We start from the raw sequence: 57,435 nt of genomic DNA, 5'->3' as shown, positions 1-57,435 counted from the left end.
GTCCGCATAGACCTTCATGGCCTGGGCGTGGAACGCCGCGACCTCGTCTTCGATCTGCGCCGGGGTGCAGAAGATGTGGCCATCGTCCTGGGTAAACGCGCGCACCCGCATGATGCCGTGCAGCGCGCCCGAAGGCTCGTTGCGGTGGCAACCACCGAACTCGCCGTAGCGGATCGGCAGGTCGCGGTAGCTGTGCAGATGGGTGTTGAAGATCTGGATGTGGCCGGGGCAGTTCATCGGTTTCAGCGCATAGGTGCGCTTTTCCGACTCGGTGAAGAACATGTTTTCCTGGTAGTTGTCCCAGTGACCGGACTTCTTCCACAGGCTCACGTCCATGATCTGCGGACCACGGACTTCCTTGTAGCCGCTGCTGCGGTAGACACCGCGCACGTACTGCTCCACGGCCTGCCAGATGGCCCAGCCCTTGGGGTGCCAGAACACCATGCCCGGCGCTTCTTCCTGCATGTGGAACAGGTCGAGCTGCTTGCCGATACGGCGGTGATCGCGCTTCTCGGCTTCTTCGAGCTGCAGCAGATAGGCCTTGAGGTCCTTGTCGTTCAGCCACGAGGTACCGTAGATGCGGGTCAGCATCTCGTTGTTGGAATCGCCGCGCCAGTAAGCGCCGGCCACCTTCATCAGCTTGAACGCGCGCAGCTTGCCCGTGTTGGACACGTGCGGGCCGCGGCACAGATCGGTGAACTCGCCCTGGGTGTAGAGCGACAGCTCCTCGCTGGCCGGAATGCCTTCGATGATCTGCGCCTTGTATTCCTCGCCGAGGCCGCGGAAGAAGGTGATCGCCTCATCGCGGCTCTTGACCGAGCGCGTGACAGGGATCTGCTCCTTGACGATCTTTTCCATCTCGGCCTCGATGGCGACGAGATCGTCCGGCGTGAACGGCCGTTCGTAGGCGAAGTCGTAGAAGAAGCCGTTGTCGATCACCGGGCCAATGGTGACCTGCGCGCCGGGGAACAGGCGCTGCACGGCCTGACCGAGAAGGTGGGCCGTCGAGTGACGCAGGATATCCAGCGCCTCCGGGCTCTTCTCGGTCACGATTTCGAGGGCGGCGTCGTGGTCGATCGTGAAGCTGGCATCGACCAGCGTGCCGTCGACCTTGCCGGCGAGCGTCGCCTTGGCAAGGCCGGCGCCGATCGAGGCAGCAACGTCCTGCACGGAAACGGGGTGTTCGAACGGCCGCTGGCTGCCGTCGGGTAGCGTGATCTGGATCATGGTTGCAAATTCCGGACAAACAAAAAGGGCGCCATACGCCCTTCGGAGACGACGAAGACGTGGCGTGGGATCAGGTTGGGAGGCGCGTAGTCCGCATGTCGCACTCTCGGCCAGCGTTACCGCGGGCCACCTTGGTCGCGTGGATATCGGGCAAAAGCTAGATCAGCCGTGCTGCCGTGTCAAATCGGCCGTCCGTTAGACTAGGCGGATCGCTCCACTGGCAGATCCTCCATGCGCATCCTGGTTACCGGCAGCGCCGGCTTCGTCGGCTCCCACCTCACCGAGCGGCTGCTCGCACGCGGCGATACCGTTCTGGGTTTCGACAACCATAACGACTACTACGACCCGGCGCTGAAGGAAGCCCGCATCGCCCGTTTCGCCGACCACCCGAACTACACGCATGTCCGGGCGGACCTGGCCGACCAGGCGGCCGTCGACGCCGCGTTCGCGAACTTCCAGCCCGAGCGTGTGGCGCACCTCGCCGCCCAGGCCGGCGTCCGCTATTCGCTCAGCCACCCGCATGCCTACGTGCAGAGCAACCTTGTGGGCTTCGTGAACATCCTCGAGGCCTGTCGCCGGCATGCCGTGGGGCACCTCGTTTACGCCTCATCGAGCTCGGTCTACGGGGCCAATCGCAAGATGCCTTTCGCCGTCGAGGACGCCGTGGACCATCCGGTGAGCCTGTACGCGGCCACGAAGAAGTCCAACGAGTTGATGGCCCACACGTACAGCCACCTCTTCGGCCTGCCGACTACGGGGCTGCGCTTTTTTACCGTGTACGGTCCCTGGGGCCGGCCGGACATGTCGCCGATCCTGTTTGCCAGTCGCATCGTAAAGGGCGAGCCGATCGACGTGTACAACCATGGCGACCACAGCCGTGACTTCACCTACGTGGATGACGTGGTCGAAGGCGTCATCCGCACGCTCGACCACCCCGCCCGGCCGGACCCCACCTACGACCCGGTGTCACCGAATCCCGGCAGCTCGGCGGCGCCGTACCGCGTCTACAACATCGGCAACGACGAGCCGGTGCAGTTGCTGGATTTCATCGGGCTGCTGGAGAAGCACCTCGGGCGCACGGTGGAGAAGCGCCTGTTACCGATGCAGCCGGGCGATGTACCGGACACCTGGGCGGACGTGTCGGCGCTGCGGCGGGACGTGGGGTATGCCCCGTCGACGTCGATCGACGAGGGGCTGGGGAAGTTTGCGGCGTGGTTCAAGGCGTATTACGGGGTCGACTGAGCAAGAGCATCGCCGATGAATCGCTCCCTCAGAGTGCGGACCCCACAGCGGTGACGCTCCTTGTGGGAGCCGATTCATCGGCGATGGGTGCTCGCCTCAAAGCAACCGACGAAGCAAGCCCGACGCCCGCCGCGTTTTCCGCGACACCGCATAGCCCAGCATGTCCGGTGCCGCGAGCAAGGTAAAATGCGTCCGCGCCCGGGTCACTCCGGTATAAACCAGCTCCCGCGTCAGCACCGGCGACGGCTCGGATGGCAAGGCCAGCGCCGTGTGCTCGAACTCCGAACCCTGCGACTTGTGCACCGTCATCGCATAGACGGTATCCACCGCCGACAGGCGACTGGGTACGACGAAGCGCGTCCGCTCGCCACCCTGCTCGTCCATGACCACGAAGGCGACACGCAAGGCCATGCTGCCCTGCCCGTCCGGCACCCAAAGCGTCACGCCCACGTCGCCGTTCATCAGGCCGAGCGCGTAGTCGTTGCGCGTCACCATCACCGGACGCCCTTCGTACCATCCCGTCACCGCATCGATCAGCCCGCGATCGAGCAGACCCTGGGCGATGCGCTCGTTCTGCTTGTCGACCCCGGCTTCCCCATGGCGCGTGGCGCAGAGCAGCTGGAATCGCGCGTACGCGGCGAGCGCGCCCGCCCCCCAGCGTTGAAACGCCTCGAAAGACGCATCGATCGCGGGTCGCTCCCGCTCGATCCAGTCGAGGTAGTCGCGGTGACCGGGCGCGCCCTCACGCCCGTCGATAGCCAGCGCGGCGATCGCGGCAGCCGAGGGGGCGACGAACGCGATATCGCCTCGCGTACCGGCAAAGGCCCGGGTCACCGCGCCGGCGTCGCCGGCGTTGATCGCCTGCGCCAGTGCGCCGATGCCACTGTCTTCGCCGAATCGGCGACTACGACGCAGCATGACGACGCGCTGGTCGAGCGCGTGGGCGTCGGCTCCGTCGGTCCATGCCGCGACGTCGACACCACAGACCGCCGCCAGCCAGTCACGCGTGGAAGGAGCGTAATGACCGGCATCCGCGCGTGCGCAGAGGTCGCCAAGGACCGCACCGGCCTCGACGGACGAAAGCTGATCCTTGTCGCCAAGCAGGATCAGCCGCGCATCACGCGGCAGGGCATCGAGCGTGGCGGCCATCATTTCGAGATCGATCATCGACGCCTCATCGATCACCAGCACATCGAGGTGGAGCGGATTGTCGCGGTCGTGCCGGAAAGCGCGCGTATCCGGGCGGCTCCCCAGCAGACGATGCAGGGTGGTGACCTCGGCGGGAATCGCCTGCTTCACCGCGGCATCCACGTCCAGCCGCTCGATCTGGCCGGCGATCGAGGCGTTGAGGCGTGCCGCGGCCTTACCGGTCGGCGCCGCGAGCCGGATGCGCAGCCGAGGCTCATCGCGCTTGTGCGCCAGCGTCTGCAACAACCCGAGCAAGCGTACGACCGTCGTCGTCTTGCCGGTGCCGGGGCCGCCGGTGATGACGGCGAACGACCCGCGTGCGGCCACCGCGCATGCCACCTTCTGCCAGTTGATCGCGCCGGCTTCGGCAGGAAACAGACGATCGAGTTCCTGCGCCAGATCGGCAGGCGCGCCCGAGGCGACGAGTCGGGACAGGATCGCGTCGGCGACGCGCGCCTCGTCACGCCAGAAGCGACGCAGGTAGAGCAAGCCCGCATCCAGCACGAGCGGCGTATTCGGATCACTTTCCGCCGAACCGACCAGGATCGAGTCCGGTAACCAGGCCTGCGCATCCGACAGCAGCGGCTCGGCCAGGGCAAGCGCCTCGATATCCACGCAGATATGGCCTTCGCCCAGCTCGCGGCTGGCGAGTGCCGCTGCCATCAGCACGCGCCCATCACCGGCGTCATCCAGACTGGCAAGAAAACGGGCGAACGCGCGATCGACCGGACGCAATCTGGCTTCCTGGACGCCACGGTCGAGCCATGTCATCACCTGCGCATTCATGCCACCACTCCTTCGAAAAGCGCATCGAGCGCGTCGATCATCGCTCGTGTCGGGCGCTCGACATGCACGCCATGCCCGTTTCCATCCACACCACGCAGGTAGATGTAGATCGCGCCACCCACGTGCGTGTCGTAGTCGTAGGCATCGCCCAGTCGCGAGCGCAGCTGCCGATGCAGGGCGAGGAGATACAGGGCGTACTGAAGTTCGTAACGGGAATCGAGAATCGAGTGCCGCATCGCAGCGGGCGTATAGGCCAGTTCGTCGACGCCGAGCCAGTTGGACTTGTAGTCGGCGACGTACCATCGGCCACCGTGCTCGACGATCAGATCGATGAAACCCTTGAGCATGCCGTTGACACGATCCGCGGTCAGCGCCGGGCGCGGCGCTCCGCCGAGCGTGTGCTCGCGGACGATTCGGTCGAGCGCCAGGGTATCCACGCGGCGCGCCTCGAAAAGGAACTCCAGCTCAGCACGATAGCGAGACGCATCATCCAGCGAATCGAGCGCGAACGAACCGCCGTCAGGCAGCGGCAGCGACGTGCGCAACAGTACGAGCAGCCAGTTCGTCAGCAGATCGATGGATGCTTCCCAACCGCGTCGTTCGCAACGCCGGGCGACGGTGTCGCGCAGCCGTACCGGGTCGGCGGCGATCGCGGCAAAGCCTTCCTCGGCGATCCATTCGAGCAGATCGTGCAGGAAGGTGCCGGCCTCCGCGCCGCGCTCGAAAGCGTGGATGGTCGCGGCATCGGCGGATGCCGCCGCTACTTCACCGGCGTACTCGACGATCACATCGTCCGACGCCGTCTCGGGCGCGGCGACATCGCTATCGGCATAGCGTAAGGCGCTGTAGCTCGCGATCCACCACGGCTCGGCCTTCGCCAGGCGGGCTTCGCGCGCCGGCAGGGGTCGCTCGTCGCGCATGGGCGCTACGTAGATGCGCTCGTCGGGCGCCGGCATATAGTCGATGCTGATCGCCGGCTCGCCCTGCGCCATGGCGCGCAGCAGACCTTCGATCGCACCGTTGTCGATTTCCTGGCCGCCGCTGAGCAGATACCCGAAGGCGGAGCGGTGGACCTGCGGCTTCTTCGCGGCGTTGTAGCAAACCGGCGCCACGCCTAGCCAGGTGGCATGGCGCGCACGCGTCATCGCCACGTAGAGCAGGCGCAGATCCTCCTGCAAGGCCGCACGTTCGGCGGCGTCCTTCGCCTCGCGCACGGAGTCGCCAGCCGCCTCGTGGCCTGACGAAAGCAGCTCGAGTTGCGCGCCGCTGCCGTCGTGATACCGATAACCCTGCCCCGATCGCGTCCCGCCGCTCGCGCAGACGAAGGGCAGGAACACCAGCGGGTACTCCAGGCCCTTGGACTTGTGAATCGTCACGACCTTGACCAGGTCATCGTCACTCTCCAGGCGGACGATCTGATCCTCGCCCGTGTGGCTGGCCGCATCGTCGATGCGCTCGGCAAGATGACGGATCAAGGCCTGTTCGCCCTCAATGGTCGAGGCTGCCTGCTGAAGCAATTCGGCGAGATGCAGGAGGTTGGTCAAGGCCCGTTCGCCACCGGCCTGCCCAAGCAGGCGCGCCGGAAGCGCGAAGATATGCAGGAAGCGATGCAGCATTGCCAGTACGCCGGCACGTCGCCAGGTTTCACGCAGTTCGAACAGTTGCTGGCCGCGTCGCTCCCAGTGGCGCTCGTCGACATTCAGCTGCTCGAGTTCGCCATAACCCAGATAGAGCGTGCGCGTCGCGAGCGCCGCCCGCATCGCGGTATCCGACGACGGCTCGGCAACGGCGCGCAGCCAGAGCAGCACGTCGTGCGCCTCGATACTTTCCAGCACCGAGTCCCGATCGGACAAGAAGACACTGCGGACGCGACGGGCCGACAGCGCCGCACGGACTTCCGACGCTTCGTTGTGGCTGCGGACGAGGACTGCCATATCGGCGGGCTTCAGCGCGGTGACCGAGCCGCCCTGCGCGAATCCCGTCCGTCCTTGTTTCGCCGCTTCGAGCAGGCGAACGATCTCCGTCGCGCAGGCCTCTGCCATCTGCTCGCGGTACGTGCGCACGCCGACCGGCCCCTCGTCGTCGAGCAGCCAGATCTGCAAGGCGGGCTGGTCGTCATCGTCGACGATGAAGCGCTCGGCCCTTCCGCGCGCCTGGACGCTATGGAAGGGCAATCCCTGGCCGGCAAAATGGAAGGCGCCGGTCGGATGCCCCTCGGCGCGGGCGAACATCGCGTTGACGGCGGCGACCATGCCCGCACTGGACCGATGATTGGTATCCAGGCTGTAGTGCGGTGCCTCGGCCTCGCCACGCGCGGAAAGATACGTATGGATATCCGCGCCGCGAAACGCATAGATCGCCTGCTTAGGATCACCGATCAGCAATAGACCCACGTCCGGATTCGCGGCGTAGACCGCGCGGAAAATCCGGTACTGGAGTGGATCGGTATCCTGGAATTCGTCGATAAGCGCCAGTGGATACTGTCGCCGGATGGTTTCCGCGAGCTCGACGCCCGAGGCCGACACCAGCGCCCGGTCGAGCCGGGACAGCAGGTCGTCGAAGCCGATCTGGGCACGCCGGCGCTTCTGCGCGGCGAAGCGTTCGCGCACGCGCTCGACGGCATCGGCGAGGATCGCGAACCGAATCGCGGGCTTCCCCGCCTGCCACTCGCTCCAATGCCCGACCGCCCCGAAGGCGGGGTGCTCGGGCCGGCTATTGCCCTTGCTCGTCGCCCCTTCCAGGCGCGCGGACCCATAACGACCGACATCGACAGCACCTGCTTCGCCGGTTTCGAGCCAATGACGGACGCCTGCCAGATTGCGCTCGAGTGACGCGGGCTGGTGGATATTGTTCTTCAGCGCCTTGGTACGCACGGCATCGCGCAGCAGGGTCTCGATCCGTTCGACGTCACCCATCCACGCCTCGCGTGCGGCGGCCAGCCGGCTGGCGTCTTCGTCCTCCCAGGCGCGCAAGGCGGTAAACAGAGCGCCGACATCGGCTTTGTCCAGGGCCTGGCCATTGACACGCAAGGTCGTCTCGCCGCCCGACAGAAGCGGTCGAAGTGTCTGGATCAACGCGTCCGGCGTTTTCCACTCCGCCAGCACGGCCGCCACCTGGCGCGCGTCCAGTGGATAGAACGCCTGGCGCCAGTAGTCGCGCACGCAATCGGCCAGCAGCTCGCTTTCGTCGGGCTCCAGCGTCTGTACGAAGGCATGGCCACTACCGAACGCGTGCTGGCTCAGCATGCGTTGGCTCCAGCCGTGAATCGTGAAGATGGCGGCCTCGTCCATCCACTGTGCCGCCTGCTCGACACGGCGCGCGCACGCTGCATGAGCCGACGCCGGATACGACGCCAGCAACTCGGCAAGGAAGGCATCGGGCGACTCGCCCGCACGAAACGCGCGCGCTGTGTCGACCAGGCGCGCGCGAATTCGCTCGCGCAATTCCTGCGTCGCCGCCTCGGTAAAGGTCACCACGAGGATGTTCGGCGGCAGCAAAGGCTGCGCCACGCCCTGGCCGAGCACGGCACGCACGTAGAGCGCCGCGATCGTCCAGGTCTTGCCCGTACCCGCGCTCGCTTCGATCAGGCGAATACCGGACAAGGGCATGGACAGCGGCCGCAACGGTTCCATGGCGGTACTCACGACACCTCCACGCGTAAGGCGCCGAGGAAATCGCGATACGGCGTGAGGCAATCGACGAAACCGGCGTGCATCAGGGAGGCGAAATCGGGGAAGGCGCGAAGCAGATAAGGGTCGCCATCGATTTCCCCGTGCGCACGATCGTGCGTGGCTTCGTAGGTGGCACGCGCGGTTTGCGGCGCCTCGTCGACCGAGCGGGCATTGAGCCAGGCGAGCGCCGTTTTCACCGCGATGGGCTGCGGCGCCGCCATACCGTCGCGCCAGGCGCGCAGCAAGGTGACCAGCATCGCCATAGCCTCATCCGCCGCCAGCGGATCGAGAACGATCGTGGCATCCGGTCCAATGTAGCGCGTGACCACGGACAGACCGGCCGCCTGTGCGACGAGATGGTCGACCCAGGGCATGACGAGGCGATGCGCGCGCGGCGCACCGTCGGCATCCAGCACGTTGGAGGGCGACAGAAGGAACGCCGCCAGCCGCCCCTGGTCGTCGCCGCGAAGATCGGCGAGCCAGTCCTCGAGGGCGACACCTTCGACGTCGAGACGGATCTCACGCTTGCCCGCCTCGTGCGGCCAGGCGCGCCGCTCCACGACGAAGCGACCGTAAACCGCCGCGGCGACAGCCTCGATATCCGTGCGCACCGGCGCCGCGAAACCGCCCATCGGCAGGGCACCGCTACGCTGCAGCTTCGCGGCGGCGTCGCCGATCGCCGCGGTCGCACTGCCTTCGCTACGCAAGGCGGCACGCAGTAGCGAATCCGCCATCGCGAACCGGCCCAGGCTGTCGACGGCGAACGGTTCACGGTCGTCGCCGCCGGGATCGACGGCGTCGAAACGCACGCCCAGGCGTGCCTGGAAGAACTCGCGCACCGGATGGCGGAGGAAGCGACGCAGGACACCGAGCCCGATCGGACGGTCGACCGTGACAGCGACCAAGCCGGCTTCTTCGGCCCGCTCGACGCCATCATGGGCCTGACGCCACTCACGCGCGTAGGTGAACAACCGTGCATCCTCACCGCGAAAGTACGCACGACTGAAGGGCTGGAGCGGATGCTCGACCGTCAGGCCATGCAACAGGTCGGCGCCACCCTGCCCTTGCCACGCCGCCGCAAGATAGTCGCGCAACTGACCGACCAACACCGACGGCGCGCGTTCGGCGTTGTCGCGCGCGCTGCGCCCCACCCAGCCGATGTGAAGAGCGTCGCGCGCCGAAAGCAAGGCTTCGAGGAACAGGTAGCGATCGTCTTCGCGACGCGAGCGATCGCCCGGCCGCCACGCGCCCTGCCGGGACATCAGGTCGAAGTCCATCGGCGGCCGCGCGCGCGGATAGTCGCCATCGTTCATGCCCAGAAGGCAGACCAGGCGGAACGGAATGGCGCGCATCGGCATCAGCGTGCCGAAGCTCACTGCGCCGGCGAGGAATCGCTTGGAAAGACCGCCCTGGTCGAACTGACCGAGCCACGCTTCGCGCACGACCTCGATCGGCAAGGCCTCGTCGAAGGCGGCTTCCACGCAGGCACGCTCCCAGGCGTCGAGTCCGTCGAGAAGGCGTTCGATGCGCATGTCGTCATCAGGTTCCGCGCCCTGAAAGAAATCACGCAGGAGGCGGCGCAACCGTACACCCCACTCCGTCGCGGAGGCGGGCTCGCGCAGGGCGAGCCAATGGTCGCCAAGGCGCTCGAGCAGGTCGGCCAGTGGCCCGACCAGGCTCGCATCCAGGCCACCCACCTCGGGGTAGGGTTCGATCTCGCTCCAGGCGTCGCCCGCACCCACGGCATAGCCGAGCAGCATGCGGCGCAGACCGAAGGCCCAGGTGTTCTGCTCGAGGGCCGGCAGGTCGAGCGAGGCGCGTTGTGCGGCATCGAGCCCCCAACGAATACCCGCACCCTCGATCCAGCGGTGCAGCAGGGGCAGATCGTCTTCCGCGAGCCCGAAACGTGCGCGCACAGCAGGGACGTCCAGAAGATCGGCCATCTCGCCAGCGCCGAAACGCGATTCGGTCATGCCGAGCAAGACATCGAGTGCCATCACCACGGGCACCGTGCCACGGGCCGCACGGTCGGCCACGCTGTAAGGAATGAAGCGCGGATCGTCACGCGGTACGCGACCGAACACGGCGTCGATATGCGGACCGTAGGTCTCGATGTCCGGCACCATGACGATGACATCGCGCGGCAGGATGGGATCGCCCGCCTGCGCGGAGGCCTCGAATCGCGCCAGCAACTGGTCGTGCAGGATCTCGACTTCGCGCTGCGGCCCATGCGCCACGTGAAAGACGATGGAGGTGTCGCCAGGCTCGATCGGTTGCGGCGTCGCGGGCAGTGGCTCGAGGTCGAGAATGGCGGCCTGGACCTGCCCGAGGAGATCCGTGGAGGTCGGCTCGGCGAAGAGGTCGATGCGCTGGTCCCAGGCATCGAAACGCTCGCGGTAACTTTCGGGGTGATCGAACTCGTCGAGCAGGCGGATGTAGTCACGCCCCTGCTTGCCCCACGCGGCCAGCAGCGGATTGGCGTGCAGATGCATGTCGTCATCGGACAACGCCAGCGGCATGCCCGGCTTCGCTGCCTGACGACGGCGCTCGGCGCGAAGCAGCTCCCGGTCGTCGACGATGTCCGCCCAGTAGTGCCGGCAGGGATTCATCACCACCAGCACGACCTGCGACCAGCGCGCCAGCGCGGACAAGGCCTCCAGCGTCTGCCGAGGCAGCGACGACATGCCGAAAACCACGATACGGCGCGGCAGCGCCTTGGGGCGCCCGGTCAGCCCGGCCACCGCACGCAGAAAGCGCGCGTGGACGGCGGCGCGGTGCCCGTCGGCCTCGACTACGCCGACATCCTCCAGCAGGCGCCGCCACAATGCCGCCTGCCAACGATCCGCGGCAGCCATGGCGGGCGCACCGCCACGGGCGTCGCGCAGCACGTCACGCCCGTCGGCCCAGTCGTCGAGCCAGTCCGCGCGATAGACCTGGTACTGGTCGTAGAGGTCGGCCAGACGCTCGGCGAGCTGGTGACATTTCCGTGCATCACCGTCCGCACCGAGGAAGGCAGCGAGCGGTTCGAAGACAGGTTCACGGGCTACCGACGGCAAGAGACGCATCAGGCGCCAGACCAGACGGGATTTGTCGAAAGGCGATTCGGGAGGTACCGCGTCGCGTCCGAGCACGGCGCGATAGGCCACCCACAGGAAGCGACCGGGCAACTCGACCTTGACCGCTGCGGCGATACCCAGGCCGCCGTCGTCGACCGCGCGCGCCAGCGCCAGCCGAAACCACTGCGCGATGCCGTTGGACTGCACCAGGACCCATTCGTCCTCGAGCGGTTCCAGCGGCGCCCGCCGCAACCAGGCGACAAGGACATCGCGCAGCTCTTCGAGCCGGTTGCCGTGCAGCACCATGAGACCTGGCGCGATGTCGTTCCTGTCGCTCAACCGGCGGCTCCCGTATCCATGAGGTCAGTGCCGATCATGACCGATCCGGGTCGCAGGGGGCGAGACCTCAGAACGGCTTGGCGACGACGAGATAGACGATGGCAAGCAGGACCAGCACGGGCAGCTCATTACCGATGCGCAGTGCCTTCGACGAAGGCAGCGCGCCACCGGCGATGCTGCGTTTCAGAGCCCGGCCCGACCAGATGAAGTAGGCGAGCATCACCGCCACCAATGCCAGCTTGGCATGCAGCCAGCCGCCGCTGATGTGGAAGTAAAACCAGAGGATGAGGCCGAACACGAGGGCCATGCCGAACATGCTGTGGCCGAACTTGTACAACCGACGCCCCATCAATTCGAGTCGCGCCTTCACCGCAGGCGGCTCGCCGGTCGCTTCGGCGATGTTCACCAGGATGCGCGGCAGGTAGAACACCGTCGCCATCCAGGCGATGACGAACACGATGTGCAGGGATTTGATCAGTAGATAGGCCACGCACGCCGCTCCATCGGGAAAGCGGTGAGTGTAGCGGGTCGAGACTTGGGTGGCCTGCGGCACAAGAGCCCGGTCTCAGGGCGAACACGAGAATTCCGACCGAGTCATGATGTCGCGCGCGAGGAACGCGGTTGCGTGTCAGTGCCGGGGCATTTACCCAAGCGACAGGCAATAAAAAAGGAGCCCTGAGAGGCTCCTTAATCGGTGTCTTCAAGCCACTTTCCGCACTAGGGAAAAGTGGTGGGCGGTACAAGGATCGAACTTGTGACCCCTACCATGTCAAGGTAGTGCTCTACCGCTGAGCTAACCGCCCGAAGAGCTGCGCAGTTTACCGGCGCCCGGCGGGGTCTGCAAGAGGGCGCGACAGATTTTTTTCCGTGGCGCCCGGTAGCGGCCCTAGCGCAGGGCCCGCTCCCTCAGACGGTGGATCTCGTCGCGGATCTTGCCAGCCTCCTCGAATTCGAGGTTCTGGGCATGCTTGTACATCTTCGTCTCGAGCTTCTTGATCGTCGAGCCGACCTGCTCCGGCGTGAGCGACCCGTAGTCCGCGGCCTCCTCGGCGACCTTTTTCGCCTCCTTGCCGCGCTTGCCCTTGCCACGCGAACCGAAATCGGAACGAGCGCCCTCCATGATGTCGGCGATACGCCGTACCACGGTCGTCGGGGTGATCCCATGGGCCGCGTTGTATTCGATCTGCTTCTCGCGACGGCGCGCCGTTTCTTCCATGGCGATCTTCATCGACCCGGTGATCTCGTCGGCGTAGAGAATGGCCTTGCCGCGGACGTTACGCGCCGCGCGTCCGATGGTCTGGATCAGCGAGCGGTTCGAACGCAGGAAACCCTCCTTGTCCGCATCCAGGATCGCCACGAGTGACACCTCGGGCATGTCCAGGCCTTCGCGCAACAGGTTGATACCTACCAGCACGTCGAATTCGCCCAGCCTGAGGTCGCGGATGATCTCCGTACGCTCGACGGTATCGATGTCCGAATGCAAGTAGCGCACCTTCACATCATGCTCGGAGAGATAGTCGGTGAGGTTCTCCGACATACGCTTGGTCAGGGTCGTCACCAGCACGCGGTCGCCCATGGCGACGCGCAAGCGAATTTCGCCGAGCAGATCGTCCACCTGGGTGCGCACCGGTCGCACCTCGACTTCCGGATCGATCAGGCCGGTGGGACGGACCACCAGCTCGACGACATTGTCGTCGGCCTTCTCCAATTCGTATTTCGCCGGCGTGGCCGATACGTAGATGGCACGCGGTGCACGCCGCTCCCACTCTTCGAAGCGCAGCGGCCGGTTGTCCATCGCCGAGGGAAGACGGAAGCCGAACTCGACCAACGTCTCCTTGCGCGAGCGGTCGCCCTTGTACATGGCGCCGAGCTGCGGCACGGTCACGTGCGATTCGTCGACCACCATCAAGGCATCGGGCGGCAGGTAGTCGAACAGGGTCGGCGGCGGCTCGCCGGGACCGCGTCGCGTCATGTGCCGCGAATAGTTCTCGATGCCCTGGCAGAAACCCACCTCGGCCATCATTTCGAGGTCGAAACGCGTGCGCTGTTCGAGACGCTGCGCTTCCACCAGCTTGTTGTCCCTGTAAAGCTGCTCGAGGCGCTCGGAGAGCTCGACCTTGATCGTCTCCATGGCATTGAGCACGCTCTGTCGCGTGCTCGCATAGTGCGTCTTCGGGTAGACGGTGTAGCGAGGCACCTTGCGCAACACTTCACCTGTGAGGGGGTCGAAAATGGAGAGGTTCTCCACGTCGCCATCGAAGAGTTCGATGCGCAGTGCCTCGGCCTCCGATTCCGCCGGGAAGACGTCCACGATCTCGCCGCGCACCCGGTAAGTACCACGACGCAGCTCCATCTCATTGCGCACGTACTGCAGTTCGGTGAGTTGCTTGATCAGGGCGCGCTGATCGATATGCTCACCGCGCGAGAGGATCAGACGGAGGCTCATGTAGTCCTCCGGATCGCCCAGACCGTAGATGGCCGACACCGTCGCCACGATCAACGAATCGCGCCGGGACAACAAGGCCTTGGTCGCGGCCAGTCGCATCTGCTCGATGTGGTCGTTGATGCTCGAGTCCTTCTCGATGAAGGTGTCCGAGGCGACCACATACGCTTCCGGCTGGTAGTAGTCGTAGTAGCTGACGAAATACTCCACCGCGTTATTCGGGAAGAATTCCTTGAACTCGCCGTAGAGCTGCGCGGCCAGCGTCTTGTTGGGCGCCAGCACGATGGTCGGCTTCTGGATCTTCTCGATCACGTTGGCGATGGTGAACGTCTTGCCGGAGCCGGTCACACCGAGCAGGGTCTGCGCCGCCAGACCGGCGTCGAAGCCCTCGGTAAGCCGTCGAATGGCCTCGGGCTGGTCACCGGAGGGTTGGAACGGGGAGGCGAGCTGGAAGCGATCTGTCATGGCTGACGATATGCTGGCAAGGAGCACGAGTTTAAAGCGCTAACGCCTACGGGATGTGAGGCATTCACCCACAGACCACCGCCTCGGGGCGGAGGCACGATCCAGACTCCGCTTTCGGAGTCCATCATGCCCCGCCCGCCCTGTCGCGGCTTCACCTGGCTCGAGCTCCTCATGGTCCTCGCCATCACGGGCATGCTCGCCGCCACGGCCCTGCCATCCCTTTCGGACGCCATCGCGCGCCATCGGCTTCGCGCGGCGACCACCGCCCTGACGAACAGCCTTCAGCACGCCCGCACGGCCGCCATCGATCGCGGCCAGGGCACCGTCGTCTGCCCCAGCGCAAACGGCCGCGCGTGTTCGGGGCAAACGGACTGGGGGGTAGGCTGGATCAGCCGCGACGGGCGCACCGGCGACATCCTGGCCGTCGAAGACGCACTGGATCCACGGCTGACCGCGGTCGCCATAGGCACCCGCACGGAAATCGCCTTACGTCATGCTGTCGACGACAGACACGCCAAGCCGGGCAACCAGACGCTGGCACTGTGCCTGCGCGGCAAGCCGGCCACCACGATCACGGTCGTTGTTGCGAAGAATGGCCATAGCCACGTTGAACCTGCATCGGCCGACGTCGCACGCACCTGCGCTGCGCGACATTCACGAAATCGTTAAGACCGCTTGACAGCCCCACCCCACATAAAGACAATACGCAGCTCCCCGCCCGAATAGCTCAGCCGGTTAGAGCACTTGACTGTTAATCAGGGGGTCGTTGGTTCGAGTCCAACTTCGGGCGCCAGGTTTTGAAAGGCCGTGCAGTGATGCGCGGCCTTTTTCTTTGTCAGAACGGCACGAGCACCCAGCCGCCGGACACCCGCTCGCGCAGCACTTCGACAGCACGGCCCTTGCCCTTCATGGCCGAGGCGCGCGTCAGTGCGAACTCGATGGCCGTGCCTTCGGTCTGGAACACGTGTTTGGTTGCGCCAGGCAACAACACCGTCCACGTACGAAGATTCATCGACGGATAGAAAACGAACACGCGCAAGGGGCGAACGACACCGTCCATCAGCGACGACGTCGCAGTTCGGCACGGACGTCGGACGACTGCACACCCACACGAAGCACGGCGTCACGCAGGGACGTCTCGGACACACCGAGCACGCGCGTCCAGTAGTTCATATCGGTTCGCAGCTCAAGGTCGATCCTGGTGGCGTCGGCCGGGCCGACGACCTGTTTCTGTGAATCCATGACGTGCCCTCGCTGTCAGTCCACGTGTGACACGTGGCGGGTTACGTCGGTGTTATGGCTATCGTGCGGCCAGACCCGCCACGTTACACCCAACTAACAACTGAAAGCGCATGTTGGACCACCCGGGCTTCGTTTTGCCGGATCCACCCCCGGCTCAGCGGTCGGGGCTCGTCCCGCCTAACTCAGACGATCGTCATGCCCCGAAGAAACCCGTCACACCGTCCGTGGACACGCCGCCGCCGGATCGTTCGTCCGCCGCGTTCATTTCCTATGTCTATTCGCACAATCGCCGCGAGCCCCTTCCGGAGACGCCGCGCAGCACGCCCCTCAAGGGGCCGAAGAAAACCGCAAGCTGATCTTGTCGTGGGGTGATCGCCGTTCTCGGCGATCACCCCACCGTCGGTCACGGCGTCAGCTGTCGATCTGCGTGATCGAGCGAACGCGCCCGTTGACCACTTCGACCTGCACCGACTTGCCCTTCTGGAAGTACTCCAGGCGATAGCCCTCAAGACCACCGTTACGGGACTCGATCGGCGTCTCGCGATCCGGCTTGCCCGCGATTTCGCGGAGACGCCCCTCGCTATCCCCCGTGGTGACAACCTGCGAACCGACGCGAAAGGTGTCGGCGGCGGCGACGCCGCACGATAGGACGGTGGCAAAAAAGGTGGCGGCAATGCGCTTCATACGGAACTCCCTGTCGATGTCTTCGCGCAGGCTAGCTCTGGCGGCGAGCGAAGCCAAGGGCCGGACGGCGGTTCTTGCACGTCCGTTCAGGGTCTGGAGACGTGGGGGTTCCCCGCCACCAGCCAGCGCCAGAGCAGATCCGTTCCCTGACGAATGCCGATGCGGGCCGAGCCGGGCACGTTCTCGGGAGATGGCGTGCCATCGTCGACGATGGCGTAATCCTCGCGTGCGCGCACCAGATCGATACCGTTCTGCTCACCGGTGATGCCCATGGCCTGCGCCAGCCGCGCCGGCCCACTGCATAGCTCACGCTCATGCTTCACTTTCGGCCGCGCTTCGCGCATGCGGTCGATGCCGGCGATGGGCTCGAGCGCCCGGATGAGTACCCCGGAACCCTCGCCTACGTCACCGCAAACGGTGTTGGCGCACCAGTGTATCCCGTAGGTGAAGTAGACATACATGTGGCCCGGCGGGCCGAACATTACCGCGTTGCGTGCCGTCTTGCCGCGGAACGTGTGCGCGGCCGGGTCGATGGCACCGAGATACGCCTCGACTTCGACGATCCGCCCCGCTCGCCCGTCGGCGCAGGCGAGGACCTTGTTGAGCAGGGCCTGGGCAACCTCACGGGCATCACGTCGGTAGAACGATCGCGGCAGGATGTCGCCCGGCCAGCGAGGTCGACGGGGCGCCATCAGGTGTCCAGGGGTTCGCCGTCGGTGTCGGGATCGGGCCCGGGACGTTCGACGGGCTCGTGGTCGTAGGGCGGCGGCGAGGTGCCGGGAGGCGTCTTGTCCGTGTCGGGCACGGGACGATGCGGTCGGGTCATGGCGTCCTCCAGTGGCGTCGGGGCGTGGCCACCCCGACGCCACGAAGTCAGAAGACGCCGAGCAACCAGCAGATCAGGATGATGGCGAGGATAACGCCGATACCACCGCTCGGACCATAACCCCACGAGCGCGAGTAGCCCCAGGTGGGAAGGCCGCCGACGAGGGCGAGGATGAGGATGACGAGCAGGATGGTAACGAGCATGGGTATCTCCGGCAGTGAACTCGGAGTGCATCGTTGCGCAGGGGGTCGTCTAGGACGTGTGATGCGTGGGACGCGCTGAAGCGTTCCGTTCAGAAATTGGAAAGGCGGCGCCGCGCGAAACGCGGCGCCGCTAGGTAGTTTTACGTACGCACGACGTAGCACGGCTCGTAAGCCGTGCCACCGGGAAGCTTCATGCGATGCTGTTCGACGAAGGCCTTCAACAGGTCGTCCAGCGCACGCATGATCTCCGGCTCGCCGTCGATGACGAACGGGCCGAACTGCTCGATGGCGCGCACGCCCTCTTCCTTGACGTTACCGGCAACGATGCCCGAGAACGCACGACGCAGGTCGGCGGCGAGCTCGTGGCGCGGTCGGTCACGATGCAGGGCAAGGCCCGCCATCGCCTCGTGGGTGGGCCGGAACGGCTGCTGGAACGGCAGCGGGATATCCAGCGCCCAGTTGAAGAAAAACGCGTCCTTGTTGTCGAGACGATGGTTACGCACCTTGTCGATGCCCGTGACCATGGCATGCGCCACGGCAGCCGGATCGTCGATGATGATCTTGTAATGCGTGGCAATCTCGTCGCCGAGCGCCAGTCGCAGGAAGCGATCGATCTGCTCGAAATACGAGGCCGAGTTCTTCGGGCCGGTGAAGATCAGCGGGAACGGAATACCCTTGTTTTTCGGCAGCAACAGGATGCCGAGCATGTAGAGGATTTCTTCCGCCGTGCCGACGCCGCCCGGGAACACGATGATGCCGTGACCGAGACGCACGAAGGCCTCGAGACGCTTCTCGATGTCCGGCATGATCACCAGGTTGTTCACGATCGGGTTCGGCGACTCCGCGGCGATGATCCCCGGCTCGGTTACGCCGATGTAACGGTTACCCTTGCGACGCTGCTTGGCGTGGGCGATGGTCGCGCCCTTCATCGGGCCCTTCATCGCACCCGGACCGCAACCCGTGCAGATATCCATGGCACGCAGGCCGAGCTGGTAACCCACCCGCTTGGTGTATTCATATTCGTCGCGCGAGATCGAATGGCCGCCCCAGCAGACCACCAGGTTGGGATCGATCTGCGGACGCAGGATGCGCGAGTTGCGCAGGATCTCGAACACGGCATGCGTGATGCCCACGCTGTCGTCCAGATCGAACGCGCCCGCTTCCAGCTGCGTCGACACGTAGACGATGTCGCGCACGACGGCGACCAGCAGCTCGTTGATACCGCGAATGATGCGGCCATCGACGAAGGCCTGTTCCGGCGCATTCTTCAGCTCGATCTTGATGCCGCGGTCTTCCTGCAGCACCTGGATGTCGAAGTCCGGATACTTCCCGAACATGGTGCCGGGATCGTCCGAAAGGTTGCCCGATGTCAGTACCGCCAGCGCGCAACCGCGCAGCAGCTGGTGCAACCCGGACCCGCTGGCATCGCGCAGGCGCGCGACCTCGTTGCGGGAAAGGATATCGAGGCCGCCGGCCGGCGAAACGCGGGCACTGACCGTCTTGCCGGATACCGGCTCCCCGAACTGATTGGCATTCATGGTGTGACTCGTCCTTCTGACCGCGAATTAGCGGCGAACCCCGCTCCGGATCGGGAGCGGACCGCCTAGGATCACGCGTGGCGGGCGCGGGGGTCAAGAGTGGGGCATCTGCGCATGAAAAAGGCCGGCCCCTTGCGGGGCCGGCCTTGTGTTTCCGCGAAGGGGTGCCTCGCTTAGAACGTGTAGCGAACCGTCAGCATCGCCGACCAGCGCGAAACCGGATTGACCTTGGTTGCACTGTTGTCCGTCGGGGCGTCGTAATAGCCCTTCAGGCCCGGCTGGAAGTTGCCGTTCGCATCGGTCGGCAGCTGGTAGATGTACTTGCCGGTGGACGGGTCCACACCGCCAAACGCTGCGAGGTTACGGGTATACGGGAAGCCCACGTAGTACTGCTCGCCCCACGACTTCTTCAGGACATTCAGGAAGTTGTAGACGTCCAGGCGAATCTCGCCCTTGTTGCCCTTGAAGATGCCCGGAATTTCCTGGCTCAGGCTCAGGTCGATCTGGTTGACCCAGGCCGACTGCGCGCCGTTGCGCCTGGCGATCTTGCCCTGGTTTTTACGCAGGTAGTCGTCGCTCTGGATGAAGTTGTAGAACTGGTCCTGCAACGCCTGGGATGCGACACCGCCGGTAGCGTTGCGCAGGATCACGTCGCCCTTGTTCGGGATGTACGCAAGGTCCTTCGAGTAGCTGTCGCCATTGGCATCGTTCGAGAAGATCCAGCTGTACGGCACGCCGTCATGGCCGTCGTAGAACGCGCTGATGGTGGTGGCGTAGTCGCCGAAGAAGTTGTGCTGCCACGTCAGCGAAGCATTGAGGCGCTTGCCGATGTTCGTGTTGGACGTGGAGGCCTTGTCTTCGTTCGGGTTGGTCCAGGCACTGTTGGAGAAGTTCGACGTCGCCTGGCTCGAGGTGCCCGGATTGACTTCGGTCGAGTGACCGCCGGTCGCCGCGATGCTCCACGACCAACCATTGGCCATCGGCTTGGTGAACGACAGCGTCACCGAGTCGGCACCGCCCTTGCTGGTGTTGGTCAGGTAAGTCACACCCTGGGCAAAGCGACCATCGGCACGAGCACGGGTATTGGCCGTGGCGTTGTTGTTACCGGTCGGATTCGCTCCGCAGGCGAAGCCCGTCGGGCCACCCAGCGGTGAGGCACCACCAATGCATCCCGAGTAAGTGTACCGGCCGTCCGGCAGCAGGCCGGTGGGAGCACCAATGTTCAGGTTCTGATAGAGGATGCCATCGCGCACGTCGAGGTGCTGGTACTCGATGCTGGCGATGATGCCGTCCCACGGCAATTCGCGGTCAAACGCGATCGAGGACTTCCAGACGCTCGGCAGCTGGAAGTTCTTGTCGACCGTGTCGACAGCCATCTGCGGCACGGTACCCGGGCCGCTCGTGTTCTGGGCGAGCGGGTTCGAGTTGAACTGCGGACATGCGACGTTCTGCGTACCGAGCTTGCAGATATTGCCCGTAGGGGTCGTGCGATCGTAGGAGTACGTGACGATGTTGATACCGTTGTTCTGGTACGGGTTCGTCATCCACACGGTCGGCGGATCGGACTGGAAAAGGCCAACGCCACCGCGCAGCTGGGTCTTGTACTCGCTGTCGAAGGTGTAGTTGAACGACATGCGCGGCTCGACCAGCTGGCTGCCGTTGATCGTGTTGGCGTTGCTGAAGCCGAACTTCTGCTGGAACGTCGCGTTGTAGAGCGGCTTGTCGTCGGTGAGGTACTTATTCACCCGGAAACCGGCCTGCACGGACAAGTTATCGTTGACCTGCCACGTATCCTGCAGGAAGAACGTGTGGCGACGCAGCTCCCACTGGGCGGCGATATCGTTGAGGCTATAGCCCGGCGCAGGCTGGTACAACGCATAGTTCGTGTACAGGCCCTTCTGGAAGTTATCGATGCCGTTGAACGTATAGGCACCGAATTCCGTACGGCCGAACAGGTTATAGATGCGATTGCGCTCCCACTCCACGCCACCCTTGATGGTGTGGTCTCCGAGGTACAGCGTGCCGACCCAGAGCGCGTTCAGCGACTTCACCGAGGCCGAGTTGTAATGGCTGAACTGGTCTTCGCCGAGGTTGATCACCGGACCGGTGGTCACCAGGCCGTTGTTCACGCGCAGGGTGATCTGCGGCTGCTGGTTCGTCACCGAACGATCGAGCTGGTAATCGCTGTAGCCGATCTTGGTTTCCGACGAGAACACGTCGCTCCAGTCATCGAAGCCCTGCAGCGTGTAGTTCTTGATGTTGGTGTTGACGTTGTACCAGTAGCTGGACAGGCCGATCGACGACGTGCCGTTACCCTGCGGGTTCGGCTTGCCTTCCTTCGTCTGCGAGTAAGCGAAGTTGGCACGGTGACCGTCGGTGATGTTCCAGTCGATCTTGCCGATGTAGCGCTTGTCTTCCAGCGTGCCGGCATTGGCGCCCGTCGTACCCGGCACGAGGCCGAGACCGTTCGCGGCGGCAATCGCGCGATTCAGGTCGTTGGTCGACACCTTGTTCGTTGTCGAGTTGACCAGCGAGGCGTCGAGGCCGTTGACGGCACCCGAGCTGAGGCCTGTGACGTCTTCCTTTTCGTAACCGACGAAGAAGAACAGCTTGTCCTTGATGATCGGGCCACCGAAGGTCGCACCGGCCGTCCAGTTGCGATCGAACTCGGTGTAGTCGCGGTTCTGGTTGAGCCAGCCCGCCTTGCCGACCATGTCGTTCGCGTTCTTGTACGCGTAATAGACCGAGCCGTGGAAATCGTTCGTGCCCGACTTGGTGACCGCGTTGATTTCCGCACCGATGGTGTCGGAGGTGACGTCGTAGTTGGCGGTCGAGATGCTGAACTGGTCGATCGTGTCGAGCGATACCGGCGAGCCAACCGTCGGCATGCCCGTCGAGTTCAGGCCGAACGGGTCGCCCACGCCCAGGCCGTCGACCTTGATGCTGTTCGCGCGGGTGTTCTGGCCGTTGGCCGAGATCGCGCCGGTGCCGTGATCGACATTCACGCGTGGATCGCGGCGCGCGATATCACCGATATTGCGGCTCGGCGTCGGAACGGTCTTCAGCTCGCGCTGCGAGATGTTGGTGGCGAGACCCTTGTTCTCGGAGTTGAACTGGCCGGCGACGGCGGACACGGTGACGCCGGTCAGTGCGGTCGCGTCGGCGACGTTAGCGCCACCCACGGTCAAGTTAACGGCGGTGTCGGCGCCAAGCGAGAGATACACGTTGTCCTGCTTCGCCGACGGCGTGCCGTCCTTGGTCGCAGTCACGTCGAACGGGCCGCCGACGCGCAGACCCTGAGCCGAGTAACGGCCGCTAGCGTCGGTGGTGGCGACCTTGGTCGTGCCTGAAGGCTCATGCACGATCTGCACGGTGGCGTTAGCTACCGGCTGGCCGGCGGCATCGAGAACACGGCCGCTGATCGTAGAGGACGTTTCCTGCGCAAAGGCAGGTGCCGCGAGCAGCGATGCGATCGCGAGCGGCAGAAGTTTGGCGCGGATACGACTATTCATCTAATGGTCTGCCCTGTGACTTGCAACGAAAATTCGGCCGAACGAAAGGCCACCTGGCCGCAAGGCCGGGTTGACACAGTCGTTGAGCTTTCCCCAATTTTTTGATGTCGGCCGGTGTGATCCGGGTCACGTAACGCGCCGGGACGGCGACACTTGTTAAGCGAACTTTAACGGGATTCTATGACAGATTCGTAACATTTTCACGTAACATTGATAAATACCACTTTTTCCTAGAGGTGCGCCCTTCCCGCGCACCTCTATGAATTTTAAGCGTTTTTACCGAGATACCGGGATCGCTTCGCAGGTTTCAGGGAAGCCAGATCCAACATTACGAGGCCGTCTACGCATCCGGAGAAGTCCGGATCCTCGCCAAACGCAAGAAATTGGACGCCCGAAGGCTCGACCAGATCGACGTATTGACGGTAGAGCACCGGCAGCGAGACGCCGAGGGCGTCGAGGCGGTGTTTGAGCTTGCCCAGGCCGGCCGCCGGATCGAGACCGGCCAACTCGGCACGGATCGCCTCGCTGGTGGCACCAGGCACGACGAAGGGAATACGCGCAGCCGCAAGGCCTTCAACGCCAAAGAAATGTTGGTGCGCGACCGTGATCCACTCGCGCGCTTCACGCGGCATGCTGACCGACATGCTCACCGGTCCGAACACGTAGTGCAGGTCCGGATGCCGCTGCAGATAGAGGCCGATGCCCTGCCACAGATGGTCGAGCGCCCGTGAGCGCCAGTAGGCCGGTGCGACGAAACTACGACCCGCTTCGAGACCTTGCGACAGGCGCGATTCGAGCGCGGGGGAGTAATCGAAAAGACTTGAGGTGTAGAGCGACGACAGACCGCGCTCGGCAATCAGACGGCCGCCGTGACCGAAGCGGTACGAACCGACGATGCGCAGGGCCTTCGGGTCCCACAGCACCAGATGCTCGTAGTACGGGTCGTAGGCATCGAGGTCACGGCGCTTGCCGGTACCCTCGCCCACCCGGCGAAACGTAAGTTCACGCAGGCGGCCGATCTCACGCAAGGCAGCACTATCTTGCGACCCCTGCAAGAGCAGGATGCGCTTGCCGTCCGGCAGATCCGCAAGAAATTCAGCCTTGTCCAGTTCGGCGACCACTCGCTCGATCGGCTCCGGATGCGCCAGCGGCGTCTGTCCGCCGAACACGAGATCGCGGCCACGACCCACGCGGTACACATGGCGACGCATGAGCTTGGCGGCCTGCTCGGGCGAACCACCGCTGAGCTTCTTGAGCTCCTCGGCGTCGACGAGCTTGCCGATGCGGAAACCGACGCGTTGCTTGCCCGAGGTCGCTTCACGCGGAAGCATCGCGGTGCTGAGTGGTTTGGCCAGCATGGACACGCCGTAGAACATGGCCGAATTGCGCGCGGCGATATGCACGGGCAACACGGGCACGCCCGTACGCATGGCGATGCGGGCGAATCCGTCGGACCACTTGCTGTCGCGCACGCCGGTCGCGCCCATGCGGGACACTTCGCCGGCCGGGAAGATCACCAGGACTTCGCCTGCCTCGATGCTGCGGAAAATACCGCGCATCTTCGAGGCACCACCCTTGCCAAAAACGTCCACCGGCAACAGCAGCGGACCCAGTTGCGGCACGGCCGCGAGGACATCGTTACCGAGGATGCGCACGTCGCGCCGCACCGTACCGATCATCTGCAGCAGGGCGATCGCGTCGACCATGCCGAGTGGATGATTGGCGACGACGAGCAGCGGTCCCTCGACGGGAATGTTCTCGCGCTCGCGCTCGGTGATGCGACAGCTGACGCCGAGATAGTCCAGCGTGCGTTCGCAGAAGTCGAAACCCAGCGCCGAACCGGCATGGTCGAGTGTCTTGTTGAAACGTGTCTCGTGGGCCAGCTTTTCCAGCATGCCGACAAGGGGCTTGCGGAGAAGGGGGTGCTGGTCCAGCCAGGGAATGCGCTCGGCCAGGGTCTGATCGATGCTCAGCATGACTTGGGCTCCCAATGATGGGGCAGAGTCGTGTTTTTCATACCTTCGAACGTCCTCAGTGCCCCTTGAGGGGCTACGACATGCCCAAAGGTAGACGGCGCCTACCCCCGGACATGCTCGCGGGGAATTATGACAGCAACCCTACTGCCTCGTATGTTCATACGGCAATGTGCAGGTAGGCGGAGAGTCCGGTCAGGAACATCTGGACCGACAAGGCGATCAGCAGCATGCCCATCAGGCGCTCGAGTGCCGTGAGAACACTTTCGCCCAGCCATTTGAACAGGAAGGTCGAGCTGAGCAGGATGACCGCGGTTGCCAGCCAGGCCAGGAACAGGGCGATGCCCCACTCCGCCGTGCGGCCGGGCTGCGAGTTGGTCAGCAGCAGCAAGGCCGCCATGGCCGACGGGCCGGCTACACCAGGGATGGCCATGGGCACGATGAAGGGCTCGCCCTCCCCCTGCTTGCCGAACACGCCGCCCTCGACGGGCGGAAACACCATGCGGATGCCGATCAGGAACAGCACGATACCGCCGCCGATGCTGACGGACTCCTGGCGCAACTGCAGCACCTTGAGGATGTACTGGCCGCCGAGCAGGAAGCCGATGAGCACGGCAAGGGCGATCAGCAACTCGCGCACCATCACCTTGCGGCGGCGCTGTGGCGGCACGTCCTTGAGCAGGGCGAGGAACAACGGGATGTTGCCCAACGGATCCATGATCAGGAACAGCAGGATGCCCGCGGACAACGTCGTCATCTGCGCTTCCATGAAAAACTCCTTTGCGGCGCGCCCCTATGGCCAGGGCGGCGCGGTACGTCAGTGGGTGTTGCGAATATCGAGTACGGCACCGCGCGCATCCGCGCCGGCACCGGAGAGCAGGTAAACGATGGCTTCGGCCGAGGCTGTCGGCAGCGGCCGTTCCAGCGTGTTCTCGCCGTAATAGGCCGCACGGCGCAGCGCTGTCCGCATGGGCGCGGGAAGCAAGGCATGCACGCGCATGCTGCCCTTGCCGTTTTCCGCATGCAGCACGGCAGCCATGCGCTCGACCGCCGCCTTGGAGACGCCGTAGCCGCCCCAGTGTGCGCGCGAGACAAGATCGGCATCGTCGAACACGAAGACGACCGCGCTGTCGTCGGCCTTCGTCAGCAGGGGCATGCAGGCCTGCGTCAGTGCGAAGGGCGCGGAGACATTCACCTGCATCGCGCGCAGCCAGTCGTCCGGCTTGTGCATGGCGATGGGCGTCAACTCGTTGAAATGCGCGGCGGCATGAACGACGCCATCGAGCCGACCGAATTCTTTTTCGAGACCGTCGGCGAGCGCGGCGTAATCGTTCGGCGTGGCGCTTTCCAGGTCCAGCGGATGGATGACCGGTTCGGCACCGCCGAGCGCGACCACCTCGTCATAGAGCTTTTCCAGCGAGCGAACCTTGCGGCCGGTGATGACCACGGTCGCACCCGCGCGCGCAACGGCTTTTGCCGTCTCGCCGCCCAGGCCTCCTGTCGCACCGGTGACGACGATCACGCGACCGGCCAGCGAGCCCGGTGCCGGCGCCCAGCCTTCGGGCAGCCCCACGGACGACCATGCACTCACGATTCGGCTCCGGCGACTTCCACCGCCATGCGCTTGAGTTCGCCCGCGGCGTGGAGGTCTTCGACGATGTCGCAGCCGCCAATGAATTCTCCCAGCAGGAACAACTGCGGGAAGGTCGGCCAGTTGGAATAATGCGGCAGGCCCGCGCGCACGCGTGGATCCGCCAATACGTTGACCGAGAAGAAGTTCGCACCTGCCGCCTCGAGCGCCTTCACGGCGCGATCGGAGAAGCCACAGGTAGGGAATTCCGGCGTGCCTTTCATGAAAAGCACGATGGGGTGCGCCGCTACGATGGCCTTGATCTCGTCTACGACGTCCATAGGTCGGGTTTCATCATTAGAATGCTGATAGTTGCGTAGTGTAGCAGTGCCGCGCCCCGCGCCCTGCCCTGTCCCTTTTCCCCCAGCCAACGCTAAGGAGTCCCGCACATGGCGATCGAACTTCCCCCGCTTCCCTACGAGAAGAACGCCCTGGAGCCGCACATCTCCGCCGAAACCCTCGAGTTTCATTACGGTAAGCACCACCAGACCTACGTCACGAACCTCAATAACCTGATCAAGGGAACGGAGTTCGAGGGCAAGGATCTGGTCGATATCGTGAAGGCCTCGTCCGGCGGCATCTTCAACAACGCCGCCCAGGTCTGGAACCACACGTTCTACTGGAACTCGATGCGCGCCCCCGGCGGTGCCGAGCCGCCGGCCAAGCTTGCCGACGCCCTGACCAAGGCCTTTGGCGGCGTGGACAAGTTCAAGGAAGAGTTCGCCAAGAGCGCGGCCGGCAACTTCGGTTCGGGCTGGACCTGGCTGGTGCAGCGCCCGGACGGCTCCCTGGCTATCGTCAACACCTCCAACGCCGCCACCCCGATCACCGGCAGCGACAAGCCGCTGTTCACCGCGGACGTGTGGGAACACGCCTACTACATCGACTACCGCAACGCCCGCCCGAAGTACCTGGAAGCGTTCTGGAACCTGGTCAACTGGGACTTTGCGGCGAAGAACCTCGCCTGATTTTCCTCAGGTAGAAAGCAAAAAGGCCGGGTCTCGCGACCCGGCCTTTTTTGGTTCTTGTGGGAGCCGATTCATCGGCGATCGGGTGCTTGCGGCACCTTGGCCCGCTGCCGCGGGATCGCCGATGAATCGGCTCCTACCAGAGCGCGTTGCTATCCGAGCAGGTCGACGGCCGGGGCTACCTGCTCGTCGCGGCCCAGGGCGGCACCGGCGGCGGCGAGCTTCGTCCGCAGGCTGCCGGCATCCGGGGCGCAGAGGGTGGCGTGGCCGACCTTGCGGCCGGGGCGCGCTTCCTTGCCGTAGTCGTGCCAATGGCCGTCGGCAACCATCAGGACCGGGGTCGGATCGGGCATGTCGCCGATCCAGTTGAGCATGGCGCTGGCACCGCGCACGCCGGTATCGCCCAGCGGCAGGCCGAGGACGGCCCGCACGTGGTTCTCGAACTGGCTGGTGTGGGCGCCTTCGATGGTCCAGTGCCCCGAGTTGTGGACGCGAGGCGCCATCTCGTTACCCAGCAACTCGGCGCCACAGACAAACAGTTCCAGGGCGAAGACACCGACGTAGTCGAGCGTTTCGGCGATGGTGCGGGCGTGGCTGATCGCGGCCTGCTCCAGCGCATCCGAGGTACCGGGAGCCGGCGCCAGGCTGAGAGAAAGCACGCCATCGACGTGCCAGTTACGGGTCAGCGGCCAGGTGCGGAACGCACCATCGCGACCACGCACGGCCACGACCGACAGCTCACGGTCGAACGGCACGAAGGCCTCCAGGATCAGCCCCACCGACGCGGCGGCCTCGCCCAGGGCGGCCCAGGCGGCGTCGATGTCGTCAGCCGTTTTCAGGCGGAACTGGCCCTTGCCGTCGTAACCGAGGCGGCGGGTCTTGAGGATGGCCGGGGCGCCGATGCGCGCTACGGCGCGAACCAGGTCGTCGCGGTTGTCGACCGGTTCGAAATCCGGGGTATTCAGGCCGGAGGCCCGGAACAGGGTCTTTTCGGCGAGGCGATCCTGGGCGACCGACAGCGCGCCCGGGTTCGGGAACACGTTGGTGAGGCCGGCCAGGCGCTCGGCAGTGGCGGCAGGTACGTTCTCGAAATCGAACGTGACCACGTCCACGCGAGCAGCGAAGGCTTCCAGCGCCTCATCGTCGTTCCAGTCCGCGACGACCAGCTCACTGACCTGCCCGGCGCAGGCGTCAGCCGAGCCATCGACCACGAGGGTACGCACACCCAGGGGAGCGGCGGCGAGCGAAAGCATGCGGGCGAGCTGACCGCCGCCGAGGATGCCGACCGTGGGCAGCTTGCGGGTCACGAGCGCGGATCCGGCGAGCGGGGATCGGGATTGTCGAGGACGGTACGGGTCTGCTCGGCGCGGAACGCATCCAGGGCAGCGGCGACCGCGGTGTCGTGCAGGGCGAGTACCGAGGCGGCGAGCAGGGCCGCGTTGGTCGCGCCAGCGCGGCCGATGGCCAGGGTGCCGACGGGGATGCCGGCCGGCATCTGGGCGATCGACAGCAGGGAGTCCATGCCGTTGAGGGCCTTGGATTGCACCGGCACGCCGAACACGGGCAGTGCCGTCTTGGCGGCGATCATGCCGGGAAGATGGGCGGCGCCACCGGCGCCCGCGATGATGACCTGGATGCCACGACCACGGGCGCCATCGGCGTAGTCGAACAGGAGGTCCGGCGTACGGTGGGCCGAGACCACGCGAACCTCGTGCACGATGCCCATGCGGGTCAGCGTGGTCGAGGCGTGCTCCATCGTTTCCCAGTCCGAACGCGAGCCCATCACCACGCCAACGCGCGGTGCGTTCGCCTCGTTCACCTCGTTGGAAGTCATGGCCGGAGCACCCAAAAGTCGCTATTGTAAGTGCATTCCCGATCTACATACAGGTTGGCCCTTCGCGGCCGCTCCCATGGACAAGCGTCTTATCGACATCCTCTGCTGCCCCGTCAGCAAGCGACCGCTGCGCCCGCTCACGGCGACCGAGCGCGACAACCTCAATGGCGCCATCCGTGCCGGCAGCCTCGAGACCGTCGCGGGCGAAAAAATCGCCGAGCCGATCACCGAAGGTCTCATCACCACCGACGGCAAGCTGGTCTATCGCGTGGAAGACGGCATCCCCGTCATGCTGCCCGAGGCCGGCATCGGCACGACCCAGCTGCAGGGCTTTACGACAGAATCCGGCCTCGCGCAAAATCCGTGACGCGAGTCACACTTTAAAGCATCCGTTCCCGCACAATGGCCCCTCGGGCGGGGGCCAGTAAGAATCCAGAGAAGCGTGATGACCAACGCGAGCGAGCCGTCCAACGTTGTCGACCTGAGTCAGCGCCTCGACCCGCGCAGCGAGCGCGTGGGCGCGCTTCTGGTCACGGTTCGTGGCCTTGCCACCAAGCGCCTCCATGCGCTGGCGACGAACATGTTCGAGAACATCGATGACGCCCTGTTCGACCTCGCCGAAAAGGCGGAGAACAACGCCGCGCAGACCCAGTTCTTCGATGGCATGCGCGAGGTCCGCAAGAAGCGCGCGATCGTCGAGCGGACCTTCCTCGGCCAGGTCGCCCGCGATCTGGCCGATTTTTCAGCCGGCCGCACCCGTGCTCCGAACGCCGACGGCGCCGCCCGCCCGCTCGCCAACATCGAGCTGAGCCTGGTCGGCGAGAACGAGCTGGAAGAGTCGCTCGCCATCACCAGCATGATCGGCAAGAACGAGCAGCGCCTCGCGCGCGCACTCTTCGCCGTCAACCAGCGCCTGTCCGTGATCTGCGGCGGCACCAAGATGGACGACGCCTCCAACCCGGTCGGCCCCGCCGCCCTGGCCGCGGCGTTCCGTCAGGCCATGCGCGAGCTCCTGGTGGAAGTCCGCGTCAAGCTGATCATCTACAAGCTGTTCGATCGCTACGTGCTCGCCGGCATCGACGAGCTCTACGACGATATCAATAACGAACTGGCCGCCGCCGGCGTACTCCCGCAGCTGCGCCATGAGATTTCCACCCGTCGCAGCGATGCGCCGGCACCGATCGGCCCGGGCACCACGGCGGTCGCACCGCCACAGGCCGCCGCCAGCGCACCGGTGACCGATGTCGCCGCGGCCGAGTTCATGCAGTCCCTGCATGCCCTGTTTTCGGCGCGGCGCGACAGCGCCTCCATGGTCATGGGCGCGGCAACCTCGGCGCCCATGCCCACCGGCCCGCTGCCCAGCGCGGCCGAGTTGCTCGGCGCCCTGACCCTGTTGCAGAGCCAGATCGCCAGCCTGCCGTCGCACGCGACGCCGTTGGTCAGCCAGGCCGACGTCACGCGTGACGTCGCTCACCTGAAGGAGCAGCTGCTCGCGCAGATCGGCCAGCTCCGAGGCCAGCAGACGTCGCATGTGTCCGGTGTCGACGAAGACACGATCGACCTGGTGGGCATGCTCTTCGAGTTCATCCTCGAGGACCATAACCTCCCGGCCGAGATGCAGGTGCTGCTCGCACGCCTGCAGATTCCCTATCTCAAGGTCGCCCTGCTCGATCGCCGCATGTTCGCGCACAAGTCGCATCCGGCGCGCCAGTTGCTCGATGCCCTCGCCGATGCCGCCAAGGGCTGGTCGGCGGAAGCCGATCGCGATGGCCGCCTGTTCGACAAGGTCAAGTCGATCGTCGAGCGCCTGCTGCACGACTTCGACGACGACGTGGTCATCTTCACGCGTCTGGCCAGCGAACTGCAGGAATTCCTCGACGTCAGCCGCAAGCGTGCCGAACTGGCCGAGCAGCGCGTCGCCGAATCCACCCGCGGTCGCGAGAAACTGGAACAGGCGCGTCGCCGCGCGGCGTCGGAAATCGTCACCCGCATCGGCGGTGCCGCACTGCCGCCGCTGATCTACGGCGTGCTTACCCGCGCCTGGGCGAACTACATCGTGCTCACCCTGCTCCGCCAGGGCGACGAATCCCCCGAGTTCCGCGAGTCGCTGCGTTTCATCGACGACTTCATTGCCAGCGCCCGCCCGGTATACGACCTCAACGGTCGTCGCGACCTGCGTTCGCTGCTACCCGGCATCGAACGCTCCCTACGCCGCGGCCTCGCCTCGGTGGCCTTCCAGGAGGGCGACACCGAGCAGTTGCTCGGCCAGCTGCATGCTTTCTATCGCCAGCAGCTCGGCGAATCGACGCCCGAGACGGAGTCGGGCACCCTCGTCGCCAGCGTCATGCCGCTGCCCGAATCCATCCAGGCGATCGAAGAGCCCACGCTCGAACCGGAGCCGGATGACGAGACCGAAGCCCTGATGGACGAAGCCTTCGACGAGCGCAACCTCGCCCAGGCACGCGAGCTCAAGGTCGGCCAATGGCTCGAGTTCACGTCCGAGGACGGCACGACGGATCGCGCCAAGCTGTCCTGGGTCAGCCCGATCAGCGGCCGCTTCCTGTTCGTCAATCGTCGCGGCCTCAAGGTCGCCGATCACAGCCTTGCTGGCCTTGCCCAAGCCTTTGCCAACGGCACGGCTCGCCTGCTCGACTCCTCGCTGCTGTTCGACCGTGCGATGGACGCGATCGTCGAACGCCTGCGCCAGCCTGAAGCCACGCCCTCGGCGTGACTCCCCAGGAACGGAAGGCCGCGCTAAGGTAGCGGCCTTCCTTCATGGACAGCCCGACACGATGAGCTCTCCCGATACGCGACACCTGGTCGACGCCCTGCCGCCGGCCAGCGAGATCCTGGCCGATGTGCAGCGCGCCTTTGCCGAAGACATCGGCCCGGGCGACGCGACCGCCGACCTGCTCGATCCCGGCGCCACCGCCACCGCCGTCCTCACCTGCCGCGAAGACGCCGTGCTCTGCGGCGCGGCCTGGTTCGAAACCGCCTTCCGCCAGCTCGATCCCGATGTACGCATCGAATGGCTCGTCCACGATGGCGACCGCATGCGCGCCGGCTCGACCGTCTGCCGTCTCGCCGGCAAGGCGCGCGCGCTGGTCACCGCGGAGCGCTCGGCGCTCAATTTCCTCCAGCTCCTCTCCGCCACGGCGACGGTGACCGCGCGCTACGCCGATGCCATCGCGGGGACGCGGACTCGCGTCCTGGACACGCGCAAGACCCTTCCTGGCCTGCGGCGCGCGCAGAAGTACGCCGTGCTCTGCGGCGGCGGCACGAACCACCGCATCGGCCTGTTCGACGCGATGATGCTGAAGGAAAACCACATCATTGCCGCGGGCGGCATTCCCGCTGCGGTCGCGGCGGCGCGGCGGATCCATCCGGCGCTACCCCTCATCGTCGAGGTGGAAACGCTGGACGAACTGGCGCAGGTCCTGGACGCCGGCGCCGACCGGGCGCTGCTGGACAATTTCACGCCGGCGATGCTGACCGAAGCCGTGGCCTTCACCGCCGGCCGGATGCCGCTCGAAGTCTCCGGCAATGTCGAGATCGACACGATCCGGGCGATTGCCCAGACCGGCGTGGATTTCATTTCCAGCGGGGCGTTGACGAAGAACGTGCGGGCGATCGATCTTTCGCTTCGGTTGGATGTGAAGCACGACGGTAGCTGAGTGTCTTGCTTCGCGGGGAATCGCCGATGAATCGGCTCCTACATGGGGATGAGGGGACTTGTGGTCCTGCCGACGCGGCCACACACTGACCCTATGGCTTCCTTCTCCGATCTGTTCTGGCTCATGGCCCTGGCTGCTGGCATCGCCAGCTGGTATCGGTTGACGCGCGCCCGTGAGGTGGCGGTTCGCGCGGCGGCCTCGCTGACCAAGCGCCACGGCCTCCAGTTACTGGACCAGAGCGTGGGTCTGCGCTCCATCCGCCTGCAGGGCGTCGATGGCGTGCGGCGACTCGAGCGTTGCTACGTATTCGAAGTCAGCGAAGACGGCCAGTCGCGGGAATCGGCACGACTGTGGATGGCCGGGAACGACGTGGTGAGTTTTTCGCTCCCGATGAGCGATTCGCCGGCCCTGGAAACCGTCGTGGCGACCGATTCGATCGTGCACGGCGCGAACGTGATTTCGCTGGCCGATCGGCGGCGCTTGCACTGAATGGTCGAGCCGGCTTTGTGTGGGAGCCGGCTATGCCGGCGATGGGGCTTGCAGCTACTCCGCTTCGTTGGCTTTTCGCCGCTGAAGCGGCTCCCACATTGTCTGATCGCCGATGAATCGGCTCCTACAACAGCTCAAAAAAAACCGCCTTACGGCGGTTTTTTTATTTGACGACGCGGAGGTGCGGGGCACCACGTTTGGGGCGATCGTCGTCACCGCCGGCGGACGGCGCGGGGGCTTCGGCCTCGTCGGCGGCTTCGACACCGTCGGTGGGCAGGGTTTCGTTTTCGTCGGCCGGGAACATCATGCCCTGGCCGTTTTCCTGCGCGTACAGCGCAAGGACGGCGTGCATCGGAATGACGATGGACTGGCTCACGCCGGAGAAACGCGCCTGGAAGGCAATGCGATCGTTACCCAGGTCGAGGTGCGCGACGGCACGCATGGCCAGGTTGAGCACGACCTGGCCGTTCTTCACGACATGGGCCGGCACCTTCACGCCGGGCTGCGCCGCGTCCACGAGTACGTACGGGGTCAGGCCGTTGTCGCTGATCCAGTCGTAGATGGCGCGCAGCAGATAAGGGCGATTGGAGGTCATGCCCGAGCTTTCGTTCGTATCCATGTGCACAGTTTACGGGATACGCGGTAACGAGGCTAACCGGGCGCGAAATTGAAGTCCGGGCGCATGTTGCGCTCTTCGGGCGTGAGACTGCGGGCGAAGCCCTGGCTGTGGAACAGGCGCTCGCCGTAGTCGACGACCGGCTTGCCCTCGTTGCCAAGATTCACGCCCAGGTACGACAGGCGCCAGACCACAGGGGCGACCAGGCAATCGATCAGGCTCATTTCCGGATTCAGGAAGAACCGCGAGGCCCGGAACAGCGGCACCGCTTGTAGCAGGTGCTCGCGCAAGCGGCGACGGGCGCCGTCGGCGGTCTTGCCGCCCTCCCCGATCGCGTCGATCTCGGGCAGCCAATCGTTTTCGATCCGCCAGGTCGCCAGGCGCAGGCGCGCCCGGGACAGCGGGTCGATCGGCATCAGGGGGGGGTGCGGGTAGCGCTCGTCGAGGTACTCGACGACGATCATCGGGTCGTAGACGGTCAGGTCGCGATCGACCAGGGTCGGCAGCGTGCCGTAGGGATTCAGCTCGAGCAGGTCCGGGGTGGGCTGGTCCGACTTCAGGATGATCCGATCGTACGCCACGCCCTTGGCCGCCAGCACCAACCGCGTGCGGTGGCAGTGGATGTCGTCGGCGCTGGTGTACAGCGTCAAAGCCGTTCGCGAACGAGCATTCTGGACCATGCGTGCGAGCCCTCTCCCTGCCGCCATGAAACAAACGGGGCGGCCGGTCAGGCCGCCCCGAGGGACATCATTCAGTGGTTCTCGTGAACGTCTTTCCAGTACTCATGCTTCACCAGGTACAGCAGGAAGGTGAGCAGGGCCAGGAACAGGACGACCCACACGCCGACCGACTGCCGTTCGAGGACGGCCGGCTCGGCCGTGTACTCGAGGAAGGTAGCGAGATCACGCGTCGCGCCCTTGAACTCCTCCGGCGTCAGGCGACCCGGCTGGGAGAGTTCGAGCTTCTCCACTACCGACTCCTGGCCCGGTTTGGCTTCGGAATGCACGGCGACCTGCAGACCCTGCAGTTCCCACAAGGGGTTCGGCATGGAGGCATTCGGGAATACCGTGTTGTTCCAGCCGACCGGACGGCTCGGGTCGAGGTAGAACGAGTTCAGGTAATTGAAGATGAAGTCCACGCCCTTGGCGCGCGCTTCGAGCGAGAGATCCGGCGGATCCTTGCCGAACCAGGTCTTCGCCGAGTCGGCCGGCATGTGCGAGATCACCGGTTCGCCGAACTTCGCGCCGGTGAAGTTGAGGTTGGTCATCACCTCTTCTTCGCTCAGGCCCAGGTCGCTGGCCAGCCGCGAATAGCGCACGTACTTCAGCGAGTGGCAGCCGACGCAGTAGTTGAAGAACAGCTTGGCACCGCGTTGCAGCGAAGCCCGGTCGTTCACGTTGGTGCCGGCGGAAGGCAACCCCTCACCGCCTTCCGCTGCGAAGGCGGGGATGGTGGCGACGACGAGGCCCAGCGCCAGGGCCATGGCGGATAGATAGCGCTTAATCATGCATCGTCACCCGTTCCGGAACCGGCTTGGTCTTCTCGAAGCCAAAGTGCGTGTAGACCCAGATGAAGACGAAAAACCCGAAGTAGGCCAGCGTCATGACGCGACCGAAGGCGTTCTCGATCGTGGTCGCGTCCGCACCCGGGAACCACTCGGGAATCAGCTCGGCAGTGACGCCGGCGCCGACCGCACCCAGGGACAGGAAGGAAATCACCAGCACCGCCAGGGCGATGCGATAGCCCATGCCACGGAAGCGTACCGAGCGGACTTCGCCGCGATCCAGCCATGGCAGCAGGGCCAGCATCAGGATCGAGCCGAACATGCCGATCACGCCCCATATGGCCGTGCCGAAGAACGACGGGATCATGCGCAGGATCGCGTAGAACGGCGTGAAGTACCACGACGGCTTGATGTGGGTCGGCGTCACGAGGTTGTTAGCCGGCGTGAAGTTGTCGTGCTCGAGGAACCAGCCGCCGAAGGTCGGCGCGAAGAAGATGATGAACGCGGCGATCAGCAGGAAGAAGCCGACGCCGACCAGGTCCTTCACCGTGTAGTACGGGTGGAACGGAATCGCGTCGATGGGCTTGCTGGCATCCCAGCGATTGCCCTTCGGACCGTGTTTCACGTCCACGCCGTCCGGGTTGTTCGAACCCACTTCGTGCAGTGCGGCCAGATGCAGCACGACCAGGAGCAGGAGCACCAGCGGCAGCGCGATCACGTGCAGCGCGAAGAAGCGGTTGAGCGTGGCATCGGCGGGCAGGAAGTCGCCCATGATCCACTCCACCAGGCCGGGGCCGATGTAGGGGATGGTGCCGAACAGCGAGATGATGACCTTCGCGCCCCAGAAGGACATGTTGCCCCAGGGCAGTACGTAGCCCATGAAGGCTTCGGCCATTAGGACCAGGAAGATCAGCATGCCGAGGATCCACACCAGCTCGCGCGGACGCTTGAACGAGCCGTACATGATTCCGCGGAACATGTGCAGGAACACCACCACGAAGAACAGCGAGGCACCCGTGGAGTGCATGTAGCGGATCAGCCAGCCCCACTCCACGTCACGCATGATGTACTCGACCGAGTTGAACGCTTCCAGCGCACTCGTCTTGTAGTTCATGGTGAGGAAGATGCCGGTCACGATCTGGTTCACGAGGACCAGGATCGCCAGCGAGCCGAAGTAGTACCAAAGATTGAAGTTCTTCGGCGCGTAGTACTCGGTCATGTGCTTGCGGAACGTGGGGGCCAGGTTCGGCGCACGTTCGTTGACCCAATCAAATAGGTTAGCCATCAGCCGGCCTCCTTCGGATCGACACCGATCTGGATGTGCGTGTCGTCCACGAAGTGGTACGGCGGCACGGGGAGGTTCTTCGGTGCGGGCACGCCACTGAACACGCGGCCGGAGAGGTCGTAACGCGACTTATGGCAGGGGCAGTAGAAACCGCCCTTCCAGTTCGCATCGAACGGCTCGGGCTTGATGTCCGGGACGAAGTCGGGAACGCAGCCCAGATGAGTGCACAGGCCGATGACGACCAGCCACTCGGGCTTGATGGAACGCGTTTCGTTGGTCGCGTACTTCGGCTGCTGCTCGGCGTTGGAAGACTGCGGATCCAGCAGGCGGGGCTCGAGGCCCTTCAGCTGGGCCAGCTGGTCCGTGGTGCGGTTGACCACGAAAACCGGAAGGCTACGCCATGCGAAAGTGACCTTCTGGCCCGCATCGATGGCGCTGATATCGACCGTGACAGGCGCTCCCGCCGCCTTTGCCCTTGCACTTGGTTCCCACGACTTAATGAAGGGCACGACCGCCGCGACCACTCCCACACCACCTACGACTGCTGTCGTAACGGTAAGGAAGCGACGGCGCCCGTGATCGACGACTTCGTTCGCCATCAGGCTCTCCGGAACTTTGCCATTGAGGTTGCGGACCCCTATCGCCGGTTCGTTCGGAAATCGGCTTCCGCAAATCGCGTCAGTGTAACGTCAGCACTAGCGACGTACAATAAACTGGACGCCACCCTATCCCATAAGGGGCAAGGGGTGCCATGGGCACGGCGATGCGACGACGACAGGATCCCTCGTTCTTAGATGAAACACGCCGCCCGCACGCTCGCCTTCATTGCCCGCTTCGTCGTGCTCGGCCTTGCCGTGGCCTTCATCATTGGCCTGTTCTGGCCAGGTAGCGGTGCCTTCCTCCGTCAGCGCTTCACCGCGCCAGCCGGCATCACGGCCACCACCACGGGCGAATCGCCCACCTCCAGTCCGGTCTCTTACGCGGATGCCGTGGCCAAGGCCGCGCCCTCGGTGGTCAACATCTACGCCAACAAGATGGTCACCGAGCAGCCCCGCCAGCTGTACTCGGATCCGGTGCTGCAGCGCATTTTCAGCGTACCCACCGGGCCGGCGCGGACACGGCGCCAGCAGAACCTGGGCTCGGGCGTGATCGTCAGTGACGATGGTTACGTATTGACCAACAACCATGTGATCGCCAACGCCGACGACATCCAGCTGCTGCTTTACGACGGCCGGGTGGCCAAGGCGCGCGTCGTCGGCTCCGACGACGAGACCGACCTGGCCGTGCTCAAGGTGGACGCCGGCAACCTGCCAGCCATCCACATGACCGATCCCGATCGTCGTCCGAGGGTGGGTGACGTGGTGCTCGCCATCGGCAATCCCTTCGGCATCGGCCAGACCGTGACCATGGGCATCGTCAGCGCCATCGGCCGCCAGCTCAACCTGTCCAGCCTGGAGAACTTCATCCAGACGGACGCTGCGATCAATTTCGGCAACTCGGGCGGCGCACTGGTCAACGCCCACGGCGAGCTGGTCGGCATCAACACCTCGCTGATCGGCCAGGCCGTCGGCGCCGAAGGCATCGGCTTCGCCATTCCCGTCGCCAGCGCGCGCAACGTGCTCGACCAGATCGTGCAGACCGGTCATGTGGTGCGCGGGTGGATCGGCGCCGACTATGGCGTGCTGCCGATTTCGGCCGACAGCGGCCTGCCCTCCGCTGCGCGTGGCGTCGTGGTCAACGATGTCTCGCCCGGGGGCCCCGCCGCCATCGCCGGCATCCAGCAGCGCGACGTGCTGCTGAAGATTGGCGGCGAAGACATCCTCGACCCGTCGGACCTGCGCCGGCGCGAGGCCTCGTTCAAACCCGGCACCGCGATCGAGGTCTCCGGCTTGCGCAGTGGCGCGCCGTTCACCAGCACGATCACACCCAGCCAGCGCCCACCCACGGCACCCATGCAGGCGTTGCAAACCCCTGCCCGGTAGGAACCGATTTTGTGGGAGCCGCTTCAGCGGCGATCGGGGGCTCGCGAAACGGTTAGGAATCGCCGCTGAAGCGGCTCCCACAAAAGCTCCCACACAAAGCAGAGCACTCAGCTGCCGCGCGAGGCCAGGGGCACATTGGTGCCCGGCCGGCTCTTCAACGTCTCGCCGTAGCGCTTGCGTAGCTGGCCGACGCGTTCGACGTACACCTGGGTTTCGTCATACGGCGGCACGCCGTTGTACTTCTGCACCGCACCCGGGCCCGCGTTATACGCGGCCGCGGCGAGGCGTTCGTTGCCGTTGAAGTTCTTCAGCAACAGCGCCAGATACCGCGCGCCGCCACGAATGTTCTGGTTCGCGTCGAAGGCATCCAGCACACCCATGTCTCGTGCGGTGCCGGGGATCAACTGCATCAGGCCCTGCGCGCCCGCGACCGAAAGTGCCCGCGGATTGAACGCACTTTCCGCATGGATGATGGCGCGTAACAGCGCCTCGTCCACGCCGAACTCGTTGCTGGCCGAGGAGATCGCATCGCCGTACGCGCTGAGGTTGAGCGCGACGCTGTTCCAGTCGATCTTCGAATGCACGTCGCAGGCGGCGCAGGTCGCGATGTAGGTGAAGAGCATCTTGATGCTCTGCCCCTTCCCGCCGCCGCCCGCCTGCGGAATATTGGTGTACTCGACACCGCCATCGGCGCGGGTGATGCGGTAGACGGCACCGCGGAGCACGCGCGAGCCCTTGGGTTGTTCGGGGGCCGGCATCGAGGCTAGGTCCGTCGAGGCCGACTCGTGGTAATCCCAGGTGCCCTTCGGAGCTTTGCTGGCGGGCAAGGCATTGGCTGCGGCGGCTGTGGCGCCCGCGGGACGACCCGATGTCGCGACGGCATCGGCCACCGTCACCGGATTGGCGGCGATGACGCGGGCGGGGCCGAGGGCTTTTGCCGTCGTGGTAACCGAACTCTCCACCGTCAGGCCGGCGAGCGCCGGGCTGGCCGTCGGCAGGTTGGTCGCTGCAAGGTTGCCCGCCGCCGCACTGGACGCTGACGGGTCATCGTTCCGCCCCGGCGCCAGGACCACACTGCCGATCACGCCCTTCAACGAAGGCGGCGCCTCGACGGCCTGGAAGGCGGGAGCCGCCGCCGAAGACAACGCGATCGGTCGGGCGGGTCGCGCGGGCGCCATGTTGGCCAGCCGCTTGCAGTCCTTGTAGCCCACCGTCGTTCCAGCGAACACCGTTTCCCCGGTGCTGCCGACACATCTATATAGGGCACCCGCCGAAGCCGGTCCGGCGAACAGGCCCAAAAGCAGCACGACAACGCCCGCGGCCCTTCGCAGGGCCGTCCGGGAGAGCAGAAAACGGCAGGCGCGATGGCCGGCGCTTTCCCCTGGCATCGCGTCGTGAGCCATGGGCGCGAGTGTGCCCGAGCACCCCTGCCCTGCCAAGGGCCAATAACGTGATCTTCCTCACGCAAGTCATTGATCCGCCGAACCCTGTGGCAAGGTGGGTGGTGGCGGCGTAAACTGCGCGGTTCGGTAACTCCCCACGAATCACGGTACCCCGGCCCATGAGCGGCAAGCTTTTCATCAAGACCCACGGCTGCCAGATGAACGAGTACGACTCGGCCAAGATGGCCGACGTCCTCCTCGCATCGCACGGTCTCGAGCTGACCCAGGACGAAGCGGAAGCTGACGTCATCCTGGTCAACACCTGTTCGATCCGCGAAAAGGCCCAGGAAAAAGTCTTCAGCCAGCTCGGCCGCTGGAAGGCCCACAAGGCCGGCGGCAAGCCGGTGCTGATCGGCGTGGGCGGCTGCGTCGCCTCGCAGGAAGGCGACGCCATCCTCAAGCGCGCGCCCTATGTGGATCTCGTGTTCGGCCCGCAGACCCTGCACCGCCTGCCGGAAATGATCGAAGCCCAGCGCGCCAGCGGCAAGTCGCAGGTGGACATCAGCTTCCCGGAGATCGAGAAGTTCGACAGCCTGCCCGAGCCGCGCGCCGAGGGCCCGACCGCCTTCGTCTCGATCATGGAAGGCTGCTCGAAGTACTGCTCCTATTGCGTCGTGCCCTATACGCGCGGCGAAGAAATCAGCCGTCCGTTCGACGACGTCATCGTCGAGGTGGCCCAGCTCGCCGAGCAAGGCGTGCGTGAGGTCAACCTGCTTGGCCAGAACGTCAACGCCTATCGCGGCCCGATGCACGACGGCGACATGGCCGATCTGTCGGTACTGATCCACGCCATCGCGCAGATCGAAGGCATCGGCCGGATCCGCTTCACCACCTCGCATCCGCTGGAGTTCTCCGACTCGCTGATCGAGGCCTATGCCAACGTGCCACAGCTGGCCAATTACCTGCACCTGCCCGTGCAGGCCGGCTCGGACCGGATCCTCTCGGCCATGAAGCGCGGCTACACGGCGATCGAGTTCAAGCAGAAAATCCGCAAGCTGCGCGCCGTACGTCCGGATATCTGTGTGTCGTCGGACTTCATCGTCGGCTTCCCTGGCGAGTCGGACGACGACTTCGAGAAGACCATGAAGCTGATCGACGATATCGGTTTCGACCAGAGCTTTTCCTTCATCTTCTCCTCGCGCCCCGGCACACCGGCCGCCAACCTCGCCGACGACACGCCGGCCGAGGTGAAGCAGGCGCGCCTGGCGCGCCTGCAGGCCGCGATCAATGAGAACGCCCGCAAGATCAACGAAGCCATGGTCGGCAGCGTGCAGCGCGTGCTGGTCGAAAAGCCCAGCCGCCGGAACGCCAGCGAGATGTCGGGACGCACCGAAAACATGCGCTACGTGAACTTCCCGGGCCACGCGCGGATGATCGGCCAGTTCGTCGACGTGGTGATCACCGAGGCGATGTCGAACTCCCTGCGCGGCCGTGTCCGCCTCGACGAAGAGGTCGCCCTCGCCTCGTGAATGCCATGAGCCAGCTCATCCAGCGTGACTTTTCCCTCGAGCCCGAGGACAACATCCGCCTTGCCAACGTCTGCGGTCCGCTCGATGAGCACATCCGCCAGATCGAGTTGCGCCTGGGTGTCGAGATCGATCATCGCGGCAGTACGTTCCGCGTGATCGGTGACGAGCTGACCGCGCGCGCCGGCGAGAAGGTGCTGCGCGCCTTGTACGCCGCCGCCGAGCACGAAACCCTCAACGGCCAGATCATCAACCTGCACCTCGCCGAGTCCGGCATCGACGCACTCGCCGACCAGGCCGCCGAGTCGACGCAGGAAGTGGTGATCAAGGTGAAGCGCGGCGTGATCAAGGGCCGCGGCCCGAACCAGGCCCGCTACCTGCACGCCATCACCAGCCACGACATCAACTTCGGTGTGGGCCCGGCCGGTACCGGCAAGACCTATCTCGCCGTCGCCAGCGCCATCGAGGCGCTGGAGAACAACCGCGTGCAGCGCGTGCTGCTGGTGCGCCCAGCCGTGGAAGCCGGCGAGAAGCTCGGCTTCCTGCCTGGCGACCTCAGCCAGAAGATCGATCCCTACCTGCGCCCGCTATACGACGCGCTCTACGAGATGGTCGGCTTCGAGAAGGTCGCCAAGCTGATCGAGCGCAACGTGATCGAGATCGCGCCGCTTGCCTACATGCGCGGCCGCACGCTCAACGATTCCTACGTGATCCTCGACGAAGCGCAGAACACCACCGTCGAACAGATGAAGATGTTCCTGACCCGCATCGGCTTCGGCTCGGTCGCGGTGATCACGGGCGACGTCTCCCAGGTGGATCTGCCGCGCCATATCCGCTCGGGCCTGCGCCATGCCGTCGAAGTGTTGCGCGGCGTGGATGGCATCAGCTTTACCTTCTTCACCTCGCGCGACGTGGTCCGCCATCCGATCGTGGCCAGGATCGTGCGTGCCTACGAGGCCTTCGAACAGAAGGACGAAGCCCGTTGAGCAAGCTGGACGTCGCCGTCGGCTATGCCGCGCCGCGTAAAGGCGTGCCGGCCTCGGCCAGCTTTCGTCGCTGGATCGAGGCCGCGCTGAAGGGCGCGAAGCGCCGCAAGGCGACCGAGGTCTCCGTCCGCATCGTGGACACTGAAGAAGGCCAGGCACTGAACCTGCAGTACCGCGGTCGTGACTACGCCACCAACGTGCTCTCGTTCCCGGTCGAGCTACCGCCCGGCGTCGACCTGCCGCTGATCGGCGACCTGGTCATCTGCGCCCCCGTCGTCGCCCGCGAAGCCGCCGAGCAGGGCAAGAAGCCGGCCGACCACTGGGCCCACCTGACCATCCACGGCACCCTGCACCTGCTGGGCTACGACCACATCGACGAGGCTGAGGCCGAGACGATGGAGGCCTTGGAGACCAAGGTTCTGGCGGGGCTGGGCATCTCCGATCCCTACCTGGCTCCTCTGTAGGAGCCGATTCATCGGCGATCCCGCGGCAGCGGGCCAGGTTTCGGCCAGCACCCCATCGCCGATGAATCGGCTCCTACCAAGCGATCCAGCCTGAACCGTCACAAAAATTCCGCTAGACTGCTCATTCCGCCCATTCGGGCCGAATATCAAAGAGTAATGAACGAGGACCCTGGCAGTACCAACGGCCCTACACACCGATCCTGGTGGGACCGTCTGGGCCACATGTTTTCCGGCGAGCCACGCAACCGCGACGAACTGATCGAGGAACTGCGTACCGCCCAGGCCAACGGCCTGCTTTCCAACGACACCCTGACCATGGTCGAGGGTGCGATCAAAGTCACCGAACTCAGCGTCGACGACGTCATGGTCCCCCGGGCCCAGATCGTCAGCCTGCCTGTCGATGCGCCGCTGGCCGAGATCATGGCCGCCGTCGTCGAATCCGGTCACTCCCGCTTCCCCGTGCACGGCGAGGACAAGGACGAAGTCCTTGGCATCCTCCTGGCCAAGGATCTGCTGAAGTACTTCGGCCAGAGCGAGTGTGGCGATGTACGCGCCCTGCTCCGCCCCGCGGTGCTCATCCCCGAGTCCATGCGCCTGAACGTGCTGCTGGCGGAGTTCCGCCTCACGCGTAACCACATGGCCCTGGTGGTAGATGAATACGGTGGCGTCGCCGGCCTGATCACCATCGAGGACGTCCTCGAGCAGATCGTCGGCGAGATCGACGACGAGCACGACGACGAGGAAGATCCCATCCTCGCCACCCAGCTCGACGAAGGCGTGTTCGCGGTTAGTGCGCTCACCCCCATCGCCGACTTCAACGAGGTGGCCGGTGCGCACTTTTCCGACGAAGAGTTCGACACCATCGGCGGCATGATCACCTCCGAGTTCGGCCACCTGCCGAGCGTGGGCGAGGAGATCACCATGGGCGACTTCGTCTTCCGCGTCACCGAAGCCGATGATCGTCGCGTGCTGCATTTCCACGTCACCCGCGTCAGCGGCCACGGTGGCGCCAGCAACGGCGCCTGACATCGACGCCGGCCCGCAAGGCCGGCGGTTCGCCTTCCCTTCAAGCCATGCCTGCGGGCAAGGACCACGCCCCACGATGCGCTACGCCCTGTTCCTGTTGATCGCCCTGTGTTTCGTTCCGGCAGCCCACGCGGGCATCGTCGATGCCCCGGCGGCCAACCTCGAAATCTCACTGATGACGTACGGGCCCGGCGACATCTACTGGGAGCGTTTCGGCCACGATGCGCTGGAAGTTCGCGACACCGTGAGCGGCGAAGCCATCGCGTTCAATTACGGCGTGTTCGACTTCGACCAGAAGGGCTTCATCCTCAATTTCGCCCGCGGCATCATGGCTTACCGCATGGACGCCGAGACCACGCAGTCCGATGTGGAGTTTTACTCGGGCGAAGGTCGCTACGTGCGCCGCCAGCGTCTGGCGCTGGACAACGACCAGAAAGACAGCCTGCGCCGTTTCCTGCTGTGGAACGTGCAACCCGCCAACGCCGGCTACAACTACGACTACTACGCCGACAACTGCACCACGCGCGTACGCGATGCGCTCGACGGCGCCCTCGGTGGCGCGCTCAGCCGCCAGTTGCGTGAGCGACCCGGTGGCATGACCTTCCGCGAGCAGACGGCGCGCCTGATGAGCAACCAGGCCTGGCTGATGCTGGGCATGGATCTCGGCCTCGGCCCCTATGCCGACCAACCAATGACGGCCTGGAAGGAAGCCTTTCTGCCGATGGTGCTCGAAGACGAGCTCCGTCACGTCCGCATCGGTGACGGCGCCGATGCGCGGCCGCTGGTCGACCAGGAAGACACGCTGGCGCAGAACAAGCTCGATCCGCCGCCGGAGCAGGCACCCGACTTGCGCTGGCCGCTACTGATCGCCGGCCTGCTCTGGGCGATTCCGCTTGCCCTGCCCGCTTTCACCCGGCACCGCGTTGCTCGCGGCGTCTTCGTTGCCGCCGCCACCCTGTTCGCCGTGTTCGCCGGACTGGCCGGCCTGTTCATGCTTGGGCTGTGGACGCTCACCCTGCATCGATCCGCCTGGGGCAACTTCAACCTGCTGGCTTATCAGCCGTTCGCGTTCCTACTTATCCCAGGTATCTGGCACCTGCGCCGTGCGGGTCGTCCGATGGGGCGGATGGCGCCCCGCGTCGCCGCCATGTCGTTTGCAGCGTGCGTGATCGGCCTGCTGCTGCACCTGTGGCCGGACTTCCCGCAGCGCAACATGCCGTGGCTGCTGCTCGCCCTGCCGTGCTGGGCGGCGCTATTCGCAAGTTTTTGCCGGAAGCACGACTGAGCGTTCTTCGTCGCTGAGATTGCCCCGTCACATGAGGGGCGGCATCATGCCGCCATGGCATCTGTCTCGATTCTTCCCGAACCCGTCGCTCCGCCCGTTTCCAACGGCGGCATGGTCGTCAACTGCGTCGCCTACCGTAACGACGGCTGCCGCATCGGCGACATCTCCATCGACGCGATCAGCGACGTGCTCAAGGAGCCCGACACCTTCGTCTGGGTCGGCCTGCACGAGCCCGACGAAGCGCTGCTGCTGAAGCTGCAGGAAGAATTCAACCTGCACGACCTTGCCATCGAGGACGCCCAGCTCGCCCACCAGCGCACCAAGATCGAAACCTACGGCGACTCGCTCTTCATCGTCGCTCAGACCGCCCAGCTCGTCGGCGGCAACATCGCCTTCGGTGAAACGCAGATCTTCGTCGGCCAGCGCTACTTCGTGACCGTGCGCCACGGCGCCTCGCTGTCGTATGCGCCGGCACGCCGCACCTGCGAGCAATCACCCGAGTTGCTCGGCATGGGCCCGAGCTACGCGCTGTACGCCGTGCTCGACTTCATCGTCGACAACTTCCTGCCGATCGTGCGCGACTTCCGGCAGGAGCTGCACGAGCTGGAGAACGATATCTTCGCCGAGACGTACAACCGCATGACCATCAAGCGGCTGTACGACATGCAGCGTGAGCTGATGACCTTGCGTCTGGCTGTCGTGCCGTTGCAGGACATCGTGGCGCAGCTGACGCGGCTGCATCCGCATTTGATTCACGATGAGCTGCGGGCGTATTTCCGCGATATCTACGATCACGTGTTTCGTGTGAACGAATCGATTTCCGCGATGCGGGAGATGCTTGGCGCGGCAATCAGTGTGAACCTGGCGCTCGTTACCTTTGGACAGAACGAGGTGATGAAGAAGCTGGCCGGTTGGGCGGCTATGTTGGCGGCGCCTACCTTGATCACGAGCTGGTACGGCATGAACTTCGCGCACATGCCGGAGTTGCAGCAACCCTGGGCTTATCCAGCCATCACCTGCCTGGTGGCGTGCGTCGTTGGCATCATCTTCATCGCCCTGAAGCGCAACAAGTGGTTCTAAGCCTCAGCGCCACCAACACGGCGTAACGCGCTCCGTGTAGGAGCCGATTCATCGGCGAAAGGGTGCTAGCGACCAGCCCCCAACTTGCCCTTCAGAACCTCCGTCGCCTCTCCAAGCGAATCCACAGAAATGGAAATCGTTTTCCTCGCTGTCTTGATGTACAGGCGGGGTCCACCCCTACCCCCACGACGCAGCCTGAAGGAAACGATGTCCCTGTAGTCGAGCCTCGCCGTCCTGAAAGCGCCATAGGTCAAGTGGTCGTCGAAGAACTTGAGGGCAAATCTGTCCGTCCACACGCAGCCGGCAAATCCAAAACTCGCCGCGCATGCGGCGAACAGCAAGCTTGACGTCGTTACCGGTAGGCACCTGTCAGCCGACATCGCGGCCGTAAGACCCACGAGGGCGGCGGACGTGATGATCCACATAAGTGCCCTACTACCGGTCAAGAAACGAAACTCGGAATGTTCTTTCATGCGAGGCGGCCTGAACCTCGCCGAGACTGCGCAGACGGCTGCGGATACGAGACCAGCCAGAATTGAGAAAAGAATGGTTCTCAGCATGCTTCAATAACCACGCGTAGATGTGCTCGGACCAAGCAACCGTCGAAACCCTAATACCCCGAGTCCCGTCAGACAACCACCCATCGCAAACGGGGCCCAGCCAACCATCAAGAGATCGGCCAGTCGCGCGCCGATCGGCACGCCCATAACCTCTGCGCCGTCCAGAGACCAAAGTATGCTGAGTCCAGTGGCCAGCATGACGAGGCAACCGAGCACAAGCTTGAGCTCGGAGTTGACACGTCCCGCCCACGACATGTCGTTAGGGGTCCAGAAGCGAACGGCCAGTGCGGCACCTGACGCCGGGAAGACCGGCCAGGACCAGAAGAAATAAATCGCGGAGAGATCGGGAAAATCCGAGCCGCTAGCCCAATAGCGCGCGGGAATCATGGGAACGCTGTCCACGATCGCGTTGAGGCGGTCCCATACCGACTCGTAGGAAGAGGCGAAAAAAGTTGCCAATCCTGCAACGACGCTCGTCAAAACGACGACACCGATAAGCAAGCGATACACCACACGCTCTCTGTCCGTCATGGTCACTTCCCTGTCGTAGGCCTGCTTATAGCGCATTATATCGCCATCGCGTTGAATCCAATCACCAATTCTGAGACAAAGACCCGCCAGTATGGAGCAATGCGCTCTATGTAGGAGCCGATTCATCGGCGAAGGGCGCTGGCCACAAGGAAGCCACCATATGAGTTCACTAGACGCAGAACACTACCTCTTGGACGTAAAGCTACGCCGAGAACGCGTCCCATCCTTCGACACCTACCCCTTCTCTCTGCCCGCCGTGAAAGAACTGGGCACGCTGAGGCTCCACCCGAAGGTCACCTTCATTGTCGGCGAGAACGGCAGCGGGAAATCGACGCTACTAGAAGGTATCGCCACCTCCTGGGGTTTCAACCCCGAAGGCGGGACGAAGAACTTCAACTTCGGGACGCGGCGGTCGCATTCGGAGCTGCACGCGTTTCTGACGCTGGCTAAGAGCGTGAAGCGGGCAAAAGATGGGTTTTTCCTTCGGGCCGAGAGCTTTTTCAATGTAGCTACGGAGATTGAGGAACTCGACAAGGGGCCCGGTGGCCCGCCCATCATCAACTCCTACGGCTACAAGTCGCTTCACGAGCAGTCGCACGGAGAGTCGTTCTTCGCGCTGATCATGAAGCGATTTGGTGGGAACGGGCTCTATATTCTCGACGAGCCTGAGGCAGCCCTTTCGCCGTCAAGACAACTCGCGATGCTGTCGCGAATCCATCAACTCGTTGGACTGAATTCGCAGTTCATCATCGCCACGCATTCGCCGATTTTGATGGCTTATCCAGATGCGGATCTCTACCAGATCGATGAAACGGGCCTAGTCAGGACGGCCTACGAGGACACGGAGCACTTCTTGGTGATGAAGGCATTTCTGGGAAATCCGGGGCGACAGCTCGCGTTGCTACTGGATTGAAGAATCCGGCACACAGGACATCACGCCGATTCGCGGTGGCCACCACCAAGTGGCACCACCATAACTTCTGAGCCACTCCCTGTCGGACCAATGCATATCAGTTCGAAGGCTTGCGCTTGTTATATGCCATCCCGCCATCTGGAGCTGACGCGTCCATCACGCCAGCGGCCAAGGATATGGAAATCGTCTCAGATCCGACATTGACCGTTGGCCTTATCAGCGTGGAACGCTTGGCATTCTTGTACTCGATGACTAAATGCTGAGGGTCAACCCAACGCACATTTACACCGTAAGCTCGATCACTTCGAGTCGCCCCATATAGATCCGCAACCACATCCGCCCTGGCACACCTCATCTCGTGGGCAACGACGCAAATTTCATACAGAAAAGAAGTCGTCGCGCCCCCACTCGACTCGACCACCAATGCATCCACAACATTCCCGGGCGACGGAGCTCGGACAACTTCTTCAGCTCCGCTTGAGCACCCTCCGAAGAGGCAAGATAGTGCGAGAAGGGCTGCAGTTTTTAAGGTATTCATTCTCGGAGAGACCCTGTCGAAGACTGCCTGGACATCGTTCGCCTGCAGCGCGCCTTACTTGCCATAACAATGCTCGTACCGCCAGATTCCCTTGGCAATCTGATCCTGGTCCTTAGGATCATCTCCGTAGGGCGGATCCCCAAGTGGCGTACCGTTGGAGGGGTCATAGTTACCAGAACGCGTTTGAGCCCAGCCGGCAGCTCTCGAGAGAACGTCAGGTGGACTCCCTTCAGCAGAGCCCACGACCCCGTAATGAAAGTTTCCGTAGTCTTCGTACTGCGAGCCTTGCTGCTTAAAGTCCCAAGCCCCCCCCGTTCCGCACCAACTCGTAGAACAGGCCATATCGGAATGCTTCGCCGGGAGGTCCGGATATATCGGCCTCATCGGGCGGCGCCGAGGCGGCGGGATCGCGCGATCGATCCGTTTCCCTAACCATGTTTTTTGGCGGACATATCACCAGTCCCCGGGAGTCCTCTAGGCACAACTATCCATCCCGTCGAATGCCCTGGGATTCGCCATCCACCCGACTAACCTTGCGCATTGCTGACCTCAACCCACCAAACGAAGATCGGCCGGGACTCAACCTTGAGGACGCCAGAGAAGGGAGGTTTGCCGTAGCTGTCCTCCGGCATATCGATCTGGTCATCATAGAATTCTCCCCCGTGCCAGAAGCGATCGTAGGCCTCGCCCATCGGATAAAGGGTGAGCAGCGCATCACCTGGTTTCAACGCGAGCCGGGGCGTCTTATCGCCATCGCGGTAGCCGAGGCTGACGGCCTGGACCACCCGTGTCACGCCAGGCTTGCTGGTGATGACGATGCCACGACGGGCGACGACTTGGTCACCAGGTTTCACTGTGAAGACGGGTTTCGCGCCAAGAGCGGCGGACGCCAGCGCGATAGACACCCCGGTCGCCCGCCAGGGCCCGTACTGGCAACACTCGAACGTGCAGGCGTTCTGGGCGACATAGGGCATCGCCGGTGCATCGTGAGGAACGGGACGCGAATCCCGCGGCGGGACAGCGGCCTGCGTGGAAACCGCCAACAGTGCGTGAAACAGGACAATCATTTCCCTTGATCCCCTGAAGCGGCTGCCGGCCGCAGCGTATCCTCGCCGCAAGCCTATCCGCCGTCAACCGTACACGCCGCCCCTTACGCAATCATGTAGAGCACCCATTCGATCAAGATAGTCGTTTAACTCGCCGACAAATAGATCACTTCTCTTGACCAGCGAGCTCAGATATCACGCTCGTGCACATCTCGCCTCTCCTCAGCTGCCCTGCCGCCGCAACTGGCAGGCCGCGAATCGTCCAATGCAAGCGCAGTCATTCTGACGCGGGTTTCAGCGATGGCCTGCCGCTGCTGCATCATGAGCCACAGAGCCCGCGGATCCACGATGACCTGTAGCCGATCGAGTTGCCCGACAGGCTGAGGTTCCAGTGCGAGTATCTGACGCTGAATTGTCAGTATCTCCCTTAAGCGATCCGCGGCCCTCTTTGGGTCCTCCTCCAGGCAGCGCAAGATGCGCTTCTGAGAGACCAACTCAGCCGCATCACTGGTATATCGTCCGTCGACGTGAATGAAGAACATTTCGCTGAAGCCGAACCAGAAACCGAACCAGGCACATGAAAGGCACGCCACGACAAAAGCCGCGGCGAGGAAAGCCTTGCTCAGGAACGGAGGCTTACCGCCTCGGTCCCTAGTCATGGCCATCCATCTCATCAAAGGTGTTTGAGCCCCTGGCGATGCCGCGATTTAATGACGAAGCCTGAGCGCGGCCACCATGCGTCAACGGTAGCAACGCGGTCGCAAAGCATTCTGGACACGTCTCCACACACGGCTCGGAACCATCGATCCCATTCACAACGACGTCCTTCTTTTGCACAACGACATCATGCTGCAGGATCAAGGCAAAAGCCCAGGAGTTGTGAGCCACGTATCGTCTTGTCTCGATACCCAGAAAGTGCACTCTTCTGACCCGCGTCATCGGGCCACCCCAACGGAGTTCGACATCACCGTCGCGGAGATTTCTCGTGCAATAGGGACGACCCAGGGCTTGCTCCGCTTCGCCCCGGGTTGTCTTTCCAATGATTAACGACTTATATGCCGCATTCAATCGAGTAGCACGAGGTTCGCTATCAGGCCTAAAGGCGGCATCATCGTAACTGCAACCGGTGAGAGCCAACAAAGACGTCAGGATGTAGGTAGAGCACTGCAAACGCTGCATTCAGGGCCCCCGGATGATGTCTAGAAACTGCGGCACTGCGTTAAAGCGCTGGCGGTCGGCTATCGGGCTTCTCGGGAAGCCATGCGCAACCGAAACAACAGATCTCGACCTTTGCGCTGCGATCTTTCGCTCCGTTCGGGCCAGCACAAAAGTGACTGACCTAACGAATATTCCAGAACTTGGCCGCGACCAGACCCAGTGCGAAAGCCCCGAACTGAATATATGGACTGAAGGCTGCATCGAACAGCCGCGGCCATCCGACGATCAGACCGGCGGCAAAAAAGATGCCGCACGTTACCACTGAAAACTTTGCAGCCGTCCACATCATGCGTAGATTCATCACAACGCAATCCTACCGTGTACTAGCTCATCGGTGGTCATACCCGCCCAATGGCGGTGGAAGGAGTCGTTCAAGAACGCCGCATCAGACCGTGGGCCCCGGCATGTATGCCAAGCGCTTCGACAAAAAGAAGCGGCGCCCGAACAGGGCGCCGCCTTCCTATCAGTTTACTTGGCCGCAGGAGCCGTCCACTCCTTCAGCCACGCATTCACTTCTTCATGCCACTGCACACTGTTCTGCGGCTTGAGCACCCAGTGATTCTCATCCGGGAAATGCAGCAGCTTGCTCGGAATGCCACGACGCTGCAGCGCGGTGAACGCGCCCAGGCCCTGGGTCTCCGGAATGCGGAAGTCCTTGCCGCTGTGGATGACGAGCATCGGCACACGCCAGTCCTTCACGTGATTGATCGGGTTGAAGCGCTCGTAGTTTTCCGGGTGATCGTACTGCGTGCCGCCGTTCTCCTTCTCTTCGAACCAGAGCTCTTCGGTGTCGTAGTACATGGCGCGCGCGTCGAAGACACCGTCGTGGTCGACGAGGCACTTCCACGGCTGGTTCCACACGCCGGCGATCCAATAGACCATGTAGCCGCCGTAGCTCGCGCCGAGGGCGCAGGCGCGGTCGCCGTCGAGGAAGCTGTACTTCGACAGCGCGGCGCTCCAGCCGGCCTTGAGGTCTTCGAGCGGCTTGCCGCCCCAGTCACCCGAGATAGCATCCGTAAACTTCTGGCCGTAACCCGTGGAGCCGTGGAAATTCACCGTGACCACCGCGAAGCCCTGCCCCGCGTACGTCTGGGCGTTCCAGCGATAGCTCCAGCTATTGGTCATCGCACCCTGCGGACCGCCGTGGATGACGAAGGCGACCGGATAGGTCTTGCCCTTCTTGAAGCCCACCGGCTTGACCACGTAGCCCTGCACGGTGTCGCCGTTCGCACCCTTGAAGGTGTAGAACTCGAAGTCACCCGTCTGCGCGCTCTTGATGCGCTTGGCGTTGAAGTGCGAGACCTGCTTGAGGCCCTTGCCCTTGACGTCGGCCGTGTACAGATCGGCCGGACGCTTCAGGTCGTCTCGGGTGAGCAGCAGCTTGTTGCCGCTGATCGAGAAGCCGCTGACCGAACCGTCGGTGACCAGCGTAGTGGCCTTGCCCGTCGCCACGTCGATCGCAAACAGCGGATGCTGGCCGTTGTCGTCGGTGGTGGTGTAAAGGGTCTTGCCATCAGCCGACACCGTGAGCGTCCCGGCGGAGCGGTCCCACGAGGGATCGACTTCGTGCTTCGAGCCCGAGGCAATGTCCAGAGCCCAGATACCGAAACGATCGGCTTCCGAACCGGGATCCTTCATGGCCGTATAGAAGAGGGTTTTGCCGTCCGGCGACACGACCGGGTTCGCGTCCCAGGCCAGGTTGTCGGCCGTGAGATTCGTCGGAGCGGCCGAGCCGTCGGCAGGCACACTATAGACATCGAAGTTGGTCGACCAGGGCTCGGTCTTGCCGGCAATGCGTGCATCGAAATACACGGTCTTGCCATCCGGCGAGAAGGTGAACTCATCTTCTCCACCGAAGGGCTTGCTCGGCACGTCGCCATCGATGCCCTTGCTCAGCAACACCGGCTGCGAAGCGTCGTTGGCATCGGCGATGTAGAGCTGGTTGCGACGGCCATCAGCCCAGGTGTCCCAGTGGCGGACGAAGAGCTTGTCGTAGACGGTGCCGGTGGACTTGTCCTTCTCACGGCCGTCCAGGCGCTCCTTGGTGCAGGCCAGGTCGGCGCAATCGGTGAAGACCTCGTAGCTGAGCAGCAGCTTCGAGCCGTCCGGCGAGAGCTTGAACGAGCCGACATCGAGGGGCGCCGAGGTCACGGCGTCGCCGGTCCGGACCGTCAGGGCCAGGCCCTTGCCATTATCGGCGTCGAACGCACGATGCCAGACCTGGGCAACGCCGTCCTTCGGCGCGCTATAGAAGATGGACTTACCGTCCGGGGACCAGCGCGGCGACGAACCCTTCTCCACCACCTTGACCGGCTGCGGCGGCTTATTGAGGTCCAACACATAGATCGAGGTGTTGCCCTTGTTGGCGGCGTAGTCGGTGGCGCGCACCGTAAAGAGTGCGTAGCGCCCATCCGGCGACAGCTGCGGATCCCCGACGCGATCCATCATGACCAGGTCACGGATCGAGAAAGGATGCGGGGCGGCGCTGTCGGCGTCGGCGGCCAGGACAGGGCCGGACGCCAGCGCGAGGGCCAGCGCGACGAGAAGTGGTTTCATGGGGGCTCCCTTGGGGTTGTGCTCGAGGAGGACGGTACGGGGGAGAGACTGCGCTTGCAAGCAGCGAGTGGTCGCTGCTCATGACAGGTTCGCGTATCCTCGCCCGCTTATGGCCACCCCGTGAACGAGGGCGGCAGGGGATCTCATGCGCTTTTCATTAGGTAACGGCCGACCGGCGACGGGGCGGACCGCGATCGCCGTGGCAATGCTTGGCGGGCTGCTCGCCATGTTCCTGCGCTGGTACTTCGTCACCCACGCCCAGGTGCTTCAGCCGCTTTTTCGTGACTCGAATTGGGGCGATGCGGGGCAGTACTACAGGTACGCGTGGAACCTCTTCCACCATGGCCTGTTCTCGTCCGCCGCTCCTGGCTCGGCCAACCCGATCTCCGACGGCTTTCGTGACCCGGCGTATCCCGTCTTTCTCGCCCTGGGGATGGCGATCACGGACAACTACGATCACTGGTACACCCTGGTCATTCTCAGCCAGACGGTTCTCGGCGCGGTTACCGTCACATGCGTCATTCTTGCCATTCGCGATGCGCTGCCGACCTGGCTACTCGTAGTAGCTGCTCTTGCCATGGCCGTGTGGCCTCATCTGGTCAGCATCCCGGCTTACGTACTTTCAGAGAATCTCACCGCCCCCCTTTGTGCGATCTCAGCGCTTGCCCTGCGTGAGGCAGCAGTGAGGCGCTCCATGGGTTACGTTCTCGTCGCTGGCGTGAGCATGGCACTCGCCGCGCTTTCCAACGCAGTCCTCGGACCATTGGCCGTCGTGCTTGCGTGTACCTTTGCATCGAAACGCTCGCTACCTCCTCGCCTGCTACTGGTGCTGGTTGCCGTGTCGACCTTGCCGTTGCTTGCATGGGGCATTCGGAACAGCCACTTGACGGCACCCCTTTCGCCTGCGATACGCGTCGAGATGAACCTTGTCCAGGGATCCTGGCCGACGTATCACGCCGCAGCCCAACTTGCGTCCGTCGAGGACCCTGTCGGCGTTCAGACCATCGATGCGATGAATCTCGAGATGGCCACGTTGCATATCGATCGCGTCGAGGGCCTGAAGGCCATGGCGGCACGCATGGGTCACGCGCCAGGCACTTACCTGGCGTGGTATCTCAGCAAGCCGGCGTTGTTGTGGGGATGGGAGATTGGGCTTGGTGCAGGTGATATCTACATGTACCCAACGCACAACTCTCCTTTCGTTACCAACCCGATATTCAAGGCGATCGAGGCTGTGACGTTTATCTTCAATGGTGTGCTCGCACTACTGGCACTGGCAGGCCTGATCGTCGTTGCATTACGCCGTGATCCGCCAGCCGCCCTGATCACGTTCGCCGTCACCGCCGCATGGGTCACCGTGGTCTATGGCGTGCTCCAGTCGGACCCCCGCTACTCGACCCCCTACCGGGCCGCGGAGATTGTCCTGGCTTGCGTGGCCGTGTCTTTCATCGTGACCTACCTCCGTAAGCGGGTCGTCGGGACACAGGATCCATCGTGATCTCGCGCGAAGGAAACCCAATGCGATAAAAGCGAAACTCACAACGATTCGTCCCGCCCCATGGCAGCCGCCGGGACCGCAACCCTCCGCCGCCTGCGCTTCCACCCTCGCCGAAGGGTCCTCGGCTCAGCAGCCCCTGACTCCAAATAGCGTGCAATCGCGATGGACGTCACAAAATATCGACAAATCTGTACCGGGCCGCGACCTTGGTACGAAGTGTGCTGACGCTCCCGCTGACTCACAGGGGCCCCACCACATGTTCATGCCTATGAAGCGACGAGCCACCGGCTTTACGCTAATTGAATTGATGATCGTCGTCGCCATCATCGCAATCCTGGCCGCGATCGCGATACCCGCTTACAAGGACTACCTTGTCCGCGCGCAGGCGTCCGAGGGACTGCTCACAGCTGCTGGCGCCAAATCCGCCGTGTGGGAGTACCGCCATAACACGGGTCGGTTTCCGTCGACCAATGAGTCGGCTGGCCTGCCCGTCGGCACGTCGATCAGCGGCAAGTACGTGTCCTCCATCGACCTACAGACGACGGGTGCCATCCTTATTGCCTACGAAAAGCCGGATGCAAACGCGGTCTTGCAGGTAAGCACGATCACCCTCTCTCCGATCGACAACACAGGGAGCATCGGCTGGGTCTGCAAGTCCACGCTGGACAACCGATACTTGCCCACGACCTGCCGCACGAACTGACGCATCACGTCACATCCTGACCTTATGCGTCACTATCAAATGTGCCGCAATTCACTGAATCCGCGAAATTTTCCTGTTGATCCGCAAGCGTGACCCGATGCACAATCCCGGCACCGGCAATATGAGGAAATACGCCGGTCGCGGGAGTCGTGGCATGTTCAATGCAGGCTTTGCGGCGAGCTTCCTGGTCGTTCCTGACCAAAGCAAGTGAGGGAGCGTCCTCCGCCCTTAGGGAGGAGGGGGCTAGGGCTCAGGGGGCGTCACTTAATTTCGGTTAGTCAACTGTAACGAGGAAACTCCATGAAGAACGTCCAGAAGGGCTTCACGCTCATCGAACTGATGATCGTGGTCGCCATCATCGCGATCCTGGCTGCCATCGCCATCCCGCAGTACCAGAACTACCTCATCCGCACCCAGGTGTCGGAAGGCATGAACCTCGCTGACGGTAACAAGACCGCCGTTTCCGAGTTCTACAACAACACGGGCCGCTGGCCGAGCACGCAGACCTCCGCTGGCCTGCCGGCGGTTACCTCTGTCACCGGCAAGTACGTGACCCAGGTCGACGCCAGCACGGACAAGGGCAAGATCACGGCCACGTTCGGCGGCGCCGAAGTCAACAGCAAGATCTCTGGCAAGAAGCTCGTCCTGTCGGCAACGGACAACGGCGGCTCGATCAGCTGGAGCTGCAAGACGAGCGCTGGTACGGACGTGCCGGACGCTTACCTGCCGACCTCCTGCCGTAGCTGATACGCTTCATGCTTCACGAGAAGGGGCCGTCTCACGGCCCCTTTTTTTTTGGATGGAACACGTGCGTATCGACCGCTCCCTTGCCCTCCTGTTTGCCGGGATCCTGGCATCCCTGATCGCCACACTACTGATCTACTCGCAGGGTCTTCAGGGCGACTTCCTCTTCGACGACTGGGCTAACCTGCCCGCGCTTGGCGCACAGGGGCCGGTCGACCACTGGCCGGCCTTCCTTCGCTACATCACGTCGGGCACCGCCGACCCGACTGGCCGCCCCCTTGCGCTGCTGTCGTTCTTGCTCGACGCCCACCATTGGCCCGCGTCGCCCGCACCGTTCAAACGCACTAACCTCCTGATCCATCTCATTAACGGGTCGCTTTTGAGTGGCCTGTTATGGCGCCTGGGCGGCGTCCTCCAGCTGCCACGCCGCGATCGGGCGATGAGCGCCTGGTTCGGTGGCACCGTGTGGATGCTTCATCCGCTCTTTGCCTCGACCGTTCTGTACATCGTTCAACGTGAAGCGATGCTGCCGGCAACGTTCACCTTGCTCGGCATCCATGCGTGGCTCAGTGGGCGCCACCGTTATGCGCAGGCTGACGGAGGACGCGCCTGGGTCGTCGGCGGAATAAGCATGTTCACCGTTCTCGCCTTTCTTTCAAAAGCCAACGGCGTCCTGCTTCCACTGCTGGTACTGATCATCGAGGCTTGCCTTCCACCGCTCGCAGGCAACGCACGGAGCTATCGGCGCTGGCTGCTGTCCACCTGCGTGCCCTGGATTGTTGCCGTCGTTTTGGGCCTTCTGTGGTTTGCCGGCAGGGGCATCGACAATGCCTCGCCCTCGTACCGCGGCTGGTCCGTCGGACAGCGCCTCCTGACGGAACCGACCATCATCTGGACCTACGTGGGACAGCTTGCCCTGGTCGTTCGGATTGCCGGGAGCGTGTTTCACGATCAATACCCCGCTGCGAATTCGCTATTCGATCCCTTATGGACCCTGCCGGC

Annotated in this window: 51 protein-coding genes and 2 tRNA genes (2 of these 53 cut by a window edge); 20 read left to right on the top strand and 33 right to left on the bottom strand. The window is 64.0% G+C overall.

Annotated features, from left to right (window positions below):
- Positions 1-1,227: the 5' portion of a threonine--tRNA ligase gene (gene thrS, locus BJI69_RS13350; protein ID WP_046966438.1), read on the bottom strand. Its footprint begins 675 nt before the window's first position; only the first 1,227 of its 1,902 coding nucleotides appear in the window; the start codon lies at positions 1,225-1,227; its stop codon lies beyond the left edge, outside the window.
- Between the two features lie 231 nt (positions 1,228-1,458).
- Between thrS and BJI69_RS13345 the strand changes: the two genes are divergently transcribed.
- Positions 1,459-2,469, top strand: a complete 1,011-nt coding sequence (locus tag BJI69_RS13345) for an NAD-dependent epimerase (protein ID WP_046966437.1) — start codon at positions 1,459-1,461, stop codon at positions 2,467-2,469.
- Positions 2,470-2,565: 96 nt separating this feature from the next.
- On the opposite strand, the gene recD is transcribed toward BJI69_RS13345, so the two are convergent.
- From recD to uvrB, 6 genes are all read right to left on the bottom strand, one after another.
- Positions 2,566-4,443 carry an exodeoxyribonuclease V subunit alpha gene (gene recD / locus BJI69_RS13340; protein WP_046966436.1) on the bottom strand — a complete coding sequence of 626 codons (1,878 nt, stop codon included), beginning with the start codon at positions 4,441-4,443 and terminating at the stop codon, positions 2,566-2,568.
- Positions 4,440-8,087, bottom strand: a complete 3,648-nt coding sequence (gene recB, locus BJI69_RS13335; RefSeq protein WP_244465210.1) for an exodeoxyribonuclease V subunit beta — start codon at positions 8,085-8,087, stop codon at positions 4,440-4,442. Before recB ends, recD begins: the two co-directional genes overlap by 4 nt.
- Positions 8,084-11,509: an exodeoxyribonuclease V subunit gamma gene (recC, locus tag BJI69_RS13330; RefSeq protein ID WP_052767046.1), complete on the bottom strand. Its 3,426-nt coding sequence runs from the start codon at positions 11,507-11,509 to the stop codon at positions 8,084-8,086. Before recC ends, recB begins: the two co-directional genes overlap by 4 nt.
- 67 nt (positions 11,510-11,576) lie before the next feature.
- Positions 11,577-11,948, bottom strand: a complete 372-nt coding sequence (locus tag BJI69_RS13325) for a CopD family protein (RefSeq protein WP_244465214.1) — start codon at positions 11,946-11,948, stop codon at positions 11,577-11,579.
- Positions 11,949-12,237: 289 nt separating this feature from the next.
- Positions 12,238-12,312 (bottom strand) — tRNA-Val (locus BJI69_RS13320).
- An 83-nt stretch (positions 12,313-12,395) separates the two neighbouring features.
- A complete protein-coding gene (uvrB, locus tag BJI69_RS13315) occupies positions 12,396-14,417 on the bottom strand; it encodes an excinuclease ABC subunit UvrB (protein WP_046966432.1) in 2,022 nt (673 codons plus the stop codon).
- A gap of 126 nt (positions 14,418-14,543) precedes the next feature.
- Here uvrB and BJI69_RS13310 point away from each other — a divergent pair, with 126 nt between their 5' ends.
- Positions 14,544-15,086, top strand: a complete 543-nt coding sequence (locus BJI69_RS13310) for a pilus assembly FimT family protein (protein ID WP_052767045.1) — start codon at positions 14,544-14,546, stop codon at positions 15,084-15,086.
- Between the two features lie 47 nt (positions 15,087-15,133).
- Positions 15,134-15,210 (top strand) — tRNA-Asn (locus BJI69_RS13305).
- A 42-nt stretch (positions 15,211-15,252) separates the two neighbouring features.
- On the opposite strand, the gene BJI69_RS13300 is transcribed toward BJI69_RS13305, so the two are convergent.
- The 12 genes from BJI69_RS13300 to grxD form a co-directional block, all read right to left on the bottom strand.
- Positions 15,253-15,477, bottom strand: coding sequence for a hypothetical protein (locus BJI69_RS13300; RefSeq protein WP_046966431.1), 225 nt, complete (start codon positions 15,475-15,477; stop codon positions 15,253-15,255).
- Positions 15,477-15,659, bottom strand: coding sequence for a DUF3606 domain-containing protein (locus BJI69_RS13295; RefSeq protein WP_046966430.1), 183 nt, complete (start codon positions 15,657-15,659; stop codon positions 15,477-15,479). Before BJI69_RS13295 ends, BJI69_RS13300 begins: the two co-directional genes overlap by 1 nt.
- A gap of 411 nt (positions 15,660-16,070) precedes the next feature.
- Positions 16,071-16,343, bottom strand: a complete 273-nt coding sequence (locus BJI69_RS13290) for a hypothetical protein (protein ID WP_046966429.1) — start codon at positions 16,341-16,343, stop codon at positions 16,071-16,073.
- A gap of 86 nt (positions 16,344-16,429) precedes the next feature.
- On the bottom strand, positions 16,430-17,035 hold the full coding sequence (locus BJI69_RS13285; RefSeq protein WP_046966428.1) for a DNA-3-methyladenine glycosylase: 606 nt from the start codon (positions 17,033-17,035) through the stop codon (positions 16,430-16,432).
- The gene (locus BJI69_RS23045; RefSeq protein WP_280136184.1) at positions 17,035-17,169 is read right to left on the bottom strand and encodes a hypothetical protein; all 135 of its coding nucleotides are present in this window, start codon (positions 17,167-17,169) and stop codon (positions 17,035-17,037) included. The genes BJI69_RS13285 and BJI69_RS23045 overlap by 1 nt, the downstream gene beginning before the upstream one ends.
- A 47-nt stretch (positions 17,170-17,216) precedes the next feature.
- Positions 17,217-17,372, bottom strand: a complete 156-nt coding sequence (locus BJI69_RS13280) for a DUF3309 family protein (RefSeq protein ID WP_071924962.1) — start codon at positions 17,370-17,372, stop codon at positions 17,217-17,219.
- A gap of 140 nt (positions 17,373-17,512) precedes the next feature.
- Complete coding sequence (gene ppnN / locus BJI69_RS13275) at positions 17,513-18,910, bottom strand: nucleotide 5'-monophosphate nucleosidase PpnN (RefSeq protein WP_046966427.1); 1,398 nt, start codon at positions 18,908-18,910, stop codon at positions 17,513-17,515.
- A gap of 173 nt (positions 18,911-19,083) precedes the next feature.
- The gene (locus tag BJI69_RS13270) at positions 19,084-22,422 is read right to left on the bottom strand and encodes a TonB-dependent receptor (protein WP_046966426.1); all 3,339 of its coding nucleotides are present in this window, start codon (positions 22,420-22,422) and stop codon (positions 19,084-19,086) included.
- 266 nt (positions 22,423-22,688) lie between these two features.
- Positions 22,689-24,398, bottom strand: coding sequence for a bifunctional ornithine lipid synthase OlsF (olsF, locus tag BJI69_RS13265; protein WP_046966425.1), 1,710 nt, complete (start codon positions 24,396-24,398; stop codon positions 22,689-22,691).
- Between the two features lie 157 nt (positions 24,399-24,555).
- Positions 24,556-25,152: a YhgN family NAAT transporter gene (locus BJI69_RS13260; RefSeq protein WP_046966471.1), complete on the bottom strand. Its 597-nt coding sequence runs from the start codon at positions 25,150-25,152 to the stop codon at positions 24,556-24,558.
- Positions 25,153-25,212: 60 nt separating this feature from the next.
- Positions 25,213-25,986 (bottom strand): SDR family NAD(P)-dependent oxidoreductase, encoded by a 774-nt coding sequence (locus BJI69_RS13255; protein WP_244465209.1) that lies wholly within the window; start codon positions 25,984-25,986, stop codon positions 25,213-25,215.
- Positions 25,983-26,306, bottom strand: a complete 324-nt coding sequence (gene grxD, locus BJI69_RS13250; protein WP_046966424.1) for a Grx4 family monothiol glutaredoxin — start codon at positions 26,304-26,306, stop codon at positions 25,983-25,985. Before grxD ends, BJI69_RS13255 begins: the two co-directional genes overlap by 4 nt.
- Positions 26,307-26,414: 108 nt before the next feature.
- On the opposite strand from grxD, the gene BJI69_RS13245 reads away from it, so the two are divergent.
- Positions 26,415-26,993, top strand: a complete 579-nt coding sequence (locus BJI69_RS13245; RefSeq protein WP_046966423.1) for a superoxide dismutase — start codon at positions 26,415-26,417, stop codon at positions 26,991-26,993.
- Positions 26,994-27,145: 152 nt separating this feature from the next.
- Here BJI69_RS13245 and BJI69_RS13240 read toward each other — a convergent pair whose 3' ends face one another.
- Both BJI69_RS13240 and purE read right to left on the bottom strand, forming a co-directional pair.
- Positions 27,146-28,246 (bottom strand): 5-(carboxyamino)imidazole ribonucleotide synthase, encoded by a 1,101-nt coding sequence (locus BJI69_RS13240; RefSeq protein ID WP_046966469.1) that lies wholly within the window; start codon positions 28,244-28,246, stop codon positions 27,146-27,148.
- A 50-nt stretch (positions 28,247-28,296) separates the two neighbouring features.
- Positions 28,297-28,827 (bottom strand): 5-(carboxyamino)imidazole ribonucleotide mutase, encoded by a 531-nt coding sequence (gene purE, locus BJI69_RS13235; RefSeq protein ID WP_046966422.1) that lies wholly within the window; start codon positions 28,825-28,827, stop codon positions 28,297-28,299.
- A gap of 76 nt (positions 28,828-28,903) precedes the next feature.
- On the opposite strand from purE, the gene BJI69_RS13230 reads away from it, so the two are divergent.
- The 4 genes from BJI69_RS13230 (at position 28,904) to BJI69_RS13215 (ending at position 32,990) form a co-directional block, all read left to right on the top strand.
- On the top strand, positions 28,904-29,194 hold the full coding sequence (locus tag BJI69_RS13230) for a Trm112 family protein (RefSeq protein WP_046966421.1): 291 nt from the start codon (positions 28,904-28,906) through the stop codon (positions 29,192-29,194).
- 78 nt (positions 29,195-29,272) lie between these two features.
- Positions 29,273-31,558, top strand: coding sequence for a DUF1631 domain-containing protein (locus tag BJI69_RS13225; RefSeq protein WP_046966420.1), 2,286 nt, complete (start codon positions 29,273-29,275; stop codon positions 31,556-31,558).
- A gap of 61 nt (positions 31,559-31,619) precedes the next feature.
- Positions 31,620-32,501: a carboxylating nicotinate-nucleotide diphosphorylase gene (gene nadC, locus BJI69_RS13220; protein ID WP_046966419.1), complete on the top strand. Its 882-nt coding sequence runs from the start codon at positions 31,620-31,622 to the stop codon at positions 32,499-32,501.
- A gap of 93 nt (positions 32,502-32,594) precedes the next feature.
- Positions 32,595-32,990, top strand: a complete 396-nt coding sequence (locus tag BJI69_RS13215; RefSeq protein ID WP_046981822.1) for a DUF3301 domain-containing protein — start codon at positions 32,595-32,597, stop codon at positions 32,988-32,990.
- 163 nt (positions 32,991-33,153) lie between these two features.
- On the opposite strand, the gene BJI69_RS13210 is transcribed toward BJI69_RS13215, so the two are convergent.
- From BJI69_RS13210 to petA, 5 genes are all read right to left on the bottom strand, one after another.
- On the bottom strand, positions 33,154-33,585 hold the full coding sequence (locus BJI69_RS13210; RefSeq protein WP_078023178.1) for a ClpXP protease specificity-enhancing factor: 432 nt from the start codon (positions 33,583-33,585) through the stop codon (positions 33,154-33,156).
- A 56-nt stretch (positions 33,586-33,641) separates the two neighbouring features.
- Positions 33,642-34,286 (bottom strand): glutathione S-transferase N-terminal domain-containing protein, encoded by a 645-nt coding sequence (locus BJI69_RS13205; protein WP_046966418.1) that lies wholly within the window; start codon positions 34,284-34,286, stop codon positions 33,642-33,644.
- Between the two features lie 71 nt (positions 34,287-34,357).
- Positions 34,358-35,113, bottom strand: coding sequence for a cytochrome c1 (locus BJI69_RS13200; RefSeq protein ID WP_181016717.1), 756 nt, complete (start codon positions 35,111-35,113; stop codon positions 34,358-34,360).
- Positions 35,106-36,395, bottom strand: coding sequence for a cytochrome b (locus BJI69_RS13195; protein ID WP_046966417.1), 1,290 nt, complete (start codon positions 36,393-36,395; stop codon positions 35,106-35,108). Before BJI69_RS13195 ends, BJI69_RS13200 begins: the two co-directional genes overlap by 8 nt.
- A complete protein-coding gene (petA, locus tag BJI69_RS13190; protein ID WP_046966416.1) occupies positions 36,395-36,994 on the bottom strand; it encodes a ubiquinol-cytochrome c reductase iron-sulfur subunit in 600 nt (199 codons plus the stop codon). The genes BJI69_RS13195 and petA overlap by 1 nt, the downstream gene beginning before the upstream one ends.
- Positions 36,995-37,189: 195 nt before the next feature.
- On the opposite strand from petA, the gene BJI69_RS13185 reads away from it, so the two are divergent.
- Positions 37,190-38,377, top strand: coding sequence for a S1C family serine protease (locus tag BJI69_RS13185; RefSeq protein ID WP_046966415.1), 1,188 nt, complete (start codon positions 37,190-37,192; stop codon positions 38,375-38,377).
- Between the two features lie 107 nt (positions 38,378-38,484).
- Here BJI69_RS13185 and BJI69_RS13180 read toward each other — a convergent pair whose 3' ends face one another.
- The gene (locus tag BJI69_RS13180; protein WP_244890686.1) at positions 38,485-39,606 is read right to left on the bottom strand and encodes a lytic transglycosylase domain-containing protein; all 1,122 of its coding nucleotides are present in this window, start codon (positions 39,604-39,606) and stop codon (positions 38,485-38,487) included.
- 332 nt (positions 39,607-39,938) lie between these two features.
- Between BJI69_RS13180 and miaB the strand changes: the two genes are divergently transcribed.
- The 6 genes from miaB (at position 39,939) to BJI69_RS13150 (ending at position 46,126) form a co-directional block, all read left to right on the top strand.
- Positions 39,939-41,288, top strand: a complete 1,350-nt coding sequence (miaB, locus tag BJI69_RS13175) for a tRNA (N6-isopentenyl adenosine(37)-C2)-methylthiotransferase MiaB (RefSeq protein ID WP_046966414.1) — start codon at positions 39,939-39,941, stop codon at positions 41,286-41,288.
- 5 nt (positions 41,289-41,293) lie between these two features.
- Positions 41,294-42,271, top strand: a complete 978-nt coding sequence (locus BJI69_RS13170; RefSeq protein ID WP_046966413.1) for a PhoH family protein — start codon at positions 41,294-41,296, stop codon at positions 42,269-42,271.
- Entirely contained in the window at positions 42,268-42,735 is a 468-nt protein-coding gene (gene ybeY, locus BJI69_RS13165; protein WP_046966412.1) for an rRNA maturation RNase YbeY, read from the top strand. The genes BJI69_RS13170 and ybeY overlap by 4 nt, the downstream gene beginning before the upstream one ends.
- 156 nt (positions 42,736-42,891) lie before the next feature.
- Positions 42,892-43,761, top strand: a complete 870-nt coding sequence (locus BJI69_RS13160) for a CorC family transporter (RefSeq protein WP_046966411.1) — start codon at positions 42,892-42,894, stop codon at positions 43,759-43,761.
- Positions 43,762-43,837: 76 nt separating this feature from the next.
- Complete coding sequence (locus tag BJI69_RS13155) at positions 43,838-45,046, top strand: lipoprotein N-acyltransferase Lnb domain-containing protein (RefSeq protein ID WP_046966410.1); 1,209 nt, start codon at positions 43,838-43,840, stop codon at positions 45,044-45,046.
- 54 nt (positions 45,047-45,100) lie between these two features.
- Positions 45,101-46,126, top strand: a complete 1,026-nt coding sequence (locus BJI69_RS13150) for a magnesium and cobalt transport protein CorA (protein ID WP_046966409.1) — start codon at positions 45,101-45,103, stop codon at positions 46,124-46,126.
- Positions 46,127-46,689: 563 nt separating this feature from the next.
- Here the strand turns inward: BJI69_RS13150 and BJI69_RS13140 are convergent.
- Entirely contained in the window at positions 46,690-47,253 is a 564-nt protein-coding gene (locus BJI69_RS13140) for a hypothetical protein (protein ID WP_046966407.1), read from the bottom strand.
- 124 nt (positions 47,254-47,377) lie between these two features.
- Here BJI69_RS13140 and BJI69_RS13135 point away from each other — a divergent pair, with 124 nt between their 5' ends.
- On the top strand, positions 47,378-48,130 hold the full coding sequence (locus BJI69_RS13135; protein ID WP_046966406.1) for an AAA family ATPase: 753 nt from the start codon (positions 47,378-47,380) through the stop codon (positions 48,128-48,130).
- A 592-nt stretch (positions 48,131-48,722) separates the two neighbouring features.
- On the opposite strand, the gene BJI69_RS23170 is transcribed toward BJI69_RS13135, so the two are convergent.
- From BJI69_RS23170 to BJI69_RS13110, 5 genes are all read right to left on the bottom strand, one after another.
- Positions 48,723-49,010, bottom strand: coding sequence for a polymorphic toxin type 44 domain-containing protein (locus BJI69_RS23170; protein ID WP_211258460.1), 288 nt, complete (start codon positions 49,008-49,010; stop codon positions 48,723-48,725).
- Between the two features lie 185 nt (positions 49,011-49,195).
- Positions 49,196-49,735 carry a hypothetical protein gene (locus BJI69_RS13125; RefSeq protein ID WP_125903050.1) on the bottom strand — a complete coding sequence of 180 codons (540 nt, stop codon included), beginning with the start codon at positions 49,733-49,735 and terminating at the stop codon, positions 49,196-49,198.
- Between the two features lie 167 nt (positions 49,736-49,902).
- Entirely contained in the window at positions 49,903-50,373 is a 471-nt protein-coding gene (locus BJI69_RS13120; protein ID WP_046966404.1) for a hypothetical protein, read from the bottom strand.
- Positions 50,374-51,053: 680 nt separating this feature from the next.
- Positions 51,054-51,233, bottom strand: a complete 180-nt coding sequence (locus BJI69_RS13115; RefSeq protein WP_046966403.1) for a hypothetical protein — start codon at positions 51,231-51,233, stop codon at positions 51,054-51,056.
- A 167-nt stretch (positions 51,234-51,400) separates the two neighbouring features.
- Entirely contained in the window at positions 51,401-53,488 is a 2,088-nt protein-coding gene (locus tag BJI69_RS13110; protein ID WP_046966402.1) for an alpha/beta hydrolase family protein, read from the bottom strand.
- Positions 53,489-53,633: 145 nt separating this feature from the next.
- Between BJI69_RS13110 and BJI69_RS13105 the strand changes: the two genes are divergently transcribed.
- The 4 genes from BJI69_RS13105 to BJI69_RS13090 form a co-directional block, all read left to right on the top strand.
- On the top strand, positions 53,634-54,986 hold the full coding sequence (locus tag BJI69_RS13105; protein WP_046966401.1) for a glycosyltransferase family 39 protein: 1,353 nt from the start codon (positions 53,634-53,636) through the stop codon (positions 54,984-54,986).
- A 262-nt stretch (positions 54,987-55,248) separates the two neighbouring features.
- Entirely contained in the window at positions 55,249-55,689 is a 441-nt protein-coding gene (locus BJI69_RS13100) for a pilin (RefSeq protein ID WP_052767047.1), read from the top strand.
- Between the two features lie 300 nt (positions 55,690-55,989).
- Positions 55,990-56,436, top strand: coding sequence for a pilin (locus BJI69_RS13095; protein WP_046966400.1), 447 nt, complete (start codon positions 55,990-55,992; stop codon positions 56,434-56,436).
- A gap of 61 nt (positions 56,437-56,497) precedes the next feature.
- Positions 56,498-57,435, top strand: partial view of a tetratricopeptide repeat protein gene (locus tag BJI69_RS13090; protein WP_125903049.1) — the 5' portion only. It continues 1,021 nt past the right edge of the window; only the first 938 of its 1,959 coding nucleotides appear in the window; its start codon is at positions 56,498-56,500; the stop codon falls past the right edge of the window.

This window comes from Luteibacter rhizovicinus DSM 16549 (assembly GCF_001887595.1).
GTDB lineage: Bacteria > Pseudomonadota > Gammaproteobacteria > Xanthomonadales > Rhodanobacteraceae > Luteibacter > Luteibacter rhizovicinus.
This window is presented reverse-complemented; position numbering and strand designations above follow the sequence as displayed.

Excerpts from the sequence above, each read along its gene's own strand:
- BJI69_RS13345 (WP_046966437.1), top strand. The coding sequence starts at position 1,459 with ATGCGCATCCTGGTTACCGGCAGCGCCGGCTTCGTCGGCTCCCACCTC.
- recD (WP_046966436.1), bottom strand. The coding sequence starts at position 4,443 with ATGAATGCGCAGGTGATGACATGGCTCGACCGTGGCGTCCAGGAAGCC.
- BJI69_RS13325 (WP_244465214.1), bottom strand. The coding sequence starts at position 11,948 with ATGGCGACGGTGTTCTACCTGCCGCGCATCCTGGTGAACATCGCCGAA.
- uvrB (WP_046966432.1), bottom strand. The coding sequence starts at position 14,417 with ATGACAGATCGCTTCCAGCTCGCCTCCCCGTTCCAACCCTCCGGTGAC.
- BJI69_RS13310 (WP_052767045.1), top strand. The coding sequence starts at position 14,544 with ATGCCCCGCCCGCCCTGTCGCGGCTTCACCTGGCTCGAGCTCCTCATG.
- BJI69_RS13300 (WP_046966431.1), bottom strand. The coding sequence starts at position 15,477 with ATGGACGGTGTCGTTCGCCCCTTGCGCGTGTTCGTTTTCTATCCGTCG.
- BJI69_RS13295 (WP_046966430.1), bottom strand. The coding sequence starts at position 15,659 with ATGGATTCACAGAAACAGGTCGTCGGCCCGGCCGACGCCACCAGGATC.
- BJI69_RS13290 (WP_046966429.1), bottom strand. The coding sequence starts at position 16,343 with ATGAAGCGCATTGCCGCCACCTTTTTTGCCACCGTCCTATCGTGCGGC.
- BJI69_RS13285 (WP_046966428.1), bottom strand. The coding sequence starts at position 17,035 with ATGGCGCCCCGTCGACCTCGCTGGCCGGGCGACATCCTGCCGCGATCG.
- BJI69_RS23045 (WP_280136184.1), bottom strand. The coding sequence starts at position 17,169 with ATGACCCGACCGCATCGTCCCGTGCCCGACACGGACAAGACGCCTCCC.
- BJI69_RS13280 (WP_071924962.1), bottom strand. The coding sequence starts at position 17,372 with ATGCTCGTTACCATCCTGCTCGTCATCCTCATCCTCGCCCTCGTCGGC.
- ppnN (WP_046966427.1), bottom strand. The coding sequence starts at position 18,910 with ATGAATGCCAATCAGTTCGGGGAGCCGGTATCCGGCAAGACGGTCAGT.
- BJI69_RS13270 (WP_046966426.1), bottom strand. The coding sequence starts at position 22,422 with ATGAATAGTCGTATCCGCGCCAAACTTCTGCCGCTCGCGATCGCATCG.
- olsF (WP_046966425.1), bottom strand. The coding sequence starts at position 24,398 with ATGCTGAGCATCGATCAGACCCTGGCCGAGCGCATTCCCTGGCTGGAC.
- BJI69_RS13260 (WP_046966471.1), bottom strand. The coding sequence starts at position 25,152 with ATGACGACGTTGTCCGCGGGCATCCTGCTGTTCCTGATCATGGATCCG.
- grxD (WP_046966424.1), bottom strand. The coding sequence starts at position 26,306 with ATGGACGTCGTAGACGAGATCAAGGCCATCGTAGCGGCGCACCCCATC.
- BJI69_RS13245 (WP_046966423.1), top strand. The coding sequence starts at position 26,415 with ATGGCGATCGAACTTCCCCCGCTTCCCTACGAGAAGAACGCCCTGGAG.
- BJI69_RS13240 (WP_046966469.1), bottom strand. The coding sequence starts at position 28,246 with ATGCTTTCGCTCGCCGCCGCTCCCCTGGGTGTGCGTACCCTCGTGGTC.
- purE (WP_046966422.1), bottom strand. The coding sequence starts at position 28,827 with ATGACTTCCAACGAGGTGAACGAGGCGAACGCACCGCGCGTTGGCGTG.
- BJI69_RS13230 (WP_046966421.1), top strand. The coding sequence starts at position 28,904 with ATGGACAAGCGTCTTATCGACATCCTCTGCTGCCCCGTCAGCAAGCGA.
- BJI69_RS13225 (WP_046966420.1), top strand. The coding sequence starts at position 29,273 with ATGACCAACGCGAGCGAGCCGTCCAACGTTGTCGACCTGAGTCAGCGC.
- nadC (WP_046966419.1), top strand. The coding sequence starts at position 31,620 with ATGAGCTCTCCCGATACGCGACACCTGGTCGACGCCCTGCCGCCGGCC.
- BJI69_RS13215 (WP_046981822.1), top strand. The coding sequence starts at position 32,595 with ATGGCTTCCTTCTCCGATCTGTTCTGGCTCATGGCCCTGGCTGCTGGC.
- BJI69_RS13210 (WP_078023178.1), bottom strand. The coding sequence starts at position 33,585 with ATGACCTCCAATCGCCCTTATCTGCTGCGCGCCATCTACGACTGGATC.
- BJI69_RS13205 (WP_046966418.1), bottom strand. The coding sequence starts at position 34,286 with ATGGTCCAGAATGCTCGTTCGCGAACGGCTTTGACGCTGTACACCAGC.
- BJI69_RS13200 (WP_181016717.1), bottom strand. The coding sequence starts at position 35,113 with ATGATTAAGCGCTATCTATCCGCCATGGCCCTGGCGCTGGGCCTCGTC.
- BJI69_RS13195 (WP_046966417.1), bottom strand. The coding sequence starts at position 36,395 with ATGGCTAACCTATTTGATTGGGTCAACGAACGTGCGCCGAACCTGGCC.
- petA (WP_046966416.1), bottom strand. The coding sequence starts at position 36,994 with ATGGCGAACGAAGTCGTCGATCACGGGCGCCGTCGCTTCCTTACCGTT.
- BJI69_RS13185 (WP_046966415.1), top strand. The coding sequence starts at position 37,190 with ATGAAACACGCCGCCCGCACGCTCGCCTTCATTGCCCGCTTCGTCGTG.
- miaB (WP_046966414.1), top strand. The coding sequence starts at position 39,939 with ATGAGCGGCAAGCTTTTCATCAAGACCCACGGCTGCCAGATGAACGAG.
- BJI69_RS13170 (WP_046966413.1), top strand. The coding sequence starts at position 41,294 with ATGAGCCAGCTCATCCAGCGTGACTTTTCCCTCGAGCCCGAGGACAAC.
- BJI69_RS13160 (WP_046966411.1), top strand. The coding sequence starts at position 42,892 with ATGAACGAGGACCCTGGCAGTACCAACGGCCCTACACACCGATCCTGG.
- BJI69_RS13155 (WP_046966410.1), top strand. The coding sequence starts at position 43,838 with ATGCGCTACGCCCTGTTCCTGTTGATCGCCCTGTGTTTCGTTCCGGCA.
- BJI69_RS13150 (WP_046966409.1), top strand. The coding sequence starts at position 45,101 with ATGGCATCTGTCTCGATTCTTCCCGAACCCGTCGCTCCGCCCGTTTCC.
- BJI69_RS13140 (WP_046966407.1), bottom strand. The coding sequence starts at position 47,253 with ATGCGCTATAAGCAGGCCTACGACAGGGAAGTGACCATGACGGACAGA.
- BJI69_RS13135 (WP_046966406.1), top strand. The coding sequence starts at position 47,378 with ATGAGTTCACTAGACGCAGAACACTACCTCTTGGACGTAAAGCTACGC.
- BJI69_RS23170 (WP_211258460.1), bottom strand. The coding sequence starts at position 49,010 with ATGGCCTGTTCTACGAGTTGGTGCGGAACGGGGGGGGCTTGGGACTTT.
- BJI69_RS13125 (WP_125903050.1), bottom strand. The coding sequence starts at position 49,735 with ATGATTGTCCTGTTTCACGCACTGTTGGCGGTTTCCACGCAGGCCGCT.
- BJI69_RS13120 (WP_046966404.1), bottom strand. The coding sequence starts at position 50,373 with ATGACTAGGGACCGAGGCGGTAAGCCTCCGTTCCTGAGCAAGGCTTTC.
- BJI69_RS13115 (WP_046966403.1), bottom strand. The coding sequence starts at position 51,233 with ATGAATCTACGCATGATGTGGACGGCTGCAAAGTTTTCAGTGGTAACG.
- BJI69_RS13110 (WP_046966402.1), bottom strand. The coding sequence starts at position 53,488 with ATGAAACCACTTCTCGTCGCGCTGGCCCTCGCGCTGGCGTCCGGCCCT.
- BJI69_RS13105 (WP_046966401.1), top strand. The coding sequence starts at position 53,634 with ATGCGCTTTTCATTAGGTAACGGCCGACCGGCGACGGGGCGGACCGCG.
- BJI69_RS13100 (WP_052767047.1), top strand. The coding sequence starts at position 55,249 with ATGCCTATGAAGCGACGAGCCACCGGCTTTACGCTAATTGAATTGATG.
- BJI69_RS13095 (WP_046966400.1), top strand. The coding sequence starts at position 55,990 with ATGAAGAACGTCCAGAAGGGCTTCACGCTCATCGAACTGATGATCGTG.